The sequence below is a fragment of the Ponticaulis koreensis DSM 19734 genome (assembly GCF_000420665.1).
Taxonomy (GTDB): domain Bacteria; phylum Pseudomonadota; class Alphaproteobacteria; order Caulobacterales; family Hyphomonadaceae; genus Ponticaulis; species Ponticaulis koreensis.
Window position 1 is genome coordinate 337,793 of sequence record NZ_ATVJ01000001.1, and the last position, 56,157, is coordinate 393,949.

Sequence of the window (56,157 nt, forward strand, 5' to 3'; positions counted from 1 at the left end):
TTCCTGCAAACGCTCCAGCACTTCAGGGCTGGTCGGGTCCGTACCACCAAGGCGGGAGGCACCTGCAATCAGCCGCGAAAACCAGAGCGCGCGATCATCCTGCGTGACCAGAATGGTGAAAGGCGGACGGTCCGGACCGAGCGTTTCCATCTGCCGCCAGAACACATCCACATCCAGATCGGGAGACGCCAGGACCACATTTGTGATCTTATCATTCAACCCGCCATTCCGGATGGAATACTGGCGAAGCGCTTCCATAGTGAGCCAACTGCCCATAGAGTGCGCGAATATAGTGATGTCCCGCACTTCTTCGCGGTTGGCGATGCCGGTGATCAGATTTTCCAGATCATCACGCGAGTAATTGGCGCTCTCACGGTCATAGAGATATCCGTTCAACCGCCCGCTGGATGGCCATGCAAACAGGACAGACGCCTGACGCATACCGGAATCGAGCTTCATCTGCGCAAGGCCGAACACAGCCGCATCGAAGGTCACATTATAGCCGTGCACAAAAATCAGCACGCTGCCGTCTTCGACCTGTTGGCCGAACCATGAGCTCACACGCTCGGTCGGATTCTCGCCGATATAATCAATGCTGTTGGTGACGAAATGCTCGTTAGCGTCCAGTCTCGACCCGTCATGCGGCAGTTCGAGACGCCCCGTCTGGTGATCAGGCGGCGCAGCGATGTTGATGATAGAAATCTCGCCTCTTGGAGACCGCTCGCCGGAATAGACAACGCCCGGCTCATCAGAACGGGCCCGCGTTGATACCACCAGCACGCTCGCGGACTCACGCGTTTCCTCATTGGGAACCGGCGTCACCACCAACCTGTTCTTCGGCCCAGAAATGCAGGCCGACAGGCTGAGTGCCGCAAGAACGACAGGAAAGAAACGCGAAAGCGGCGTACGTCTGAACTTCATCCCTGATCTATGCATCACCGGTGAACACTGTTCAATCGAAGAAGTTCCACATCAACCGCACGTGATTTGCTGTAGGGGCTTTGCTGACCAATAGTCAGCCCATGCCTTCAACCCTTCGCATCCTCCTTCTTGGCAGCCTTGCTATGATAGCCTTTGCTGCCAATTCGGTGCTGGCGCGCTTTGCCCTTGTCGATGGCGCGAGCGGCGCGTGGAGCTTCACACTCATCCGCCTTATCTCCGGCGCGCTGGCGCTCGCGCTTCTGGTACGCCTGAAGGTGAAAGGCACCGGCAGCTGGAAAGGTGCAGCGAGCCTGCTCGTCTATGTGGCGGGCTTCAGCTATGCCTATCTGGCGCTTGGCGCAGGCTTTGGCGCGCTGGTCCTGTTCGCCGTTGTTCAGTTCACCATGGTCGGCTGGGCGCTGAAGACAGGTGAGCGACTATCCGCCCTGCAATGGGCAGGCCTGATTGCGGCATTCGGCGCGCTCGTCTGGCTGTTATCGCCAAGCCTCAGCGCGCCATCTTCCGGATTTGCGATACTTGCCATGATGGCCGCCGGCATGGGCTGGGGCGCTTACTCGCTGATCGGCCGGTCCAGCAAAGCGCCAACGCGCGACACAGCCGGAAACTTTCTCCGCGCCAGCCTGATCGCCCTTCTCCTGACGCCTCTTATCTTCCTCGCACACACCGAAGCCATGCCGGGCAATACAGCGATTGCCGCAGCCCTCGCCTCTGGCATCATCACATCAGGTATCGGATATGCGATCTGGTACGGCGTCCTGCCCGCTCTCGGCCGTGCGCAGGCCGGTATCTTACAGCTCACCGTTCCCGCGATCGCAGCCCTTGGCGGAGTGCTTTTCCTGAGCGAGCCGCTGACGCTCCGCCTTGCCCTGTCTGCCACCATCATCCTCACCGGCGTAGGCCTCGCCACGCTCCGCCGACAGCCGCGCTGATGCCCCTTCCCAAATCAGAGCAACTGAACTAGGTTTACCCCAATATCCGAGGGGCGCCGGTGCACCGGCTGAGATCCTGTTTGCCATTCAGAAAAAGTGGAAACCGCTTTTTCGCCCGGAATGACAAACCGCTGAAGAAGAGCACCCTTTGAACCTGATCCGGTTTAGACCGGCGTAGGAACGGAATGAGATGCAACCGAGCTTTAGCGACCCAAAAGTAAGAGAACATTTCGACCGCATTTTAGGGGCGGGCGAAGACGTTATCTGGCTACAGGAAAAGCACCCCATTTCGCCGAAATGGAGGAATTTCGCGGCTGCCAGCCTAATCATCAGCATATTCTGGGCACTGCTGATTGGTGCACTGCTCTTACTCGGAATGAAATTTGGCCGTCCGATCTCATACCCCTGGTGGGTACAGGTCTGGCAGGTATTCATCTACAGCGTCGCAATCTTAGGCCCGCTCCTTTTGTCGATCGAATTCATTCGCACCAGCAATAGCGGCGTGCACGTTCTTACGCCACGACGGCTCATCCTGACGAATTCCAGGTGGCTAAACCGGAGCCTGAAAACTTTTGCAGTGGACACATTGAAAGTGGCCAGACGCAAAAAGTCGGACAAGGCCGATATTCTATCAACGCAAGAAACAACGATTTTTCTCTGGCCGGTAAAGCACAGCCCCAACGAGCCAGTGATCTATGACATTAAAAACCCCGAGCAGTTCGCGAACATTTTGGAAAAATATGGCGCGGGCGCGACCTCAAATTCCGGAGCACAAAAATGAACAAACCTACTGACCAGTCCGAATTCGAGACCCCGAAAGTCACAACCGGCCCGCTGCCTGCCAGCCGTAAGGTCTACACTCACCCGAAGGCGGACCCGAGCATTGCCGTGCCGCGCCGCGAGATCGACCTGCACCCGACAGCGAATGAGCCGCCGGTTCCTGTGTATGACACCTCCGGCCCGTATTCAGACCCGAACGTAGAGATCAACGTCGAAAAAGGCCTGCCCCGCACCCGCACCGCATGGGTGAAAGAGCGTGGCCATGTCGAGGAATATGAAGGCCGCGAAGTCAAACCGGAAGACAATGGCGGCGCGACGGGCAAATACCTCGCCCGCGAATTCCCTATCCGCAACAGACCACTCAAAGCCGTCGATTTCGACCCTACAAGCGACCGCGCAGGCGCAGCTGCGCCAGCTTCAGCTGGCAATAGCAGCGAGCAAACAAGACCACCAATCACCCAGTATGAGTTCGCAAAAGCCGGCATCATTACCAAAGAGATGATCTACGTCGCCGAGCGTGAAAACCTTGGCCGTCAGGAAGCGCTCGCCAATGCCGCCGAAACCGTCGCGCAGGGCGAAAGCTTCGGCGCGGAAATCCCCGAATTCATTACCCCTGAATTCGTCCGCGACGAGATCGCCAAAGGCCGCGCCATAATTCCGGCGAACATCAACCACCCGGAGCTGGAGCCGCAAATCATCGGCCGCAACTTCCTTGTGAAGATCAACGCCAATATCGGTAACTCTGCCGTCACCTCCTCCGTTGAGGAAGAGGTGGAGAAAATGGTCTGGGCGACCCGTTGGGGCGCAGACAATGTGATGGACCTCTCAACAGGCCGTAACATCCACAACACCCGCGAATGGATCATCCGCAACTCGCCGGTCCCGATTGGCACCGTGCCGATCTATCAGGCGCTGGAAAAAGTGGACGGCATTGCTGAAAACCTCACATGGGAAGTCTATCGTGACACGCTGATCGAGCAGTGTGAGCAGGGCGTTGACTATTTCACCATCCACGCCGGTGTGCGCCTCGCCTATATCCACCTCACCGCCAACCGCGTCACGGGCATTGTCTCGCGCGGCGGCTCTATCATGGCGAAATGGATGCTCGCCCACCATAAAGAGAGCTTCCTCTACACCCATTTCGAAGAGATCTGCGAGATCATGCGCGCCTATGACGTCAGCTTCTCGCTGGGTGATGGCCTGCGTCCGGGCTCTATCGCAGACGCGAATGACCGCGCCCAGTTTGCAGAGCTTGAAACGCTTGGCGAGCTGACCAAAATCGCCTGGGCGAAGGGCTGTCAGGTGATGATCGAAGGCCCGGGTCACGTGCCAATGCACAAGATCAAGGTGAATATGGAAAAGCAGCTGCGTGAATGCGGCGAAGCGCCATTCTACACGCTTGGCCCCCTCACGACGGACATCGCGCCGGGCTATGACCACATCACCTCCGGCATCGGCGCGGCCATGATCGGCTGGTATGGCACGGCCATGCTCTGCTATGTCACGCCGAAGGAACACCTAGGCCTGCCAGACCGTGACGATGTGAAAGTCGGCGTCATCACCTATCGCCTCGCCGCCCATGCGGCAGACCTCGCCAAGGGCCATCCGGCGGCGCAGGTGCGCGATGATGCACTCTCACGCGCCCGGTTTGAATTCCGCTGGGAAGACCAGTTCAACCTCGCACTGGACCCCGAAACCGCCCGCGATTTCCACGACCAGACCCTACCAAAAGAGGCGCACAAGGTTGCGCATTTCTGCTCCATGTGTGGCCCGAAATTCTGCTCCATGAAGATCACCGCCGAGGTCCGCGACTACGCCGCAAACATGACGGACAATGAGAAAAAAGCGCTCAATCTCGAGGCTGAGAAGGGGATGGCTGAGATGTCGGAGAAGTATGCTGAGATGGGCTCTGAGCTGTATCTCTTGGAAGACGGTACGAAGCGTGAGGCTATTGATTGACGGACGTTTCCTGTCTCCGAAACTTATCAACGGCGCGAACCACACAGGCTCAGTTGATTTATCGGCGCCTAAAAGAAGAAGCCTAGCAAATTGACGGCGGCCGAGACTAGGCCGTCCCAGTTTGCATACGTCACCGCTGCAACCGCAGCAGGGCCCGCTGTTTTTCCCGCGGATTTCGCGAATTCTTTTGCAAAGGTATCGATCAGTCCGCCAAACCAGCTGAGCACGCGCCCAACCATTCTACCAACCGCCGTCAACGCACGCCAAAGCTTGGTCGTTACGGCTGATTGGGACTGCGCCTGCTCCTCAATTGTTTCCAACTCTCTGGCAATATCTTCCAGCTCCTCCTGATCTAGTGGCAACTCTTCCAGTTCCTCAGGAGGGTTGTTGTGACCCATGCCGACGGATGCACTCTGCAAGCGGTCGATAAAAGACCTCGCGCGAGCAACTTCAGATTTAATGGCGCCCGTTTTTAAATCAGCAAGCTTTTTGCCAACCACGTCCGGGTACGACCATTGGTAATCATCGACCAATCGCCGCTCATTAGGTACCCAAATGTGGCCTATTGCTTCTATCTCTGCGACTGCATTATCGACTTCGTCTTCATCGACGTCATCGAGAAATGTCTGTGGAATAATGTCGCCAGCATAGTAGGGGCCGCCCCAGATATAGAAGTAGTCGCCTTCATCTCTTGGAGTGGAGTTCGCAGGGTCCTCGTAGTTAAACAGAAACCATTGCACCATCTCGGCCACTCGTTGTTCTCTGGTCATAGCTGACAAGTCAGGAACGGCACTTGGATCTCGCAGCTCAAGTCCAGTCGAAATTCGCGTGGCAAAATATTCTGGCGGTCCGTAGAAATCCACGAACCTTCGTTGATCTGTCGGCCAATTATCTTTCAATGCTTGGTAAACACTCGCGACCCATTCAGAATCACTTGCGGCGTCGACCCCCACATACCCCGATGCGGTGAAGCTTTCGAAGTAAACCGCCACACCATCTAAGTTTCTATTCCCAATGTTTGGCTCCGACGACAGGTAAGCCTGTCCGCTCGTGTCTACACGAATTTGGTGCGTGGTTCCGTCGTCCTCAACAGAAGCCAGCAACCTCGCAACATTAAAGAGCGTGAATTCTTGCGGGTCGTTCAGATTTATCATTTAGACAAATTTCCTAAAGACAGCTGTTCAGACATCATTGCGAACTGAGACCCTATTCTAATCTTGTCACGGGCGGAGCAGTGTCGAATCCATCACCACTAGACTGCATAAACTGATGAAAGAAAACGCTTGCTATGACCGACTGTGGACAATTGAAGTCACGTCGGGATTTTCTTAACTCCCAACCTTCTGCTACAAATTTATCAACTTTCCGATCGAATATTCCTCTACAGACCGCGTGTGCTTGGCGATCCGGAATTCCTTTTGTTGCCATGAAGTCAACAGTATCGCGCGCACTTTGCCAGAGAAGATTACAAACTTGAGCAGGACAGAATTTTTTCAATGCGCGTCGAATAATTTGATCCAAACGCTCGTCTGATCGATCTGCTTCCAAATACCTTTGTTTCAGCAAATAGCCGAAATAGTGGAGACATTCTTGCACGCAAATCGCGATCCAAAAATGATCAACATCATCATACCAATGCTCAGGCCAATTTCCTGAGCTCACTATTTCTTCCAGACCGAAAACGAATTGTTTGCGCTCTTCGAGCGAATTCGCTGGCATGAATTCCCAGCTCACAGCTGTTGGGCGATATTGTACGACCTGGGTCAAATCTTCAGAAAATATAAGAGAGCTCTCGTCGCTACTGAGTCCAATTTCCAAAAACCCTCTATGATACAGAAGCTCGACGGATTGTTTCGTGTACGTTTCACTAGGTCCCAGAGGGACCGGCGAAGTTTGAAAAGGTGACACCCCTGCATAATCTGGTCCCACAGAGTGGCGCACGAGACCGAGAATCCCAACTGCAACTTCGAACTGAACATCTGAGGGCGCAATGTCGATTCTCCATGAACGCTGTACCGCTTGCACAGCGGCCTCAATGCGTTCCTTGTGTAATAGAGTCTGTTCCGCTCTCCACGACTTGCAGCCTCCGCACCGGCAAGGTTCTCTCTTACCATGTCCGCAGCTTGGGCAGAACGCGCGAGGCGTTTGCCAACTGTATCCCGTTCGACTCCCACGCGCGACTACCAACTTCTCGTCCAAGCAATATGGGCAGTGTTCTGGCAGTATTTCTGGCGGTAGGATCGATGAAAGCTTAGATGGCGTAACTGCCAATTCATATTTTTCGATCAAGTCTGAAACTGGAACATCAGTTTCGAAATACTCCAAAAGCAGTTGAGAAATTTCTTCCTCTGAAAGGTGGGCCAGTCGTTTGTCCTGCAGTGAATTTCTCATGCAATCATTTAGATTGAAATTAAATACGAAATCAACGAGATGATTTTGATCTCCCCAAAAACTTATCCCCCTTCTCATCCGCGAGCCTAAACTTGGCGGATGATCACCGCGCCTGCCTTTGACATGCTCCACACCCTGCCCGGCCCGAGCCGGGTGGTCGGGCTGTTTCTGGCGCGGCTGCTGAGCTATCTGCTCCGCCTCCATCATGCGGGCCAGACAGTGGTGCCCGCCGAGATCGTCTCTATGGTGCGCTCAGCCGATGCGATGGTGGAGGCTTCCATCCGTTATCTTGCGGCCGGTCAGCTCACCGCGGCCGGATGCCCCGCGGCGGCTGAGGCTCTGCGTTCAACCCTTGAAGCCCTCACCCCTGCCGCCCCTGACACTTTTGCTGAGCCCGCTTCCCCTGCGGAGCTGATCGAGCAGCTTCAAACCACAATCGACACCTTTGAGCGCGCTGAGGCGTTGGCGCGCGAGCTTGCCTGCCTGATGCTCTGCGTGCATTGCCTTATCACCCCGTGGCAGCGCGGCCCGCGACTTCACACCGGCGTCGAACACTCCGCGACGCTCCAGCCCCGTAGACCGGGCGTCACTCCACCAACAACCATCAGGGTTGCCCGTGGCCCGCCCATTCACGCGCCCAACCTCTGGCCATCGCCCGAGCCTCAAATACGGCTCGCCGCGTAGGGTGTCATTAGGCTGAAAGCCGTAATGCACCAGAACGCCTCCCCTTCCATGGTGGATTACGCGTGCGCTAATCCACCCTACAAATCCCCACATCACGCCCCCCGCGCGACAGAGACCGCTCTGTGGCGATAAGTGTGTTGGGGTTTTTGTGAGTTTTGCTCGGGCTTGTCGCTTCGCTCGCCCTGCGCCTGCGCGGTCGCTTGTTTGGTGTGGCCAGAACTTAGTTCTGCGCGGCAGCCCTGAGCGCGTTCTATGTGAGCCGAAGGCTCACGAGAACAAACAATAAAAAGCCCCGAACTCATCAATCCAAACCAGACATTGCACCGGTTCGCTGACAGGCGTATCTCCCTTCCCATGACCGACACCACATCCCGCCTCGACGAGCTTGAAATGCGTGCTGCCCATCAGGAGCAGACGATTGAGGATCTCAACACCGCCATTACCGAGCAGTGGAAGATTATCGAGCGTATGGAGCGCCAGCTGGCGGCGCTGCGTGACCGTGTCGCTGATGCCGAGCTTTCGGCGGGTGAGGCCGCGCCTGTCGACCGGCCTCCGCCGCATTGGTAGAGTTTCTTATCTCACGCCAGTTCGCTTTGCTCACGGTTTCCCTTCTTCGTTCTCGCGAGGCAAGTCTCGCATAGAACAGGCTCAAGGCTGATGGCGGATATTCGCCCGTTGCCTGGTCGGGCTCTGGCGAGCCCAACCCAGACATTCGTTCGAGACCTCACAAGCAACCGCTTAAGCGTAGCAGGGCCGAGCCTGTGCGAAACAATGTAGGCAGGCCAAATAAACCAATCACCTGAATTCAGAAAAACGAAAAATAAAACCAAATAAAATAATGTATCTCACAGGTCGGAAATTATTTTTATTTCGACCGGTGCAAAATATTAATCAGCGCCTATATATATTAAACACTGATGAGTATTTCAGCTCATCTGAAAGACCGGAACATTTTCGGCATTTACGGAAACGACCCCAGAAAGACCCGCTGACCGTACCTGGACTGGCCGCTTTACCGCGCCGTCAACTGTCGCGCCCGTCTTCTGGACATTTTCGCAGCCCGCTTCAGCCATTCTAAGGCAGAGGCCGCTGCACCTCTCCGGACCCGTGCCGTCTCATGACATGCGCGCCAGGCCCGGAAGAGCATATCGGAGCCAAGGCTTCGATCACGAAAGACAAAGACATGACGATTATCACTTACAAAAATCCGCGCAGCCCGAACGCTGTAAAAGGCAGCCTCGCCGAGCAGGCGTTCGCGCCGCGTGCTGTAAAGTTGGCCTCAACCCCTTCAAAGCCTAAACGGCAACAGGCGGAAAAACGCCTTTGCGGAACGCTCACCCTGTTTCACCCGGCCACGGCCAGTTGAACCGTTCAGCCCGCGCAGACATCCGGTTTGCGCAGGCTGACGCTCCACCGAACGCGCCGCCCAATAGCCGCTCAGTCTCATACCCGGCTCAAGGCGCAGACTTTTCTATCAGAGTGCACTGGACCCTTCTCATGAGTATCGACAAAGTTATTGAAAGCCTTCCAGGCATGTCCGCGAAAAATCGCGAGAAACTTAAATTCAACGCTGAAGCCATGCGCGATAATGGCAAGGAAGATCAGTCAGAAAATGCGGAACGCGTTCTGCAGGCGCTCATTGACGTTGCCGCCGAAGAAAAGCAGGCACGCTATGACGACCTGACAGCTATGAGTATGGCCGAGCGCGTGCATGACGTGTTCATCACCTCTCCGGCGACCAATACCGAAGCCAAGGCCATCACCGCACTGATCGACAATCCGGGCAAGACACCCAGCGAACTCACCGCGATCTGCGGCTGGAAAACCCAGTCCTGGCAGACCTATTTCGGCAATATGTGCAAGAAGCGCGAAGCCGTACTCTGGCCGGATAACGAGACGGACAGCATGACCGCCAGCAAGATGATCGGGCTTCTCGTGGACGAAAATGAAGAGGCAGGCGGCCTCACCATGAAACCCGATGTGGAAGAAATCTTCCGTAAGATGGGGCATGGCACGAAACGTCGCCGTTCTAAAACGGCCCGCGCTGCGGCTTAAGTCCGGAACGCCGACTATATTCAAATTAAACCCCGGAAAGCGCCAGGCTCTCCGGGTTTTTTTCTGTTGCTATGGCTAAAACACATACTCCAGAGAGGCCCCGAAGGTCCGCGGCTCGGACCGGAACGTGTTATAGCCGATAAAGCCATAGCCGGAGACGGCATAGTCTTCATCGGTGAGGTTCCGTCCCCAGAGGCTGAGCGTGACGCCCGAGTCTTCAAAGCCGAGATCGAGCGCGGCCTGCAGCGTGGCAAACCCGTCCTGACTACGCGCGGCGAGGCCTTCGGCATCAAGGAAATACTCGCTTCGATATTTGCCATGCACAGATGCAAGCGCAGAGATGGTGTCCGTCACGTCAAACGCGTAAGAGCCGCCCAGCGTGAGCGATGTATCCGGCGCGAATGGCAACGGATTACCATCAAACAGAGCCGCATTGCCGCCAATGTTAGACGTCTGCTGGATCTCTGTCTCATTCAGAGTGAGCGAGCCGTTCAAAGTCAGCGCGTCTGTCGGGCGAAGGCTGAACTCGGCTTCCACGCCATATGACTCCGCTTCGTCCAGATTGGAGAGCGAGTTTGACGTGATCGTGCCACCACCTGGCAGATCAAAGGAGACGAAGATACGGGCCTGCGGATTATTATAATCAAGATAGAAGGCCGCGAGGCTATAACTATAGCGCGGGTTCGGCGCGGATTTGAAACCCACCTCGTAAGCAGTCACAGTCTCGGCTGCGAACAGACCTTCATCCGCATAATGGGCAGCATTGTTCGCGACTTCGCCGTTAAAACCGCCGGACTTGAAGCCATTGGAAATGCTGGCATAGGCCATGCCGGCGGCAAAGTCGTAAGACAACGCGGCATTACCTGAGAGGCGCGTCTCGCTAATCTCATTGCCTCCAATCGCAGCGCCGAGGCCGTCGCGATTATTGAAGCCGACCACCCCATCATCGAAGATGTGAACGCCCTGCCCATTGCCTTCAATCGTTTCGTCAGTGAGGCGCGCACCAATGGTGAACTGAAGCGCCTCGGACAGATCAATCTGATGGCTGGTGAACAGCGCGAAGGTTTCGCGTGTCTGCTCAATATCAGTGACGAGCGTCGTCGCTGTGCCATTGCTTGCCGGTGTCGGGCCTACACGTCCCGGCGCGCCGACATAGCTGCACGTGCCGAGCTGTGTGGCAGGGTCGAGCTGGCCGCACCAGATGGTGTAGCGCTGCTGGAATTCATCAGCTGAAAGCGCCGCGCCATAAAGCGCCGTGCCATAGCTCGTCTCCCCTGTCAGGCGGAGCTCCTGAGACAGCTGCACATAGTCACGATTATATGAGAGGTTCGCATTGAGGTTCTGATTGCCGAACGGCGCTGGCGTGCCGTCAAAGTCGAAACCGTAATTCTGCTCATAGCCTTCAATGGCCGTGAGGGAGAAAAGCTCCCACGTCCCCAGAGTGCGGGTATATTCAGCAGACACTCCATAGAATGCGTTGTCTGTGCCCTGAATACCTTCGCCCTCGCTGGAGATTTCATGATCGCCAAGCGTCAGGCTGTCATTGCGCGGCGTCGTGTTCACGCCATTGTCTTCTTCATAATGCGCGCTGAGGAGAAGCTCACTGGCATCAAGATCGAAGAGCAGCCCCGCCCGCAAGCCGAACTGGTCGGTTTCACCGCCCGCAGCAGACGGGCCGGACACATTGTCCAGAACCGGGCCGCGCGAGGTATAATTACCGGCGATGCGATAGCTGACCATATCTGTCAGCGCGTCACCTAAGGCAGCCGCCGCGTCATACCGGTCGTAATTGCCGACGCCAACGCGGACATAACGTGTCTGATCATCAGACGGACGCGCCGAGATGAGGTTCACCGCACCGCTGGAGGCGTTGCGTCCATAAAGCGTGCCTTGCGGCCCTTTCAGGATTTCAACGCGTTCAAGATCATAGAGCATCAGCCCTGTCTGAACATTGGTCGCGAGGAAAGCACCATCGGAGTACACAGCAGCCGCTGAAGGCGTTAGCGCCTGATGGTCTACAGCGCCAATACCGCGGATCTGGAACGCGACCTGAGTGCCGTTTGCGACAGCCGCCTCAACACCAGTGGCAAGGTCCGTCAGATCGGCCGCGCCAAGATAGCTCGACGCCAGATCGAGGCGTTCACCATCCAGCACGGAAACAGAGGCAGGCAGATCGGAGACAGGCTGCTCGATACGGGTGACCGAAACGGTCACAGGGTCCAGACGACGATCCGCGCTGACATCATCCTGCGCGGCGGCATTTCCGGCTCCAGCGAGGAGCGCGGCACTCAAAAAAACGTTCAGATTTTTCATCATGGGGGGCGTGTAATGACATTATCCCTGCGGGGCAATTGTAAATTTCTGATCACATGGATGAGCAAATTTGAACGACGAACACGCAGGAACTATAAGAAAAATGTTCCAGCTCCATTTCATCACACGTTAAGAGCTAGCTGGTGTCATATCACGCTTTAAAGGGGACTTTCACATGACTTTTCCACGGGGAGCCTGACATGTTCAAACGCCTTACGCGCACCCTCTTTGCTGCACTCACGCTCGGCTCACTTCCGCTCACCGCAATGGCTCAAACCGTGACCGTACATAAAACGCCATGGTGTGGATGCTGCGCGCATTGGGTGGACCATTTACGTGAGAACGGCTTCGAGGTTGAGGTCCATGAAACGGAGAACATGACGCCGATCCGTGAACAACTTGGCGTGCCGCAGGAACTCACCAGCTGTCATACCGGTGTTGTTGAGGGGTATGTTCTGGAAGGCCATGTACCGGCGCATGAAGTGCACCGTCTTTTGGCTGAACGACCGGACGCGACGGGCCTCTCAGTTCCGGGCATGCCTATGGGCTCACCGGGTATGGAAACACCGGGCATGCCGGACACCTATAATGTCGTCCTGTTCTCCGAAACCAGCGCGGAGACCTACGCGACCTATACTGGCGCCACAGCCATTCATCAGCATGATTGACCGCGCAGCGCCCGCGTCGATCAGCAACTGACTACACATTTTTGCAACGGGACGCAGATTATTGCGCCCCGCTGTGTGATGTCCTTGCTAAAATGGTGTAAAACGCGTACAGAGCGGTTATCGACATTCAGCTGATGACTTTAGCGCGACGCTCTTTCCAACTTTGCGGACCGGCTGAACCCTCTTCTCAATTTCGGTAAACTTAAAGACCGCAGTCGAGGCACGCCTCACTGCAAACTCCCAAGGAATATTACTATATGGCAACCGGCACTGTGAAGTGGTTCAACACCACCAAAGGCTACGGGTTCATCGAACCTACTGATGGTTCAAACGACGTTTTCGTACACATCTCCCGCGTTGAGGCATCTCCGCTTGGCACGCTGAACGAAGGCGACCGCATCTCTTACGATATGGAACAAGACAAACGCTCCGGCAAAATGTCTGCAGGCAATCTGCGTCCAGCTGAAGACTAATCAGCACTTTCAGACGGGAAAGAGCCGGATTCCGGCTCTTCTCCTGCGTCTTTAGACGCGAACCCTGCCTGACATTTAAGGTTACAGCGCACCCACACCGCCCTAAGCTGGTTTTCAGACGTGTTGGCGAAAAAAGCGTGAAACCAAATGGCTTTGAAACCTCTCCTTTCGACATTGACAATGTGCCTCGCTCTCGCGCTGCCATCTGGCGCCCAAAGCGATCGGCGCATTGCCCTCACTTATGATGATGCACCTCGCGGCGACAGCGCTTTACAGGGTGATGAACGGGTCGAGATGCTGATTAACGGGCTAGACGCTGCTGGCGTGGAACAGGCCGCGATCTTTGTGGTCACCGAACGTATCAACTCGCCCGAACGCCTCGCGCGCATTCAAAGCTTTGCGGACGCAGGCCATGTGATCGCCAATCACAGCCACACCCATCCATGGCTCAGAAACGTCACCGCCGAAGAGTACCTCGCCGAAATCGACACAGCAGAGATGATCCTGCAAGTCTTCGAAAACCGCCGCCCCTGGTTCCGCTTCCCTTATCTCAATGAAGCGCCCGACATTGAACGCCGCGACGCGGTACGTGCAGGCCTTGCCGAACGCGACCTCTTCAGCGGCTATGTCACTGTCGATACCTATGACTGGCACTTAGACAGTCTCTATCAGAGCGCTATATCACGTGGTCAGAATGTCTGCATGTCCAGCCTTCGTGACCTTTACACTGGCATGCTGGTTGAAGCAGCAAACTTCTATGATCAGGCCGCGCGGGAGTATCTGGACGAGGTGCCGGCACAAGTCATGCTACTTCACGAGAATGATGTGGCCGCGCTGTTCGTGACGGATCTCGTCGCCGCGCTTGAAGCCGACGGATGGGAAATCATCTCCGCTGATGAAGCCTATGAAGATCCGATTGCGAGCGTTCTCCCTGACACCCGTTTTCTGGGTATGGGCCGCGTCGCCGCGCTCACCAGCCTGGCCGGAAAGCCCGGCCCTGAGTTTACCTATCTCGCGGTAGAGGAAGACCAGATTAACGCGGTATTTGAAGACCGCGCTCTTGGCGCGTGTGACTAAATCTATCGGGGTACCGGAAAGAGTTCGAGAGAGCTTAATTCCACCGTATAGGCCGCATTGCCGAGATCATTCTCATTGCGCTCAACACTGATCACACCTTCCAGATAATAGGGCGCCCAGATATCCTCCACACGCGCGGCCTTTTCGGCCTGCACATAAATTACCTGATTGGGCGGAGGCGGGGGCGTGTGAATGCAAGCCCCCTGAGACGGGACGAACAGAAACTCGGTATAGCGGTCGTCCGTTTCAAAGGTGAACGGCACGACATAGCCCGGAATGCGGATCAGCGTGCCGTCAATATCGTCAACAGTATCAAACGTCCCGAATTGTGGCATATAATCGAGGTCTGAGCCTTCCTCGATTTCAGCGCCTGCCGTCACATCAGATAGGCGCGTCGCCTCGGCCTGAAGACGCATTTCAAGCCGCTCGTAGAACTCTTCCTGCTGACGGAAATATTCATCCAGCGCGCCCTCTGGCAGAAGGTCGCTCCACACGATCGGCAGAGGCTGGCCCGCTTCGACACCCCAATATGGAGAACTCTCTTCTTGCAAAGTTTCAGCAGACACCACGGATGAAGCCGGGTCATTCACCTCCGGTGACGCGTTTTGAGACGCGTCACTGCAAGCTGAGAGGATAAGAAGCGCCAAAACGGGGAAGATGAGTTTCATCATCCCCATGGGCCTTTGCGACGTGCTTCACGCGCCTTAGCCCAGGGTGAGGTGACCGTCTCAGGTTCAGCGACATCAGCTGGCTGGTAGGCGCCGCTCACCTGTCCTTTAAGGCCCATCAACGCTTCAATCCGGTTTTGTGTGGCCGGGTGCGTAGAGAAAAGATTATCGCCCTTCTGGCCCGCCAGCGGGTTTACAATGAAGAGGTGTGCCATGGACTGGTTAGCCTCGGTATTACGATCCGGCATCAGCTCTGCCTGCCCCGAGATTTTGGCGAGCGCGCGCGCGAGCGGCTCAGGATCACCAAGAATTTTAGCGCCCTCACGGTCAGCTTCGTACTCTCGCGCACGGCTGATCGCCATTTGAACGATGGAGGCTGCAATCGGTGCCAGAATGGCGATAGCGATACCGGCAATCAGACCGCCGCGATCACGTCCCCCACCGAAGAACATGGCAAAGTTCGCAAGCAGACCAATCGCACCTGCAATTGTCGCTGTGACGGTCATAGTCAGCGTGTCACGGTTCTTCACGTGGGCAAGTTCGTGCGCCATAACGCCCGCGATCTCGTCACGGTTCAGCATGTTGAGAAGACCCGTTGTTGCGACGACTGCGGCATTTTCAGGGTTCCGGCCGGTTGCGAATGCGTTCGGCTGGTCCATCTCGATGACACAGATTTTCGGCTCAGGTAGGCCTGCGCGTTCGGCAAGACGGCGCACATCTTCAAGATAGGCCGCGACCTTGGCGTTGTTGCGGTAATCCTCAGCGGGCTTCGCGTGATAGCTCCGCAGAACGATCTGATCGGAGTTCCAATAGCTGAAGACGTTCAGGCCAATCGCCACAACGAAGGCGATCATCATACCGCCTACGCCGCCAACCAGATAACCGACTGCGCCGAACAGCGCTGTCATCGCCGCAAGCAGCATAAAGGTCTTTGTATGGTTCAGCATGGTCATGCTGCGAGGTCTCCGATTGAACAGGCAAAAAATATGCTCAATCGAAAATGTAGGAAGGGCGCGGCAGGCTGAAAAGAGCCTGCCGCAATAGGACCTTAATTACGTTCGGATGGCGGGCGCACCTGAACCGGCGTCAGATTGCCGGGCACGCCATTTGGCCGCGCAGTTGCCACCATGCGCTGATAGGCAGGACGCGCCTCTACGCGCTCTTTCCAGGCAGCGACTTGCGGGAACTGGTTCACATCCACCAGATTAAGCTGTGTCGCGACATTAAGCGGGAACCACATGATGATATCGGCAGCGGAGAATTCCGGTCCGCCGAAATAGTCATAATCTTCCAGCCAGTTTTCGGCATATTGGACAACCGCTTCACTATCCACCAGGGGTGAGCGGCTGGTCGGCGGGTTTGTCCGCCATGCGCGATAATCGCTGAACAGGCGCGCGGCGAGCGAGCCTTCAGCATAATGCAGCCACATCAGATAAGTCGGGTAAAACTCGCTATCGATTGGCGGGGCCAGTTCGCCCGGTGCATAGCGCGTGAGGATCGTTTCCATAATCGCGCCGGACTCAACGAGGATCTGATCACCAATCACAACCGTCGGCACTTGCGGCATTTCGTGGCCAAGCGCGCGCACAAGGTTCATGGATGCCTGAAGATCGCCGGGCACATATTCCAGCTCGTACGGATAACCCAGCTCTTCCATGAGCCAGACAATACGTTCCGACCGCCGCCCTTCGAGGTGATAAATAGTGACAGGCGGCAAAGGCATGGCCTCGGCTTCCTGAACCCGCGTCTGCGTTGTGGTGTTCACCGAAACGCAGGCTGCAAGCAAGGGCAATGACGCCAGAGCGCCAATGAGTTTTTTCATGATTTCCTCCCAGTTTATGTAAGGAGGCTATCGCTGTTTTACGGTGTTAGATAGATGCCATCCGGTGCAGAGAGGCACCGGATGGTTCACATTTTTTTGAACTAAAACCTGAGAGTACAGATTAGCTCACCATACGGAACGTTTTGCGCAGATATTCAACGAATCCCGGGCTGATACCTTCTGCAAGATAATGGTCTGCTGGCAGCGGCCATTTCGGTGAGGTATAATCTGTATCGGCGCGAACCTTCTCAGGGAAGTCGTGCGCGAGAATGGCTGCGCGCCCGATCATCGCAAAGTCACAGCCAGCTTCCAGAACTTTGCGAACATGCTCTGCATCGACGATTTTACCGGCTGCACCGACTTTCACATTGCCTCGTGGCAAATCCATGAAGTGCTGAAGCAGAGGCTTGTCTTTGAACTCTTCTTCCTCCGGTATTTTGAAGGAATCCCAGAGCGAGAGGTCGATATAATCCACCTCGTCGCGGGTCACGAGTTCAGAGAAGAACTGCTTCATCTCGCCGAGACGCTGACCGAAACGTTCAGGTGAGAAGCGCACGCCAATCTGGAAGTCAGGACGGCAGGCCTCACGAATGCCGGTAATCACCTCAAGGATCAGGCGGCAACGGTTTTCAAAGCTTCCGCCATACTGGTCGTCACGCTGGTTGATTTCCGGCGACAGGAATTGCGCCAGAATATAGCCGTGCGCACCGTGCACTTCGACGCCGTCAAACCCGGCTTTTTCAGCGCGTTTAGCAGCCGTGATGAAGTCGTCGCGCAGCTGTTCGACTTCTTCGGTTGTGAGTGCGCGCGATCCGGTGTCTGCATCGTCAGATGCACCCACCGGCTGGCCGACAATCTCTGTCGGGGAGCGAATGCCTGCATGGTGCAGCTGAAGCGACGAGACAGCACCGCCAGCGCGCAGACCGTCTGCCAGACGCGTCAGGCCTTCAAGGTGATCATCGCTCCACACGCCAAGCTGGCCGGGAAAGCCCTGACCATTGGCCTGTACGTGCGCGGCGCAGGTCATCACCATGCCAAACCCGCCGGTGGCGCGCATGGTCAGCCATTTATACTCATCCTCGGAGAGTACACCTGTATCATGGCTTTGCTGGTTGGTGAGCGGCGCAAGCGCCAGACGATTTTTCCAGTCCGGTCCGCGTGTGAATGAAATTGGCGAGAAGATATCTGCAGCTGTCATTGTTTCCTGTCCCTTATTTTGCCCTGATCTAAGAGCAGTCTGTCACGCGAAGAGCAAGCCGAAACCGCCCTGACTGGACTTCCCACCACGCGTCTCTCATGATCCGGGTGTAAAGCATCAGGCCGCAAGAGCTGGGAGGGAAACATGAGAAAGCTGATCATCACCTTGTTTGCGCTGGCACTGAATTTCAGCGTCAACACGGCACCGGTTCACGCCCAGGGATCGAGCTCTATCAACATTGCGGGGCTGAACTTTTACTGCAACGCCAATAATGGCGCGCGGGTGCCAATCTACTTCACCGAAAACGCCTGGCGGGGCGGCGGCGCAATGGCGGGGATTGATCCCTATCGCGGCTTCTACATCGATGTGAGTCCGAACTATCTCTACTCACTGAACCAGTATGCGGCAGCTTACGTTTTCCTGCATGAATGCGCGCATGTCGCCCTGCCATTCGGTGTGGGCCTTGCCTCCCCGTCGCAGGAAATGAACGCAGATTGCTATGCCATCCGACAGATGCGCAATCTGCGCCTGATCAACAATCCGTATGAGTTCAATGCCGCGGTATCAGCCGTCGCGAACATGCCGGGCTCGCCTGCAGGCCATCTTCCAGGCCCTGCCCGCATTCGGCATCTGGCGCAGTGTATCAGCTTCTGATCAGGCTTTCTCGGCCTGACGGAAGAAGAAGGCGCCCAGAAGCCAGATAAGCGCGAAAGCGATGGTCGCAGCGATTACATCCCAAGGCCATTTAGCCGCCTCAGAGCCCCAACCGAGCGCCAGCGCACTACTGCCTATGGCGACCTGCATAATCGCCATAATCAGGAGCGTTTTCTTCATCGCCTCCGGGCTAAACCGGCCATAGACGCCGCCGACGACGCCCACGAGCAGCACGACCAGATAATAAAGGTTCGCTGGATTATCGGCGTCGCCGATCAGTCCGACTGCTCCGCCAGCCCAGAACAGAAGGACCGAACCAATAATATGGGCAACAAAGCCCAGTCGATAAGAGATCGGACGCTTCAGGCGTACAAAGATCAGGCCCGCAACGCCCAACATGGCGAGCAAAACGCCCGCCACGATAAAATCACCAATCGACCAGTTCATTTGAGATTGCCCTGCAAGCCTATTCCGGAACAGGCGGCCAGACGGTTGCGTCGACGAAATCGCAGTCTGCCGCTTCCATGACCGCGTCATCCCAGTGAGCGCTGTGTGCGCTTTCCGCCGAGATCACCCAAGGCTCTTCACCATATTGGGTATCGCCGTCGACCTCAGTGACCGCGGTGAAATTGACCACGCCGTCATCATTCAGCTGGCCATCGCTTAGAATGGTTTCAAACGCCGCGAAATAAGCGTTTTCCGCATCATGGATCGTGCCGTAATGACGGCCGGAAAATACACCTGCGATATCCAGCGTAATCTCCAGACCTTCCGTCGAGCTATCTTCCTGCAGGAAGTAGCAATACTCGCCCTCTGTGAGCGCCGAAATCGCGGTCGTTGCCGCGTCGGACACTGCCTCGGTAACTTCGCCCGCAGCTTCAGCCACGGGAACAGCTGCTTCAACTGGCGCAGGCGCAGCTTCCACGGGCTCTACCGTTTCAGACTGCCCACATGCCGCGAGCACGAGCGCGAAAAGCGCTGGTGAGATAAGATGTTTCATAATTTCCCCTCGTATTCCCATGTCACACTCGCACCAGAGTCTTGTATTTACAAGGCAGCTTTAAGGCAGGCGCTGCAATCACTAAGAGGCTGCACGATCCACAGAAGCCATGCTAACAGGGCTCATGAAGATTTATATCGATGCAGATGCCTGTCCGGTGAAGGACGAGGTCTACAAAGTTGCAGAACGCCACGGCGGACATGTGTTCGTCGTCTCGAACAGCTTTCTGCGCGTTCCCTCCCTGCCTTATATCACGCAACAAGTTGTTGATGCAGGGCCTGACGAAGCAGACAACTGGATTGCCGAGCGCGCGACGCGGGCTGACATTGTCATCACAAATGACATTCCGCTCGCCGAACGCTGCCTGATGAACGATGCCCGCGTCCTGCAGCCCACCGGCAAAGCTTACACCAAATCCAACATTGCATCGGCTATCGCGACCCGAGCATTGATGGAACAGCTGCGCTCTACCGGCGAGCAGTTTGGCGGTGCGCCGCCTTTCAGCCAGCGCGACCGCTCGCAATTTCTACAGGCCCTTCACGAGGTGTGCGTAAAACTGAAACGCGGCGCTTAAGCGGACTTTTTAAGCCCGGTGAGTTGCTTATAGCGATCAGCAATGTCCTGAAGTTCGCCTTCAGCGAATATGTCCTCAAGCCTGTCAAAGCCTTCCGGTGCGCGTTCATGCGCCAGCTGCATGCACTGTTCAGGACCGTTCTGACGGTTCGCGCGAACAATGGCTGCCGTCGCGGGCAGACGCTCGCCCTCATAGCGGGCGAGGATATCGGCAACACTGCCACCCGCTTCAATATTTCGCGTCAGGCAAAGCGCATCAATAATGGCCTGCGTCGCGCCGTTGGAGCCGATCGGGTACATCGGGTGCGCTGCATCACCGAGCAGCGTCACATGCCCATCTGTCCAGGTATCGACAGGATCACGGTCGACAAGCGGGAATTCGTATATTCCTTCAGCCTGCTCGATCAGACCTGGCACATCGAGCCATCCAAACGCCCAGTCTTTGAATTCGGGATAAAAGTCGTCGCGATTGCCCACACGGTTCCAGTCCTCACGGTCCAGAAGTTCGGAAACTTCAAGCTCGGCAATCCAGTTGATCAGCTGTTTGCCATCGCTGCGGACAGGCGAGATCGGATAGCAGACAAACTTCTGGGACTGATGTCCCGCCATAATCATACTGGCGCCCGTGAGGTAAGGCTCGGCCCATGTCACACCACGCCAGAGGACACGCCCTGAATATCGCGGCAGTCCCTGATCCGGATACATTTGCTGACGCGCAGCAGAATGAATGCCATCAGCGCAAACAAGAATATCGGAGCTAACCTCAACAATCTCTCCATCGGTGCGTTTCAGAGTCGCGATCGCCTGCCCGTGCTCAGTTCTGAAGGCATCCAGCCGATAGCCGGACTTGATATTTTCTTCTCCCAGCCGCGATTGTGCATGACGGAGCAGCGTCATCTGCAAATCTCCGCGACCGAGCGAGATTTGCGGCGCTTCGAAACCGGCAAAACGACCACGCGGCTCGGACCAGATATGCTGACCATGCATGTTGTAATACGAGAGCTCACGCGTCGTGACGCCGTGCGCCAGCAGATCGTCCACAACGCCAAAAGGTTCTAACAACACCGCGGCATGCGGCAGAAGGTTTATACCCACGCCAAGCGGGCGGATCGTCTCAACCGCTTCAAAGACCGTAACCTGATGCCCCGCATCATGAAGCGCCAGCGCAGCCGAAAGCCCGCCCATGCCTGCGCCGATAATATTGATCTTCATAAGTCCTCCCGCCGTGGATCAGTCGCCGTCTTTGTCGTCATACTCGCCGCGACACACTGGCAGGACAAGCATAACTTCATTCAGCCCTCAAAACTGAACGCGTTAAATTTGAGGTTGATTTATCCTCCGCGCGACTGCCATTCTGGTGAAAAGATAAAGCCTGCGTTTCGTGGGCGGGGAGGTTACGATGACAGATTACACATTCTGGAAACCTGCATTTGTTGTCAGTCTGGCACTTGGTCTCACAGCCTGCGGGCAAAATTCTCCAACGCCGGAGGCCCCCATCCAATCAGGTGCGATTTTCTTTCCGTTCGATAATGACACCGGTATCAGCCCGGATACGCCGCTTCGCATCACATTTCCCGATCCACTCACCATCCACTCTGAAGGCGTAATAGAAATCACCGATGCAGAAACCGGCGACGTCGTGGATCGTATCGATGTCTTTATACCTTTCGGCCCCTTCCCGGACGGGCGTATGTCAGGCGCAACTCAGGAGGACAGAGTCCGCCTTGGCAGAGAGTCGGTCATGTCGGACTACCAGGTGAACACGCTTCAGGGCGTCGACTTCCATTACCACCCTGTGCTTGCACGCGACATGACCGCCATCATCACGCCCCACAACGGCGCGCTGGACTATGGCGAGACCTATAACGTGCATGTGGATGGAGACGTTTTCGGCCTCAGTTACACAGACTTTGAATGGAGCTTCACGACACGCGATGCCCCGCCTGATGCCGATACCGGCCTGGTGACCGTTGCAAGTGACGGGTCTGGTGACTTTGTGACGGTTCAGGGGGCACTCGACTTCGCCCCTTCAGAAAGCGCTGAGCCTTTCGAGATATTCATCCGCAACGGGCGCTATGACGAGCTGGTTTTCCTGAACGGTAAATCGGACATCATTCTGCGCGGCGAGAGCCGTGACGGCGTTGTCGTGCGCTATCCGAACAATTCGGCCTTTAACCCGCCGCGAGAAAACCCGTCCCGCCGTCCTGCCTTTCAACTCCATGAAGTCAGCGACATCCAGCTTTCAGATTTCACCATACAGAATGATTTCATCGGACAGGCAGAGGCGTTGCTGGTGCGCGGTGACCGCGTCATCATCGACAACATGCAACTCAACGGCTCTGGCGATGCGCTCACCACCTATGGCTCCATCTATATGCAGGATTCAGAGCTGGTCGGGGACGGCGACACCATTCTTGGTTACGCGACACTGTTTTGCCTGCGCTGTACGATCAAATCGGTCGGCCCTTTCACATGGACGCGTACGCCTGAAGGCCAGCATGGCAACATCTTTGTGGATTCAGAGCTGATCTATCAGGATCAGCCCCTGCCCTGGTCTGTGACCGAGGACAATCCGGAAGGCCAGAAGACGCGCGGTGTATTGGCCCGCCTGCCGTTTAATGGTCCACGCGAAGGCCCGCGTCACGAACGGTCTAACTTTCCGTTTGCCGAAATGGTTCTGATCAATACGCGCACAGACGGGATACCACCGGAAGGCTGGGGGCCGGTTGAGGAAGAGCATGCTGAATTCAGCTGGGAGAATATCCATCTCTGGGAGTTCAACACCATGGATATGGAGAGCAATCCGGTCGACATGTCAGAGCGCCATCCTCTTGTTCGGGTGCTTGATGCAGAAACGGATGCTGAGCTCATCGCTAACTATTCAGACCCGACCTTCATTCTCAATGGCTGGACACCCGAAGTGAAATAGACAGCGCATTTTAACCTGAAGGGCTTGCGCGCAAGACGGTTGGCGTGGAACGCTCCTTCAATGCTGGAGGCAACTGCCTGCGGCCAACAGACAATCGGGAAGGAAAGTTGACATGAAGGCTATCAAAACTGCGCTAATCGCAGCATCGGTGCTTGGCCTTACAGGCGCAGCGCACGCAGATGAAGTCTGGTCATCTGATGAAGGCAATATCGTCTTTCTGTCCGAGCTGGAAACGGGTGAAGCCATTATCGGCGCGCCTGTTGGCGACACGATGATTCGAATGATCTTCCCGGGCCTTGCCGGAAATTATGACAACCGGAGCATGCATGATGGCGTCTGGATCAGCTCCTCATCATTCGGCACCGAACCGTGCGGCATCTCCGTTCAGGACCCTGAAACAGGTGAAACCTCTGCCTATTGGGGCCGCGCGCAAATGATCTTCACCTCTACCGGCTATCCGTCGGATATCGTACTCACAGCCGGTGTCTGTTTTGGTGATCCTGAAGAGATGCTGTTTGGCGAAGCGCTGAACCAGTAAACGCCGTCAAACTGCGTAGCGTGGCCAATGCTCCATATCGGATGGACGTACACCGCGTGCCCATGCGGCTCGGCCAACAATAAACTGCTCTTCAGGCGCGTCTGTCATCGTCAAACCGGCAGCCGCGAAAGTGGTCCGGATTTTCTGTCGTGCCGCCGCATCAAGAACAGGCACATGGTCGGCTTCGCTGGCCGAGACCGGTAGCAAGCCGCCATTGCCGCCGCCGAGCCATGAGTAGTATTTATTATGCTGCCATGGGTGCGCACCAGCACGAATGACTTCGGACTGCAGCTGGAAAAAAGCATCGTGCACGGGCTGAATACGCTCAGCCGCCGCGTTGATCCGCGCCATATCCCTGCTCGCGCAGGCATTCAGCAAATCGTTTCCAAGCTGTTCAGTCGGCGTCTGAACTGCCTCGCCATTCCATTGGCCACTCCACTGAATGCGGTAGTGTTGCGAAAGCAGAGGAACGAAGTCGAGGTTCACAGGCGCCATGAGAAGACGGTCTGCCAGACGGTCACACATTTGCAGAGTTGATGTCAGTGTCACCGGCTGTGAAATCTTTACAGATGTAACGTTCCCAAAGTCCGCGACACGGTCAAACACATCCAGAGGCTGACCTGCTGGCCCGAGATGCGGAAAGTTGCGCCCGCGGTTGAGCGCTGCATAAAGCATGATCGGAAGATCAGTCGACTGAATACGCTGCGCCATAGATGCGTAGAGATCTTCTGCTGAAATATCAGTCGCATACCGGGACGCCAGCAGAACCATATCCACCCCCAGCGCTTCGAGCCGGTTCAGCAACGCGATGTCCGCTTCGGGCGTCGTGTTGTAGACAATCCCATGCACAGGGATGCGTCCGCGTGCCTCATCGAGGATAATTCGGTGATATTGCTCCCAACGCGGATCTTCCTGCAGCGTCCAGTTGACCAGAGGCAGCGTGCCGGAAAACCCCATCGCGATAGCATGATTGACGTCATGCCGGATGCCTTCTTCGTCAAGCGTATGCCCATCGGCCTGAAACGTCGGAAGAAAGAGGTTCAGCAGACCTTTCAGATTGTCGTGAGCCCATCGGCGCTGCGGCGTTGACGCATCTGTTTCGGTGAAACCATAGGATTCATCTGACGAAGGCGTTGCAGATGCTGCGCCTGCAACGAAGAGCGGCGCGGTCGCAGAAAGGCCTGCCACCTGCATCAAACGTCGACGATTTACGAGATTTTGGCCACCTGTTTCAGACTGTGATTGCATGAATGAAGCGCTCCCTGATATTTTGGGAGAGCCTGCTACACCAAACTCGCAATAGCAAGAGGCGTGAAACACTGTTTTAGAATACAGAAACCTCGGGCGTCGTCGTCTGAACCGTCTGTAGACTTGGCGCGATACCGCGGTCATTCACGCGGAACCAACCTGCAATGGAGTAACGGTCACGCATTGCGGGCAGAACCTCATGAGGGATGTCCTCGCTGAGAAAAATAACCAGCATGCCGAGCTCTGGCAGAACCAGCTCCACAGCATCCTCAGAATCCTCGCGATCAAAGATTGCAAGCGCGCCGCCATCACTCTCGTCCCAGTCCTCATTCAGATAGAAGACGGTCGAGAGCACACGGTTACGCGCACCTTTGAACGAATCCATATGGCGTTTGTAGAACGCGCCCGGCTCATACACCGCAAAATGGGCTTCGTATGAAAACAGGCCGAGATATAGCGCCTCGTTCACCGCCAGACGGACCGTTTCCATGACGTCCAGATAACGTGCCTGAATCTCTTCGTCTCGACTTAGCCAACGGGTTTTATCGCGGCGGATATCAGATTTGATGGCGTGATCGCCCGCACGCCCGATGCCGGCCCGCTCAAGCATGGCTTCGCTATGGAGCGTTTCAGCTTCAACGCGCAAAGCACGTGATAACTCAGGCGGCACGACGGTACGGGTTACAACCCATCCAGTGTCCGTCAGCTGGTTGATCCAGTTCCACCCCTGAGGCGGGACCGGCAATTCGGCTGTGTTCAAACGCATAAGGCCCAAACAAACAAAAGGTCCGCGCCGATACACCCACTCCGTGCACCTCGCAAGAAAAAATCCCCATGGTTACCCAAAAGTGCGGACTTATAGCCCGCAATAACCGCTCTATCTCATAACACGCGTCTATAGACGGAAAGGACAGATCATGACTAAATTTACGCGTACACTTCTCGCGTCTGCAGTTGCAGGTGCAGCATTCCTTCTTCCAGCTCAGGCTGAGGTCGTTTCATATCAGGCAGAGCCTACACACTCATATGTCCGCGCGACATATACGCACCTTGGCCTCTCCCATCAGGGCCTCGAATTCCCTGCGATCAGCGGCACATTCGACATTGATCTGGAAGATCCGGAAGCGTCCGTGATCGACGTCACGATCGATATGCTTTCGCTCGACACAAATACGGGTGGTGAAGAGTTCTACACCGAACTGTCCAGCAGCGACTTCTTCAATTTTGAAGAATTTTCGATTGCGCACTTCGTTGCGACCGAACTGAGCGTCAGCGAAGAAGACGACACTAAAGGCACAATGACTGGTGACCTGACCATTCACGGCGTCACACAGCCGGTTACGTTTGATGTCACCCTGAACTTCCAGGGCGACCACCCGATGATGGGCGTGCCTGCACTTGGCGTATCTGCTAGCGGTGAAATCCTTCGCTCAGATTTTGGCGTCGGCGCGTTTGTTCCATACGTATCTGATGAAGTTGAACTGAACATCCAGCTCGAACTCATCGTTCCCGCGGAATAAGATATCAGTCCGGGCGGGGACCAGTCCCGCCCGGACTGCTCTCCTCTACCCGTCAGCCATTCGACTATTCATCGAAAAGCTGAGTCGCGTAGGTAGGAAGCTGGTTGGCAATATTGAGGGACTGAACACGCAAATCGCGTTTGGTCTGCTCGGCCTGAAGTTTTGCAGCCTCTCTGCCGAGGTCGGCATCGACCAGTGTTCCAAGATTATTGCTCAGGACATCCGCCGTCTTCATGACGAGCGTGCGCATCGTATCAATCGTACGGATGCGACCTCCCAGAATATTCATGACTTCATGGTGCTTTTCGAGCGTCGACTCGATGCGCGACAGGGAATCCTTTGCGTCCTGTAGCGGATCAATCACCATGCTTGGGATCATATCCGTATCAGCGCCGCCGGGCTTCAGATCGTATCCGGGAACAGAGATTTCCTTGCCACCCTTCACATCCGTGATCGGACGCATGTTCGACGTGCTTCCGTCGATCAGATTGAAGTCATTAAAGCCGGCATTGTTGATTATGGTATCGATCTGGTCTCGGAGCTTTATGAAATCCTCGTTGAGGATACCGCGGCTTCGATCATCCAGCCCCGGATCAGCCGCTGCCAGCGCCTTTTCCTTCATTTCCATGATGAGGTCGGTCAGCGCCTCCGTCGCCGTCAGCGCAACATCGCCAACCGCGACCGAAAGATCGAGAGAATCCCGCACGACGCCGAGGCCGGAGATATCAGCCCGTAGCGTCTGTGCCATGGCGTAAATGGCACCATTGTCCTTGGCGCCATTCACCTTGCGCCCGGTATTCATCCGGCTTTCAACAGTCTGCAAATCCCTGTCGGATTTGTTCAGGCTGCGAACCGTCGTCATGGAGCTCGAATTGGTATTCACGCTGATCGGCATATCGGCACGTTACCTTCCTGGTCTTTTTTCGCGCCGGCCGGTTTTTTATGTGGCTCATGTGACGCTTTTACAGCGTACACTACCTTTCATTATTGAATGTCCGTTTGAATCCTTCTGCCAAAATCAGCACAGTTCAAAAGGTAAATGTTAGGGTTAATCAAACCCGACAAACACCGCAGCATCATCAACAGATTTCCGGCGCGAAACGACCGCATTTGCAGGGAAGGTTTCATCCGGCCAGCCCATAGCAATGGCCATCATGATGACCTGATCATCCGGAATGCCTGCTTCTTCGCGCACGACAGGGCTTTGCATAATGCCCTGCGAATTGATCACGCAGCCAAGCCCACGCGACCATGCCGCATTCACAATGCCATTACAGACTGCGCCGCAGTCAAACGTGGTGATGTCATTTCCCTCAACCTCTTTGTCAAAGGTGATGATGACGGAGACCGGCGCATCAAACTGGCGGAAGCCGCGCAGCACCCAATCCATCCGTTTTTCCTTGTCATGGCGCTCAATGCCCATGGCTTCGAACAACTGGACAGCAATCTCGACCTGACGGTCACGGTGCACGCCCTGATATTTGTCGCCACCACGGAATTCACGGCTGTCAGGCACACCCGCCATATTGCGCTCGACATTGCCTTTACGAATGCGGTTCAGAACGTCGCCGCCAATCACATAGAAATGCCATGGCTGGGTATTCATTGAGGATGGCGCGCGAATAGCGAGCTCCAGAACCTCTTTAATCACCTCTTTCGGAACGGGCTTATCAAGATATCCGCGAATGCTGCGGCGACCGTTGATGACCTCATCATATTCCATGTTTCTTCCCCGTGGCTTTGTTTGAGCGAAGTCTGAGCACGGGTGACACAAATTTCCAATCCTTCCCCTAACGTCAGGTCGCAATTGATTTTAGATCGTGTCAAAACGCTCCTAAGTTTCGAACTGATCTTTTCAAGTAAAGTGTAGTCAGATACACCAAAGCCAAATGGACGCCGGAACAACCGGCACACAACTCAGCTCACGCCTGTGAGTAAGGACCTGGAAACGCCCAAATGACGTCTTTTGAATTCAACACCACCCGTTCCATCATCAATGAGCCGGGCTCGATCAAACGCCTTGGCGAGATTTGCACACGCCTCGGCTTTGAACGCCCGCTGGTGGTGACAGATCCGGGTATTGTGAAGGCAGGCCTTCTTGAGAAGCTGACTGCGTCTCTTGACGCCTCCGGCACGTCATACGCTCTCTATACCGACATCGTAGCGGACCCGCCGGTCGAGACAATCATGGCAACGCTGGAAGCTGCCAAAGCGCATAATGCGGACGGCATTATCGGCTTTGGTGGTGGCTCATCCATGGATGCCGCAAAGATTGCTGCCCTTCTTCTTCGTTCAGATGAAAAGCTCGAAGACATTTACGGCGTCGGCATGGCGAAGGGCGAGCGCGCGCCGCTTATCCTGATCCCGACGACTGCAGGCACAGGCTCTGAAGTGACAGCTGTTGCCATCGTAACCACCGGCCCGAACACAAAAGCAGGTGTAGTTGCGAACCAGCTCTATCCGGATGTGGCCCTTCTCGATGCGGAACTCACGCTCGGCCTGCCGCCAATCGTGACCGCGGCCACCGGCGTTGATGCGATGGTCCACGCGATTGAAGCTTACACATCAATTCACCTCAAAAACCCGTATTCAGACATGCTCGCCCAGAAGGCGCTCGAGCTTCTGTCCAAGAATCTGAAGCCGGTCATCGCAGACGGTTCAAACCTCGCCGCACGCCAGAACATGCTGTTCGGCGCGTGCCTCGCAGGACAGGCTTTTGCTAATGCGCCCGTGGCTGCCGTACACGCCCTCGCCTATCCGCTGGGCGCGCGCTACCACATTGCGCATGGCACATCGAACGCGCTGCTTCTACCGCACGTTCTGCGCTTCAATGCACCAAATGCCGCAAGCCTCTATGCTGAACTCGCGCCGATCTGTTTTGACAATGTCCCGACAGGCTCTGACGAAAAGACTGCGCTCTGGTTCGCTGACCAGCTTGAACAGCTGAGCCTTGATGTCGGCCTGCCGCCTCGCATGCGAGATGCTGGTGTTCTGGCAAATGACCTCGATCTGCTCGCAGAAGAAGCCATGGGCCAGACACGACTTCTGAAGAACAATCCGCGCGAAGTGACACAAAGTGATGCACGCGATATCTACGAAGCGGCTTACTAAAAAACGCAGGAACAATGGGCGCTGCACAGCGTCCATTGAAAACCTCACACTATTCCGAATACGGGACTCAGGGAGAATTTCAGGGATGACGGACCACAAGCTTTCCGATCCGGCACTTCTGTGCACGAAAGCCTATATCAACGGCAAATGGACTGACGCGGCAGACGGCTCGACTTTCAATGTCGACAACCCTGCAAACGGCGAACTGATTGCCGAAGTCGCCTATTGCGGCGAAGCGGAAACCAAAGCTGCTATTGAAGCTGCTGAAGCTGCGCGACCTGCATGGGCTGCCAAGACACCTAAAGAGCGCGCAAAACATCTGCGCGACCTCTTCAATCTGATGATGGCCAATCAGGATGATCTCGGCCGTATCCTCACGCTTGAACAAGGCAAGCCGCTTGTCGAAGCAAAGGGCGAGATTGCTTACGGCGCGAACTATGTTGAATGGTTCGCTGAGGAAGCAAAACGCGTCTATGGCGAGGTGATGACGCAGCCGTCTCCGGACAAGCGCGTTGTTGTGATCCGTCAGCCGGTCGGCGTTGCCGCGCTTATCACGCCGTGGAACTTCCCGAACGCAATGCTGACACGCAAGATCGCGCCAGCGCTTGCTGCAGGCTGCACAGTCGTTTGCAAACCAGCATCGGAAACGCCACTGTCCGCGCTGGCAATTGCCGAGCTGTGTGATCGCGCAGGTATCCCGCCCGGTGTTGTGAACATTGTTTGCGGCAATACACGCGCAATCGGCGGCGAACTGACCTCTAACCCGAGCGTCAAAAAGCTTTCCTTCACCGGCTCCACCGAAGTCGGCAAAATGCTGACCGAGCAGTGCTCCGGCACGCTGAAGCGTCTCTCCATGGAGCTTGGTGGCAACGCGCCTTTCATCATCTTTGACGACGCAGACCTCGACCTGGCGATCAAAGGCGTCATGGCGTCCAAATTCCGTAACGCTGGCCAGACCTGCGTCTGCACGAACCGTATTCTCGTCCATGAGGACGTGAAGGATGCCTTCGTTGAGAAGCTCCTTGCAGCCACCAACGCGCTCAAAGTCGGCAATGGCCTGGATGATGGTGTCGACCTTGGCCCGCTCGTCTCAGTCAAAGCCCGCAAGACGGTTGAAGAGTTTGTAGCTGATGCTGTCGAGAAAGGCGCAAAAGTTCATGAAGGCCCGTCTACGCCAAACGGCGAATGCTATTCGCGTCCGCTGGTTCTGACAGAAGCGACCCGCGAGATGCGCGTCTTCTCTGAAGAGATTTTCGGGCCTGTTGCGCCGGTCTTCACCTTCAAGACGGATGAAGAAGCCATTGCTATGGCGAATGACACAGAGTTTGGCCTCGCATCCTACTTCTACTCCAAAGATGTTGCGCGCTGCTGGCGTGTAGCCGAGGCGCTGGAATACGGCATGGTCGGTATCAATGAGGGCATCATCTCAAACGAGATGGCTCCGTTCGGCGGCGTGAAGGAATCCGGTCAGGGCCGTGAAGGCTCACACCATGGTCTCGACGATTATCTGGAAATCAAATCGCTCACATTTGGCGGCATCTGATCCCGCATCGACACGCATAGAAACGCCCGTCAGGAAACTGGCGGGCGTTTCTTATCCAAGCGCACCTGTCTCCGAGATCATCGCCGTCACCGACATGAGCGCTTCGATGATCTGACGGCGTTTTTCAGGGGAGTATCGCTCGACAGGGCCGGAAATGCCGATCGCACCAAGCACACGCCGATCTTCATCGAGGATCGGTACGGCAATCGAGAATATCCCCTGCTTCCAGTCAGGATCGGCCTCGAAATAGCCTGCAAGGCGGACCGATGGCAGGCCGGACAGCACATCATCACGTACGATTTTTGTATCGGAGCGCAGCGGCACCACTGCTAGAGACCGGTCGTACAGACCTTCAGGGTCCTCATGAAAGGCAAGCATGACCCGTCCGGCGGCAGAGGCAGGAACGGGCAAGCGCGAACCGGGGCGGCTGGAAAAGCGGATCGGGCGCGGCGAGATGAGCTTCTCCACCACCAGCACGCTATCACCATCCAGAACGTAAAGGTTCACCGTCTCGCCCAGCTCGCTTTGAAGCTTATGGAAGTATGGCGCAGCCGCTTTGCGCACGGGATGGCCAGCCAGCACTTTGGAGCCCAGTTCGAACAGTTTCAGGCTCGGCTGATACATGCCTGTTTCGGCGTCCTGCACCGCATAATTGGACGCAACGAGGGTCGCCAGTGTGCGATGGGCATTGCTCTTCTGCAGCCCCAGATCCTGCGCCAGCGTCGACAGCCTGACCGGCCCCGATGCCTGCACCAGATACTCCAACACCCGCAAACCCTTTTCCAGAGTTGAGTCCATTCCCCGAAATACCTCATTCAATTGACAGGACCGCTTGCCGCGACCATCAAGTCGGCTTGTTATCTGGTCAAAGTGTCGGGGGAGTTTGCGTGAGCGTCAATTGGGAAATGCCGAAGGGCGAAGAGGTCGAAGGCTCAACTGAAAAAGTCATCGGCATATCCGCAGGCCCGATTGGCTGGATCGTGATCAACAATCCTGCCCGCCGCAACGCTATGTCCCGCGCCATGTGGGAAACAGTGCCCATGCTTCTGGATACGCTCTGCGCTCTCCCAGATACGCGCCTGATTGTTGTAACCGGCGCCGGAAGCAAAGCCTTCATTTCCGGCGCGGACATTTCCGAGTTTGAAAAGCAGCGCGCCTCACTTGAGGCCAACAAGGCCTATGACGAAGCCGCGGGTGCGGCCTTTGGCGCGTTCGCGGACTGCATTCTGCCGACCATCGCCATGGTTCGCGGCGCGTGTATTGGCGGCGGGCTGGCAACCGCAATCAGCTGCGACATCCGCATCGCCACCGACACGTCCATTTTCGGCATCCCCGCAGCCAAGCTAGGTGTTGGTTATCAGTTTGATGGCATTCAGCGCCTCATGTCGATCATCGGACCAGCACGGACCAAACAGCTCATGTACACAGCTGAATTCTACAAAGCCGAGCGCGCCGTTGCTATGGGTCTCATCGACGAAGCCATGGAGGCTGAAGCACTTGAGCCGCGCCTTTACGAGCTTGCAGGCATGATCGCCGCCAATGCGCCGCTCAGTATTCGGGCCGCAAAACTCGCCGTCGATGAAGCCGTCAAAGACCCTGACCTTCGAAACACGGCGAAAGTTCAGGCCGCGATTGATGCGGCGTGGAGCAGTGGTGACGTCAAAGAAGGTCACCGCGCTTTCCTCGAGAAAAGAAAAGCGAATTTCACCGGCAAATAGAGGGCGCTCACTCGGCAGTCAGACTGGTCAGAACCGATGCAATCTCTTGCCCCGATTTATCGAGAATCGGGAAAGACTTGCTACGCAGAGACGGTGAGATAAGGTTAACCCCCCCACTCACAAGTTTCTGGTGACTGTTTTATGGCCCTCTTCAAACAACTGATTTTATCCGGCGTCATGGCGAGCGCATTTGCGCTGCCATCCATGGCACAGACTTCGTCCGCCGCGGGCGGCCAGTCCGGCTATGACGAAACGCTCGAAGCGATCTCCCCGACTGACGAGCCTGTGCGCGTTGGCCTTGCAGGCGAAGATCCGGCTGATATCGGCCGCTACATTCTGGCAGCCAATGGCGGCGTTGGCGGCGGCTCGCTGTCTCCGGATGGCGAAACGATCGCCTTCTCATGGTCCATCACAGGCGAGCGCCAGCTCTGGACGATACCTGCAACAGGCGGCCAGCCTACACGCCTGACATACGGCAATGGCATTTCCTTCTATCGCTGGGCACCGGATGGCGAACACCTGATCTATGGCGCAGACAATGACGGTGACGAGCAGGAAGCCTACTTTCTGATCTCTGCAGACGGCACGAGCGAGGAAATTATCTTCCCTGCACAGCCGGGCGCCTTCCGCACATTTGGTGACTTCCTGCCGGAAGGTGATGGCATCATCTACACCTCTACGGCGCGCACCAACCTTCACTTCGATATTTACAAGGCAGCTATCCCGAATGGCGAGCCTGAAATTATCTATGAAGGCGAGTTCGGCGTTTATGTCGGCGCTGTGTCTCCGGACGGCAAATATGTGAACTTCTCGACCACTGTCGGCGAGGATTCTAACAACCTCTATATGCTCGACATCGAATCCGGCGACGTCACGACAATTTCGGAGCCAGAACGCCGTGCGTCTCAGGGCGGCATCACCTGGAAGGACGATTCTTCAGGCTTCTACTTCGTCAGCAACATGGAACGCGAATATCAGGCGATCCAGTATTATGACGTCGAGTCCGGCTTCACCTCCATGATCGCATCTGACGATCAGGCGGATATGGGCAGCCTGCGCCTTTGCGGTGCGGACGACCGTTACCTCGCATGGACCCGCAATGTTGGCGGCTACTCCGTCATCCACGTGGAAGACCGCGTCGAAGACACAATGCTGGACGTGCCGGAACTTCCCGATGGCGCTTACGGCCTCTCCTGTAACGAAGAAGATCCGCGTATTGTGATCGGCGTAAATGGCTGGCGCACACCGGGCAGCTTTGTGACTTGGGACCTCGATACAGGTGAAGTGCATGACACATTCATCGCGCCTATGGCTGGTCTCGACCCGGAACGCCTCGTTCGCCCTGAAGATGTACGCATCACAGCGCGCGACGGTGTTGAGCTTCAAGGTCTGCTCTATTTGCCAGACGATGCCTCTTACACAGGCGAAGGCCTTCCACCGGTCGTCTTCTTTGTACATGGCGGCCCGACAAGCCAGTCCCGCCCGACCTTTGATGCCAACACGCAATATCTGGTCGATCAGGGCTTTGCTGTCTTTGAACCGAATGTGCGCGGTTCTACCGGTTTCGGCCACACCTACGTAACGCTGGATGACCGTGAGAACCGTCTTGAGTCCATCGCCGACCTTGTCGATATGCTGGACTGGCTTCGTGAAGATGGCCGCGTTGATGCAGACCGCGCCGCGGTTGTTGGTGGCTCTTATGGTGGCTATGCGGTGAACGCCGCGGTTGCCAACTTCCCGGGCAATTTCGCAGCAGGTGTTTCCCTCTTCGGCGTTGCAGACTGGGTCACAGCGCTTGAAGTTGCGTCGCCGGGCCTCAAAGCATCTGACCGTATCGAGTATGGTGACATCACTGAGGATTACTGGCGCGAGTACTACACAGAGAACTCTCCGATCCGTCAGGCAGACCAGATCGACGTGCCAATGCTCTACTCACACGGCGCACGTGACCCGCGGATCGACATCTATGAGACTGAGGTGATGGTCCGCACTATCCGCGAAAACGGCGTGCGCGCTGACTATATCCGCTTCCTCGATGAGGGACATGGCTGGCGGAAGCTGTCCAACCAGCTCTTCTATGCCCGCGCGCAGGCAGAGTTCCTTGCCGACGTTCTGGACATGGATATTGGCGAGTAATCGCCAGCCTGAAATCTGAAAATAGCGAAACGCCGGGAGCCTAGCTCTCGGCGTTTTCTTCTTCTACCGGCATCTCACCGACAGGCCACACGACGGCGCGCGCATAGAGCGTGGAGTCAGGGCCGTTAAAGGCATCGGTGACAACGTGGATGCGGATATACTGCTCGCCTTCCATGCCATCGGTATTGATCGAGATTTTGATCTCGCCCAGCTCGTTACCCGGCACGGGTTCTGGAGAAATGCGTACGGAGACACCTGAAGTCTGCGAATAACCGCGCTGTACACTGAGCGGTCCAAAGCCGTTATTGAGGAAGAGGTAGGTGTGTTCCAGAATGCTACCGTGCTCGACATCCCCGAAATTGACGCTCGCCGCATCAAAGCCGATCACGCCTTTATCGTCCGGTGCGCGGATTGCGTAGGCTTCAACCATTTCCCCGGTTTCAACCATAGCTTCTGCAGGGTCCACCGTTTCGATCTGCTCCTCAGGCGCAGCATCCTCATCGCTTGCAACTGACACAGGGGCAATGGCCAGAGTTGCAAACGCAAGGCAGGACAGGCGTAAGGTCGCAAAACTCATCTAAATTCTCCGCTTTTCGCTTCAGGCTGAAACACTTTCCGCAGAGAGTGCAATTCCGTTACCAGTTTGGAAAGTGATGATTGCAGTTACAGAATCGGCTAGCAAAGGCTCATGTCCAAGCTCTATTTCACCTACTCGGCGATGAATGCCGGCAAGTCGGCAATCCTGCTTCAGGCAGCCTATAACTACGGCGAACGCGGCATGTCGGTCATGCTCTGGACATCCGGGCATCACGGTTCTGAAAATGCTGAGACTGGCAAGATCGAATCCCGTATCGGACTGGAGGCTGAGGCCCACCTGTTCCGAAGCGAGACAGACCTTTACAGCGCCATCTCCAAACGGGCCGAGAACGCCCCGCTGCATGCCATCTTTGTGGATGAAGCGCAGTTCCTGAACGAGGATCAGGTCTGGCAGCTGGCGCGTGTAGGCGACGAGATGCGCCTGCCAGTGCTTTGCTATGGCCTGCGCACAGATTTTCAGGGCGAGTTGTTCGAAGGCGCAGCCGCTCTGCTCGCGATTGCGGACGATCTGCGCGAGGCGCGCACGATCTGTCATTGCGGACGCAAAGCCACGATGACGGCGCGTCTGGACGAGAACGGCAATGCTATTCGTGAAGGCGATCAGGTGAGCGTGGCTAAAGGCATTTATGTCTCGCTCTGCCGTCAGCACTGGAATGAAAAAGTGCGGGGCGTAACCGGATAAAAAACTCACCGGTTCGGGGGATAGGTCAAATCCGGCATTCATGTGTATTCTAACCGCAGAGGAATACTGCGGGAGAACACCAGATGGGAATGAAGCTTTCACGCATCGCTTTGCTGGCTGCGACACTGGCCATGGGATTTTCCACTCCAGCAAATGCTGATGACGACTATAATGTCTGGGACCATTTCGCGCCCGGCTATTACGTAGAGGCAGATGATGCGGGCGAAGCGCTCTGTGAGCGCCCCGAAGGTACAAACTGGATATATCTGCATCCTGAGCGCCGCGAAGACGCAACCATTCCAGGCGTATTTTCAACCTTTGAAGGCTGGATGGCATTTAACTTCAATGGGCGTGAGGAAGACTATTTCCTCGAGAGCTTTGGTGGCTATGGCTTCGATCTGGATGAAGCACAGATTGATATGATCCATAACTTCTTTGACAGCCTGAGCCATGCGTCAGCACGGGGCGTTGGGCTCTCTGGCGGCGGCCTCGGCTATACGACAGGCGGCGTCGCCAGCCTTCAATTTGGCTGGCATATCGAAACGGGCGACGTCCATGTCTTGTCGCTCGACTTTGAAGATTATGGCCGTACGCGCGATATTGTTCTGCGGGGCGAGGACGATATGAAAACAGGCATAGACCTGGAAGGCCGCCCATTGCGACCATTCATCCATTGTGGGGCTGAGTAATCAGTCGATCTCTTCGCGGATGAGGCGTGTTGAAAGCGGACGGTCGGCCTCACCGCTGACCGCAAACACAGCCTCATATCCGGCGCTGCGAATGCTCTGATCGAGCGCAGAGCTCACACGCGCTTCATCGCTCAGAAAGTCTGTCAGCCCGATCAGCCCTGCATCACGGGTTCCTGCCATAATCCAGATCAGGTTACCGCCCTCTCCCGCCTGAACGGAAAAGAGCGCAAAGTCACGATAGGCAAGGTCTTCAGCGGCGTTCCGGAAGGCGTCACTGATAAAGTCAGTCTCGTCTTCTGTGTCGAGGATTTCGTCGAATGTCCGGCCCAGCTGAAAGCGCGAAGACTGCATGGTAGCCGCCTGCAACGGGCCGAGGCCGCTGGTAAGACCTATATAAACAATGTCTGCCTCGGCGATTTGCTCTTCCGTCAACTCCGACGCCATGACGATTTGCGGCGACCGACTGGCAAAGAGCGGAGACAACGCGTTCAGCGCCTGCGCCGTAGACGTAGGCAGATAACCGAGCGAGACATCCACATACGTCCCCATCAGCTCGGGCTCACTCAATAGAAGGTCTGTCAGGTCACGCGAGGAATTGATCTCGAAATCCCGAATTAAGCGGTCGAGGAACAGACCATCCTGATACTCGCCGAAAATATAATAATCGCCGAGCGCAATCAGCAGAGGCCTCGAACGATCAGCAAGCGGCGAGAAGACCGGAGAGGCTTCCAGCCGTGTCTCACCTCGGTCGCCTCGCAGCAGGAACATGCCCTGAACCAGAATCACGACAAGGCACGCAGCCAACACGCCCCATATCCAGCGTGGCGGATCAGCTTGCGCGGGCATCGTGTCTGCCTCAGCAACCGGCACCACCCGCTCTAATACAAAGGCATAATCGCCGCGCGGCAGAATCAACTGGCCGTGGCCGACATCGCCGTCACGCAGATAAAATTCTTCCAGCTTTTTGCGCAGGCGGTGAATGTAGACCCGAATACTGGCATCTTCAGCATCGAGCTGAACGCTACGCCTGAATACGTCGGCGGCAATTTCAGCTTCCTTGGGTGGCCTCTCCTCAAGTGTACGCGTTGCCAGATACTCGAACAGATCGACGAGACGGCCGCGACGTCCGATGACGCCGGACGCACGCACGCGATCAATTTCGGCTTTCAGCTCCGCAGACACTTCCACATCCTCCCGACGCGCTTCCCTCAAAGGCTTCTTTGTATAGCGCACTATCCTAAATCGAAGGATATGCGCGCTATGTCCAGCCTGTTTCTCGTCACTGGCGTATTCGGCTCTGTTCGGAACGCAGATTGCACGTGTCAGGGGAAAGAAGGACTTTTTCCGATGAATGCACGTCTCTCAGAGCTATTTGCGACCCGAATTGATACAGTTTCCGATCTGGAACAGCTGGAATTCCAGTCTGGACAAGTCTGGACGGTACAGGGTGGCCGGTATGATGGCCTCCAGATTCTCGTTGTTAAGACAGAACGCCATCCGACCATGGGCGTCGCCGTTCACGTCTCCGTGCGCGGACCGCTGACGACAGAAGGCGGCTCCGAGCTTGAAGGGATTCCCCACCTGCCATTCACGCCGGAAGCCATGCGCCATTCCGGCCTTCAGCTTACCGGCTTCATCTCCGAGCTGCCCGATGACTGGGAAGATATGTATGAAGACTGGCTGAGCGACGCAGAAATGGAAGAAGCCGGCCTGTTCAGCCTGCCTCTGCGGGAAATTCTGGACACGATCATGGCCAAGCTTTCCTGGATATAATCGGCTAGCCTTCTGTTTTATTTCATATATTCATCGCCAAAAGATCAGGCTAGGTATTGATTGCCTGCCAGCCCCAATGTGCTAAAATAAGGTGTGTGGCAAAAACACTCCGGACGCGCCGGGATTGACTTCCGGTCAACCCCTCCGTACACGGACGTAAAAATACTGCGCTAGCGTCAATACGTAATTGACTCTTATGCCAGCATATGTCATCTGCCGCGCTTTCCGGCTGGCTAATTACCAGTGAAACCCAGTTTTTTGAGAGGATCTGCGCGATGTACGCAGTCATCAAGACTGGCGGCAAACAATACAAAGTGGCCGCCAATGACGAAATCACCGTCGAGAAAATCGACGCTAACGAAGGTGATGAGCACGCATTCAACGAAGTGCTGATGCTCGGCGAAGGCGACGACGTCACAGTTGGCGCGCCGGTTGTTGAAGGCGCTGCTGTTGTTGGTGAAGTCGTTTCTCAAGGTAAAGGTGACAAGGTCATCATCTTCAAGAAGCGTCAGCGCTCTACTTACAAACGTAAGAAGGGTCACCGCCAGAACCTGACAACGATCAAAATCAAAGAGATCGTTGCTGAAGGTTTCGACGGCAAAGTGAAGAAAGCCGCTGCTAAGCCAGCGAAAAAAGCTGCGCCTAAAGCTGAAGAAGCTCCTAAGGCTGAAGCAAAAGCAGAAGCACCGAAAAAAGCTGCGCCTGCTAAAGCTGCTGCAGCTGGTAGCGATGACCTGACACAGCTCAAAGGTGTTGGCCCGGCATACGCGAAGAAACTGAACGAAGCAGGTATCACCTCTTTCGCGCAGATCGCTGCCCTGACACCAGAAGGCATCACTGAACTTGAAGAAAAACTGAACGCTTCAGGCCGCGTCGAGCGCGACGGCTGGATCGAACAGGCAAAAGAACTTGCGAAATAAGCCTTAAACCGGCATTTATCTCGCAGAATTGAAGGAGTGGCCTAATGGCTCACAAAAAATCAGGTGGTTCGTCCCGTAACGGTCGCGATTCAGAGTCCAAACGCCTTGGCGTGAAGAAATATGGCGGCGAGCACGTCATTCCTGGTAACATCCTCATCCGTCAGCGCGGTACTAAGTGGTATCCGGGCGACAACGTTGGCATGGGCAAAGACCACACGCTCTTCGCTAAAGTTGAAGGTCAGGTTCAGTTCCGCAAAAAGCGTGACAACCGTCAGTACGTCTCTGTGCTTCCAGTCGCGGACGCAGCCGAGTAACGGCAGCCGCGCAGGGCTGCCAGAGTGGTGGCCCCTTAGCTCAGACAGAGCATGGTGATAAAGACCAGGGAGGCCGCCGGCCTCCCTTGTTTCGTTTCTGGACCTCAGAAACGCTTCGACAGGTGAAACCACCATGCAGAAAATACTGAAGACCAAACGCCTCACTCTCCGCCCGCTTGCCGCTGTCGATACAGCCTGGCTTCTGGGATTCTGGAATATCTCCGACGTCAACCGTATGACGGGCAGCATTCCAGCCAAGGTGGACGAAGACTTTGTGCGCGGCCGAATTCAGGCTGCTGCCGAAGGCGATGAGGCGCAGACCAGTATTGTTCGCATGATCGAGCTTGAAGACGGCACACGCACGGGCGTGGTCAGCCTCGACCGGACCACAACGCAGGAACCGTTCAACCTCGGCTATGCCATCCACCCGGATTTCTGGGGGCAAGGCATTGCAACGGAAGCTGGTCAGGCGATTCTTGATTGGGCAGACGGGTTCGTCACGCCAAAATATTATGTGTCGGGGCATTTCACCGACAACCCAGCCTCAGGCAACGTCTTAAAAAAGCTCGGCTTCATGCCGTGCTGGCGCGCGCCGGTGTATTCTACGGCACGTGACGAGAAGGCCGATCACCTGTATATGTCGCGTCTTATCTAGCAAGTCAGTCTCATGAAATTTCTCGATCAGTGTAAAATCTATATCCGCTCAGGCCATGGCGGCGACGGCTGCGTCTCTTTCAGACGCGAAGCCTATGTCGAATATGGCGGCCCTGATGGCGGCGATGGTGGTGATGGCGGCGACGTCTGGATTGAAGCTGTAGAAGGCCTCAATACGCTGATCGACTACCGTTACAAACAGCACTTCCGGGCAGATCGCGGCGGCCACGGCATGGGTAAAAACCGTACAGGCGCACGCGCAGAAGACGCCGTGCTGAAAGTGCCGGTTGGTACTGAAATTCTCGAGGACGACAAAGAAACGGTGATCGCCGACCTTGATGAGGTTGGTAAGCGCGTTCTTCTCGCTGCCGGCGGTTCCGGTGGCTGGGGTAACGCACGCTTCAAAACGGCAACCAACCAGGCACCGCGCCGGTATAACCCTGGCCTTCCGGGCGAAGAGCGCTGGATCTGGCTACGCCTGAAACTGATCGCTGATGTCGGCCTGCTTGGCCTGCCGAACGCTGGTAAATCTACATTCCTCAGTGTTGTCTCCGCAGCCAAACCGAAAATCGCTGACTATCCGTTCACGACGCTGGTGCCAAACCTCGGCGTAGTTGATCTTGGCCCGTCTACACGTTTCGTAATCGCCGACATTCCGGGACTGATTGAAGGCGCTTCTGAAGGCGCAGGGCTCGGCCACCGCTTCCTTGCCCATGTGGAGCGATGCAAAGTCCTTCTGCATCTCATCGATGCAACGCAGGACAATCCGGACGAAGCCTATCTGAAAATTCGTGGCGAGCTGGAGGCTTATGCCGACCATCTGGCCGACAAGCCGGAGATTATCGCGCTTACGAAGGCCGATTCGCTCCTGCCGGAGCAGCTTGAAGAAGCGCGCCAGCAGCTTGCCCGCGTGACGGATAAGAAGGTTGAGATCATTTCCTCTGTTGCCAAACAGAACATCACACCGGTGCTGCGCCAGCTTGCCGCCTATGTGTATGAGGAAGACCTTTCCATGCTCGATGATGATATCAGCGAGGAAGGCTGGACGCCTTAAAAGATGAACACGTCGATCGACACGGCAGAACGTATTGTCATCAAGGTCGGCTCGGCGCTGATCGTTGATGCAAAAACTCGTAAGCCAAATCAGTACTGGCTTGCGACGCTGGCAGCAGACATTTCTGAACTACGTGCCGCGGGCAAACAGGTCGTTCTCGTCTCTTCGGGTGCAGCCGCACTAGGTCGCCCATTTCTGACCGATGCCGAAAAATCAGGAAAGCAGGGCCAGCTTGAATTAAAGCAGGCCGCTGCCGCGATTGGACAGCCCCGTCTCATGGCATCGCTTCAGGCTGCTTTCGATCTTCAGAACATTCCGCTTGCGCAAGCACTTCTCACGCTGGACGACACTGAAATCCGTCGTCGCTGGCTGAACGCACGCGCGACGCTCTTCACGCTTCTGGATAATGGCGCTGTTCCCGTCATCAACGAGAACGACACCGTCGCAACGTCTGAAATCCGGTATGGCGACAATGACCGCCTTGCCGCACGGGTCGCGCAGATGGTAGGCGCAGACGTGCTGGTTCTCCTGTCAGACATTGATGGTCTCTACACGGACGATCCGCGAAAAAAACCGGACTCGAAGCACATCCCGACAGCTAAGGGCGTAACGCCAGAGCTACGCTCTTATGCCGGTGACGCCAATGCGAGCGCTGGCGTTGGCACGGGCGGCATGGCGACAAAGCTGGACGCTGCAGAGATCGCATGGTCTGCGGGCTGCTCTACCGTCATCACCATTGGCAAGCCGGAACATCCACTCCGCCGCCTGCGTGATGGCGGGCGTTCAACATGGATTGTATCAGACCTGACACCACAGGCCGCTCGCATGAGCTGGCTTGCTGGTCACTTAACGCCTGAAGGCGCGGTCACCGTCGACGCAGGCGCTGAAAAAGCTCTGACAAGTGGCGCAAGCCTGCTCGCGGTGGGCATTAAATCCGTGAACGGACAATTCCCGCGCGGCGCGGCGATTGCGATCAATAACGCCAAAGGCAAAACCATCGCCAAGGGCATCGTCTCCTATCAGGCCGCAGAGATAGAACAGATCAAAGGCTTACAGACATCTGATGTCACAGCCCGCCTTGGCTACCCTGCCCGCTCTGCCGTCATTCACAGGGACAATATGATCCTTGTCGAAGGGGAAGACTGACCTGTCATGACCCTTCGCCTGCCCGGACCCTATAAAGGCCTTCGCATTGGCCTATTCGGCGGAACCTTTAATCCGGCGCATTCAGGCCACCAGCATGTTGCCATGCAGGCGCTTAAAGCTCTCAAGCTCGACTATGTCTGGTGGATGCCGGCCGCAGGAAATCCTCTGAAACATGAAGGCAGCTCGTTCAGTGCGCGCTTTGCCAGCGCGAAACGTGTCGCCTCACATCCGCGCATGAAGGTCTCCGACCTCGAAGTCCAGCTGGGTACGCGCTATAGCTATGACACGATCAAAGCACTTATGCCTCGGGTAAAAGGCGGCGAATTTGTCTGGCTGATGGGCGCGGATAATCTGCGCTATTTTCACAAATGGGGGCATTGGGACGAGATCGCCTCGCTCCTGCCAATTGCCGTGATTGCGCGCCCTGGTGATGCGCGTCTGGCACGTCTGTCCAAGTTTGCACGCCGCTTTGCTGAGTGGCGGCTTCCGGCTGAACAGGCAGGCAGCTTTGACAAATATCACCCGCCGATCTGGTCCTATCTGCCAACGCCCCTACATACAGCGTCATCGACAAATATCCGGCGCGCAGCTCTTGCACGTAACCCGTTTGCAGCGCGCGCCTCTTCCTCAAATTCAGGCGAATAAGGGCCGGACACCTTATTTCACCTCAAGCTTTGTTCGGATGGACAAGTTGTGTTATTAAACAGCTTGTCTGAAACAGTTTTGAAAGGTCAGTTTTTTGGACGTGAGTACACAGCCCGCAGCCTCAGAGTCAGGCGCAGGGTCGCATGATGAATATCCGCCGCTAGAAACCCTCATCATTGAGGCGCTCGAAGACGATAAGGCAGAAGACATCACAGTGATTGATCTCGGTGGCAAATCTTCCATCGCAGACACAATGATCATCGCCTCCGGTCGTTCCGCACGGCATGTCAGCTCACTGGCTGACCACCTCATTCGAAAGCTCAAAGCAGGCGGTTTTGGCCGCGCGCAGGTCGAAGGTCTCGCCAGCGCCGACTGGGTATTGATTGATGCCGGTGATGCGGTGGTACATCTCTTCCGTCCGGAAGTCCGCGACTTCTATCAGCTCGAGCGTATCTGGGCTGGGGACAGCCGTCATACCGCCGAACAGCACTGATCTCTGATCCCGAATGAAAATCAGCCTCATCACGGTGGGCCGCATGAAACGCGGCCCCGAGCGCGAGCTTGTGGACGACTATATCGTCCGCGCGAAAAAGCTCGGTACATCGCTCGGCGTTCGTGACGTCTCCGAGATTGAGGTTGAAGCCAGCCATACGCAGGAACAAGAATGCGAGAGACTCCTCGCCAAAATCCCTGCAGGCGCGGAAGTCTTCCTCTTTGACGAACGAGGCAAAGACTGGAGCTCCACCGAGTTCTCCGCACATCTGGAAAAGCTGAAAGACAATGGCTGTCCGGACCTCTGCTTTCTGATTGGCGGCGCTGACGGCTTTACCAAAGACGTGAAGCGCCAGTATCAGAACAAAATCCGCCTCGGCTCTCTCACATGGCCGCATAAGCTGGTTCGTGTGCTGGCGGCAGAGCAGATCTACCGCGCACTCAGCCTTATGGCTGGAACGCCTTACCACCGCGAATAATGCGCACGCATAAACGCCATCCTTGCCCGTGTTGCGGCTTTGATACGCTGAACGCGTCCGGCGCTTATGAATTATGCCCGATCTGTCTCTGGGAAGACGGAGAAGATGAAGGCGAGACGCTGGAACTGCGTCAGGCCCGCATCAATTTTCGTGATCATGGAAACATCTATCCGGCCGGTGCAGTGCCTGTAGACGCCCTCCATCCCTCACCCGAACGCGCCCAACTCATCACCTATGCGCTCAGCGTTCTGAACGGTGTTGAGACGCGCGATGCGCTACTGCTCGACGGGCTGCTTCTCGCCCATGAAGTTGCCAGTGAGTTTGATTGACCTCGATTCATGACTCATTTGCGAAGCATGGTTAAACTGGGCCGATGATTCTGCGCCGCGTTTCTCCTTTACTTCTGGCCTGCCTGATTGCCGCTCCTTTACCGGTTGCAACAGGGCAGGAAGACATGACGCAGGAAGAGCTTCAGGCTTATGAAGAGCGCCTTGAGGCCGACCGTATCGCGCTGGAAGCTATAGAGGCTGCACAGGAAGCCGCACGAGCCGATCTTGCTGTTGTGAACCGCCAGCTGCTGGCCGCGGCTCAGGAAGGTGCGCGCCGCGAAGAACAGGCTAGTCGCATCGAGCAGCGCCTGATAAGCCTCGAAATCGAGGAAAGACAGGCGCGTGACGCCCTGATGGCAGACCGTGAAGGCCTGCGCGATCTTATCGCCGCACTGATTGCAGCCTCTCGTCGCCAGCCGCCTGCGCTTGCAACCCATCCCGATAGCGCAACAGATGCCATCCGTTCGGCCATCATCATGCGTGACCTCGCCGATGATCTTGAAGATCGCTCGGCGACGCTGGCTGCCTCTATTCGTGAATACGCCGATCTTCTGGATGCTGTGCGCCGTCAACAGGAACGCCTCGATGTTGAAGAAGAGGTACTTGCAGAAAACCAGCGCGAGATTGAACAGCTCGTCGCGCTTAAGCGCGCTGCCTTCGAAGACCTGACAGGTGAAGCGGATGCGCTTCGCGAGCGGGTCGCCGCACTCGCCACACGCGCCGAGAATATTCGTAGCTTCCTTGATGATCTCGCCGCGAACGCGCCGCCAACGCCGGGGCGAAAACCACCGGAGCCAACACCAAGCCGTCCAACGGCGCCAGCTCCATCCACTGCCCCGCCTGCAAACGTCGCCGTGCTTGACGGGCTTGGGCTTCCTGCAACCGGCCAGCTCGTTCAGGCTTTTGGTGATTTATTGCCGACGGGACGCCGCGCCGAAGGTATCACACTGCGCACAAGATCAGCAGCACAGGTCGTCGCGCCATCAGATGCCACGATAGAATATGCTGGTCCTTTTCGCAGTTATGGACAAATGTTGATTTTACGAACGGGTGATGGCTACCATATAGTATTATACGGTCTGTCAGATGTTTATCCGACGCTAGGCCAGTCGGTTCTCGCCGGAGAGCCAATTGGCAGGATGACAAACCGTTCCGATGTCGAGCCTGACCTGCATATGGAATTGCGACGCAACGGAACGCCTGAAGATCCGCAGAGATGGATGTCCCGCCGGTCCGGTTGATCTGGCGGGCAATTGAGGAGAGAGCCTATGCGCTCATGGTTGATGGGAACAGCTGTCGGTTTGACAGCCCTTGGTTTCACCACAGTTGGCGTTTCATCGCTGGCTTGGTCTGCCGGCAGTAACACTGGAAACCAGGAAGAAATCTATCAACAACTCGATCTGTTCGCGGAAATTCTCGCACGTGTAGACAGCGAATATGTTGTGGATGTCGATGACTCCGAAGCGATGAAGTCTGCCATTAACGGCATGCTTGCGTCGCTCGACCCGCATTCCAGCTATCTCGCGGCTGACGATTATGAAGACATGCAGGTCCAGACAAGCGGCGAATATGGCGGCCTCGGCATTGAGGTTCAGGCCAAAGACGGCTATGTCGAAATCGTAGCACCTATCGATGACACACCGGCCAGCCGCGCAGACCTGCGCTCTGGTGATCTAGTCTCCGCGATTGATGGCGTATCAATCGTTGGTCAGTCACCAAATGACGCGATCACAAGCATGCGCGGCGAAGTGGGCACGGACATCACGCTCACAATTATTCGCGCTGGTGAGGACGACACATTCGACGTCACGCTAACGCGTGAAATCATCCGTCCGAAATCTGTAATTCACCGCATTGAAGATGAAGATATCGGCTATGTCCGAATTTCGGCATTCAATGAGCGCACGACCGAGCTTCTGGATGAATCCCTTACAGCCATTCGTGAAGAGCTGGGTCCAAATCCGGCCGGTCTGATCATCGATCTACGGAACAATCCGGGCGGTCTGCTGGATCAGGCGATCTCCGTTTCCAGCATGTTCATGAGCTCTGGTGAAGTCGTCTCTACACGCGGCCGCGACCCGCGTGACATTCAGCGTTATAACGCTGCGCCGGGCGAACGCTTCCCGGATACGCCGATCATGGTGCTGATCAATGGCGGTTCTGCTTCGGCTGCTGAAATCGTTGCCGGTGCACTTCAGGACATGGAACGCGCACAGGTTCTGGGCATGACATCCTTTGGCAAGGGGTCTGTACAGACAGTTATTCCGCTCAGCGCACAACGCGGCGCTCTGCGTCTGACGACAGCGCGTTATTACACGCCGTCTGGCCGCTCTATTCAGGGCACAGGCATCGAGCCGGACTTTGAAGTTGCGAGCCGCTTCATCACCGAAGACGAGCTTGAAGCTATGCGTCGCTTCTCCGAGGCTGATCTGCCAAACGCGCTCGATAATGACTCAGGCGCTGAACGCCGCGAAATCCACCTGCCGGAAGACATGCCGTCAGAAGATTATGAAGGCGATGACTATCAGCTCGAGCGCGCGATTGAGCAACTTCGCACGATCACGCTGTCCAGCCTTGATGCTGCGCGCGCAGGCTAGGCCTCAAACAGCGTAAACCACTGAATTCGCCGGGCTGTGAAAGCACCCGGCAGATTCTGCCCCCTTTGCGAAGCATTAACGGTTTTGCCCCAGAACTCTTAGAGATTCGAATTTCTCTTTAAGAGTTAACCATGGCGTCCACCCGCAAGCCTCCTCCCTCCCCGGTCAAAACGGGGATCATGCATACTGCCATGGCAGTCATGACGTTCGCGGCCATTTCCGCGGCAGGGATTCTGGCTATTCGCTTTACGGGTGATCCGAATACGGGCGCGCCGCGTCAGGTGGTTGGCCTGTTTGACGCCCAGCCTACTCAACCGGTTGGTCTCAATCACCGCTTGCCTGATGACGAAGCCGGTATTCACCACGCCAGCGCTGAAACCAGCCATGACACACCCGCGCCGAATCTTGGTGTAGCGGACCCGTCCGACCATAACGGACAGGGCGAAGTACAGACCGCCAGCCTTGAGACTCAGGCACCAGCCGAAACGCCAACGCCAGCGCCCAGCACAGCGCAATCTCAAACATCTCTGCCAGTAGCACCTCTGCCTGGCATGTCCCAGTGGAGCGAGCATGGCGGGCGCCTGCCGGTGATCGCCGATGACGGCCGCCGCAGCTTTGATGTTTACCGCCGTCCATTTTCCAACCCTGCGGGCCGCCCGACGATTTCCATCATTATTGGCGGTCTCGGCCTGAACTCACGCGTTACGCAGGCGGCGATTGATGAGCTTCCGCCAGAAGTCACTCTGTCCTTTGTGCCTTACTCTCGCGGGCTGCAAACATGGGTCGACCGTGCGCGCGCTGCCGGCCATGAAGTCATGATCGAGCTTCCAATGGAGCCGTATGACTATCCGAACAACGACACAGGACCTTACACGCTACTGACCACAGCGAACGCGACCGAGAACCGTCGTCGCACAGAATGGCTCCTCAGCCGTGCGACTGGCTATTTCGGCGTGACCAACTATCAGGGCGCAAAATTTGCGACCGATAACCGCTCCATCTCGCCTGTTTTCCAGATGCTGTCTGAACGCGGCCTTGCCTTCATTCACGATGGCGCCGCGCCTCGATCTGTCTTCCAGACGGTAGCAGACGCGAACCATCTGCCATTCACAGAAGCTGCGCGTGTTGTCGATGCGGACCCGACCGGCTCTGCGATTGACGAGCAACTTCTACACCTTGAAGCCATCTCGCTTCAGCGCGGGTCGGCGCTGGGCACCGGCTTTGCCTTCCCGATCACGATCGACCAGATCCGTGACTGGGCGGAAACCCTGCCTAGCAAGGGTTATCTTCTCGCTCCTGCCTCTTCCCTTCCACGGTCTGCGCCTGCTTATATAGCCGAAACAGAAACCGGGGCGGAAGCTAACCATGACGATACGCAGGCACACCACTAATGCATGAAGGCCCGTTGCAGGGACGCCGCGACCCGTCCCTTTACCGACCAAATGTCGGCATTGCGTTATTCTCCAAGCGTGGGCACGTCTTTCTTGGCCGCCGCATCAACGCACACGGCCCGTTTCAGTGGCAGATGCCCCAAGGGGGCATGGATAAGGGCGAAACGCCTGAGCTCGCCGCTATGCGCGAAATGGAAGAGGAGATTGGGGTCTCTCCGAAGCTCGTCGAGGTTCTCGAAGAGTCAGACGACTGGCTTTATTACGACTTTCCGTCTGATCTGAAGTCTCGCCTGCCAGGCCCGTATATCGGCCAGCGCCAGAAATGGTTTGCTCTGCGCTTTACCGGCTCTGATTCTGACGTGCGCCTCGATCTACACACGCCCGAGTTCGACGCGTGGCGCTGGGCGGAACTCTCCGAAGTGCCAGAACTCATCATTCACTTCAAACGCCCTGTGTATGAGGCTGTGGTGAAGGCCTTCGATAAATGGACTGATCCGGTCTGATCTCCGTTTAAAGCGAACAACAAAAAACCGCGCCCTGATGCAGAGCGCGGTCTTTTTAAATCTGATACAGATCAGCGCTTAATGGTGCGCGTCTTCCAGAGCATCAAGCTGGGCTTTCAGGCGCTGAACGTCGCCTTCCGCTTTGAAGCGGATCGCCTGATCGCTAGCGCCGTCACGGACACGCTCGGCTTCAGCAATCGCGTCCAGAATGCCATCATGGTCGAGGTCTTCCAGACGGATAGCTTCTTCAGCGAGAATTGTGAGGCCTTCCGGCGTTACGTCAGCGAAGCCACCATGCACGAAGTAACGGTGAACTTCGTCGCCGTCGATAATACGAACCCGGCCAGAGCGCAGCGTAGACATGAATGGTGCGTGGTTCGGCAGAACACCGAATTCACCCTCAGAGCCCGGCGCGATGACGTGATCGACTTCTCCGGAGAAAAGTTCACGTGCAGGGGATACCAGGGAAAAGTTCAGCTTTTCAGACATTTTTTCTCTCACGAAATTTCAGTGTGGGTTTAACAAGGATTTTCGCGAAGTCCAGTGCTGTGACGCCGCACTTACTGAATAAACGCCCGATCGACAGTTACAAACCAATCCAACGCTCGTCATACGACAACAATGATCGGAGCATCATTCCTCCCGACAGAGATATGCGCTTGCACACACCCCATAACCACGCCTCTTCAGTTTCCAAACTGTCGCCCGACTTACTAGCCTCACTTCTTCCAAATGAGCCAGATTGGCCTGATATCTGTCACTCGGTCCAAGGCGAACACATTACGACACTACTCAATGCCGACGACATCTTGAAGGCTGAAGGCATAACGACTGAAGTGAGGCTCGCCCACTTTCTGGGCCAATGCCTTATTGAGTCTAATTTCTTTCGCGCGACCGAAGAGAACCTCAATTATTCTCCCCGCGGACTACGTACAACCTGGCCCGCCAGATTTCCATCCGATTCCATCGCCCGAAACTATGCCCGCCAACCGGAAAGAATTGCTAACTACGTCTACGCAGATCGAATGGAGAACGGCGATGAGGCGTCAGGCGATGGCTGGCGGTTTCGAGGTCGGGGCATTATACAGCTGACGGGCCGGCGCAATTATCGGCGTTATGCAGACCTCACGGGCCTGCCGCTTGAAAAACATCCGGATAGCCTGGCTAACGATATGAACATTTCTGTCCTGGTGGCCGCAAAATTCTTTACGCAGAACAACCTGATACCACTCGCCGATGCCAATGATGCGAAACGACTTTCTCGCGCGATCAATCGCGGTAATCCGAATTCGGTATATCCTGCCCACCGCGAGGCTGATCGTATCCAGTTAAGTAAAAGAGCACTCAGCCTTCTGAGTGCCCCAATATTTGATCAGCGGTCGGGATAGAAAGACAGGATAGCGACGAGATCGCCCTCTTCGTCGCTCGTCTCAGTGCCTGCGAGCGCGATAAAGAAGACGATATTATTTACGACACGCTCGAACCGGCGGAAAGTCACCCCGTCCACGGCCTGAGCGCGCGCGGGCACTTCCTCAAAGTCTTTCTCGCTGGTGACATAGTCTGCGATTGCGTCGAATACCGGCACGATCGTCATGCCATCGGCGAACACCTCACAGCGGCCTACCGCGATGTTCTCATGCACATAAACTTCACCATCCTGCGTAGTAAAAACAGGCATGGATGTTACTGCGCCGCCCGGCCCAGGAAAGGCTGCGCCAACCGGCAAACGGGTAAACTCCAGCTCCGTGCCCTCAGCCGCCGCCTCAAGGCTCCAGCTTTCGAAGAAGTAATCCGTACAGGCTTCGCTCGTTGCAAATACGAAGTTGGATTCCGCGTCACTCAAATCCTGCGCGCTCGCTGGGCCGCACATAGCTGCTGCCAGAACGCCGCTCGCAATGGCAGCGTTAAGTGAAAAAGTCATGAAACGGCCTCCCTACCGCGTATTTGCTGTTAGCCAGCTATCATTTCCTTATGCATTCCAGCCTGCAGGGAGAAAGGCAAGAGCTTTAGAGAAATCGACAAAGAAAAAAGGCCGCTCCCATTGGGAACGGCCTCTTCTTAAAACTGAATTGACAACTCGGCTTATGCAGCCTCAGCGGCCATTTTCTGAGCCTTAGCCATAACTTCGTCCATGTTGCCGCACATGTAGAAAGCTTGCTCAGGAATGTGGTCATACTCGCCAGCGATGAGGCCTTTGAAGCCTTTGACGGTGTCTTCGAGTTTAACCTGAACACCTGGGGAACCGGTGAAGACTTCAGCAACGTCGAACGGTTGAGACAGGAAGCGCTCAACTTTACGAGCACGTGCAACAACCAGTTTGTCTTCTTCAGAGAGCTCGTCCATGCCGAGGATGGCGATAATGTCCTGAAGCTCTTTGTACTTCTGAAGGATAGACTGAACGCCACGCGCCACTTCGTAGTGCTCCTGACCAACAACCAGCGGGTCAAGAATACGAGAGGAAGAGTCGAGCGGGTCAACAGCCGGGTAGATACCTTTTTCAGCAATAGAGCGGTTAAGAACCGTTGTCGCATCGAGGTGGGCAAACGATGTCGCAGGCGCAGGGTCTGTCAGGTCGTCCGCTGGAACGTATACGGCCTGAATAGACGTAATAGAACCTTTAGTCGTCGACGTAATACGCTCCTGCAGGCCACCCATGTCGGTTGCCAGTGTCGGCTGGTAGCCCACAGCAGAAGGAATACGACCGAGAAGCGCTGACACTTCAGCACCGGCCTGTGTGAAGCGGAAGATGTTGTCGACGAAGAACAGAACGTCTTTGCCTTCTTCATCACGGAAGTACTCAGCCTGAGACAGACCTGTCAGAGCAACACGAGCACGCGCGCCTGGAGGCTCGTTCATCTGACCGTATACGAGCGCAACGCGGCTCTCGCCTTCAAGGTTGATAACGCCAGCTTCCTGCATCTCGTGGTAAAGGTCGTTACCTTCACGGGTACGCTCGCCAACCCCAGCGAATACAGAATAACCGCCGAAAAGCTTCGCGATGTTGTTGATCAGCTCCTGAATGAGAACTGTTTTACCAACGCCCGCACCGCCGAACAGACCAACTTTACCACCACGTGCGTACGGGCAGAGAAGGTCGATAACTTTAATACCCGTTACGAGAACTTCTGCAGATGTTGACTGGTCAACAAACTCAGGTGCTGGCTGGTGGATCGCACGACGCATGTCAGTTGCAATGTCACCGCGCTCGTCGATTGGCTCGCCAACAACGTTCATGATGCGGCCGAGTGTTGCCGGGCCGACCGGTACAGAGATCGGTGTACCTGTGTCAGAGACTGGCTGGCCGCGAACGAGACCCTCTGTAGAGTCCATAGCGATTGTGCGAACTGTGCTCTCACCGAGGTGTTGAGCAACTTCGAGAACCAGACGGTTGCCGTTATTATCAGTTTCGAGAGCGTTCAGAATATCAGGCAGCTTGCCTTCGAATTCCACGTCGACAACAGCGCCGATAACCTGGCTGACGCGACCGGTTGCGGAGGTGCTCATGGATGACCCCTTTTTATTGGACGGTTTAGTATCTTTAGTTGTTTTTGGAGCCGCTGCTGTAGCGGCTGTTTGAGCGGGTGCAGCTGAGGCTGCGGCAGTTTTTTTCGGTGCGGCTTTTTTTGCAGCAGGCTTGGCAGCCGCTTTTTTCGCTTCAGGCTTACAGGCACCACATGGCGCTGTATCCTTTTGCTTCAGCGCTTTCGCCGCTTTATCTGCTTCCGCAAATGCTTCAAACGGACCGTGCCATTTGTCATCATCGTTAGTCTGGTCGCCACCGACGCCCTGACCATTATTACAATAACGGCAGTCCGCGCTGTGAATACGAGCGCGTTTATTGCCGAAATTTTCGTAAATCCAGAAGCTCATAACCTGTGTCCTGTCCTCTCTCTAGAGCGCTTCAGCGCCAGAGATGATTTCGATCAGTTCTTTCGTGATCTGCGCCTGACGTGCACGGTTGTACTGGAGCGACAGTTTGTCGATCAGTTCGCCGGCATTGTTCGTCGCGTTATCCATCGCAGTCATAGACGCAGCCTGCTCGCCTGCTGCGCTTTCGAGAAGTGCAGAGAGTATCAGCGTGTTCAGGTAACGCGGAAGTAGCGTTTCCAGAATGTCGTCTTCAGACGGTTCATAGATGTATGTCGCACCTTTGAGGTCGACAGTCGGCACATCTTCAGGTGGTTCAGCCGGCACAAGTTGCTTGGCTGTCGGAACCTGAGAGATCACGTTTTTGAACTGCGCATAGATCAGCGAAGCCACATCGAACTCGCCAGCTTCAAAGCCAGCATTCAGATCTTTACCGAGCTGCAGCGCGATTTCAGCGAGATCGTCTGAGTTACGGGCAGATGACGTATCGATGTGAGAGACCATGAGGTCGCCATGCGTACGCATGAGTTGCTCGCGGCCTTTCTTACCGACAGTGATGATTTTCACTGTCTTGCCTTCGCCTTTCAGGCGCATGATTTCTTCGCGCGCTTTCTTCACAGTGTTGGCGTTGAAGCCACCGCAAAGACCGCGTTCAGCTGTCATGATGATAAGAAGGTGTGTGTCTGACTTACCTGTACCGGTAAGCAGTTTCGGACCCTGACCACCAGTTGAGGCAGCTGTCAGGTTTGCGATCACACCTGCAAGGCGCATTGAGTATGGTTTCGCAGCTTCAGCAGCTTCCTGCGCACGGCGGAGCTTGGCTGCAGCAACCATCTGCTTGGCCTTAGTGATCTTCTGTGTGGATTTCACAGAGGCGATCCGGCCTTTGAGATCTTTCAAACTTGGCATTTGAACTCGCCTGTAAGTCTGCAAGCGATGCGGCGGAGATTACCCTGCCGCAATCGCTCTTCCTAAGTCTGCTTAGCCGAAGTTCTTCGTGAACTCGGTCAGCGCTTCGTCCATGCCAGACTGGATTTCGTCCGTCAGTTTCTTCTCTGAGCGGATTTTTGCCAGCAGGTCAGACTTGTTCGCGTGCAGCCATGCGAGAAGCTCTTTCTCGTAACGTGTAACCGCTTCGACAGGAACTGTGTCGAGGTAGCCACGTGTACCTGCGTAGATCACAAGCGCTTGCTCTTCCATCTGAAGCGGAGAGAACTGAGGCTGTTTCAGAAGCTCTGTGAGGCGGGCGCCACGGTCGAGCGTTTTCTGAGTCGCAGGGTCGAGGTCAGAACCGAATTTCGCGAAGGCCGCGAGCTCGCGATACTGAGCCAGCTCACCCTTCATGGAACCAGCAACTTTCTTCATGATGCCAGTCTGAGCCGCAGAACCAACGCGGGAAACCGAGAGACCAACGTTCACAGCCGGGCGGATACCCTGGTAGAACAGGTCGGTTTCGAGGAAGATCTGACCGTCAGTGATCGAAATCACGTTTGTCGGAATGTACGCAGATACGTCGTTCGCCTGAGTTTCGATGATCGGCAGAGCGGTCATAGACCCTTTGCCGTGATCGTCGTTCAGTTTCGCCGCACGCTCGAGAAGACGGGAGTGCAGGTAGAATACGTCACCTGGGTAAGCTTCACGACCTGGTGGACGACGAAGCAGCAGAGACATCTGACGGTAAGCAACGGCCTGTTTTGTCAGGTCGTCGAAGATGATCAGAGCGTGCATGCCATTGTCGCGGAAATATTCACCGATTGTAGAAGCGGTGTATGGCGCGAGGTACTGCAGAGGCGCTGGTTCAGAAGCCGTAGCAGATACGACAACTGTGTAGTCCATAGCGCCGCGCTCTTCGAGGGTTTTAACAACCTGAGCAACAGTTGAACGCTTCTGGCCGACAGCAACGTAGATACAGAAGAGTTTCTCTGAATCGTCTTTTGCAGCATCGTTAGTCGGCTTCTGGTTCAGGATCGCGTCGATACAGATAGCTGTTTTACCAGTCTGACGGTCACCAATAACAAGCTCACGCTGGCCACGGCCGACAGGGATCATGCCGTCGATCGCTTTAATACCAGTCATCATTGGCTCGTGTACGGATTTACGCGGGATGATGCCCGGCGCTTTAACGTCTACACGGTTACGGGAAGCAACGTCAGCCAGTTCGCCTTTGCCGTCGATCGGCTCGCCGAGCGCGTCAACAACGCGGCCGAGAAGACCTTTACCGACAGGCGCAGCAACGATCTCGCCGAGACGCTTAACTGTAGAGCCTTCAGAGATGCCACGGTCATCACCGAAGATAACCACACCAACGTTGTCGCTCTCGAGGTTGAGGGCCATGCCCTTAACGCCGCCAGCGAATTCAACCATCTCACCAGCCTGAACAGAGTCGAGGCCGTGAACACGTGCAATACCGTCACCTACGGACAGTACAGTACCGACGTCGGAAACTTCCGCTTCCACGCCGTAATTTTTGATTTGATTTTTGAGGATCTCAGAGATCTCAGCCGCGCGGATGTCCATTGGGCTCATGCTCCCTTCATGGCAAGGTTCATACGATCAAGTTTGGATTTGGTGCTCGCATCAATGAGGCGAGAGCCAATTTTCAGCTGGAAGCCCGCGATCAGCTCAGGATCAACTCGGACATCCATGGAAACTTCGCCGCCGGATACGGAGGCAACCAGGTCTTCCAGTTCTTTCACCTGCGCAGCGGTCAGCTCGTGAGCAGACACAACGCTTGCGCGGGTCACGCCGCGTCTGGCAGCGGAAAGGTCACGGAAAGCGCGAACCATGCCCGCGATCTCTCCGGCGCGGCGGTTATCCGCAACAACACCAAGGAAATTCGCAACAAGCTGCGACAGACCCATTTTTGCAGTGATCGCCTTAATAACGGCGACCTTGTTTTCAGCGCTGACCGTAGGCGCAGCAAGCGCGCCATTAAGATCTGCAGATGCTTCCAGTGCAGCGCCAAAAGCGTTCAGTTCAGCCTCGACCTGCGGAATGACATTCTCTTCAGAAGCCAGGTCCAGCAGTGCGGAGGCGTAGCGAGTGGCGGCTTCGCTGACTTGTAACACGCTCAAATGCTCACCCATTCGGATTGGA

Annotated in this window: 60 protein-coding genes and 1 riboswitch (1 of these 61 running past the window's edge); of the genes, 36 read left to right on the forward strand and 24 right to left on the reverse strand. The window is 55.9% G+C overall.

From position 1 onward, the window contains the following. A protein-coding gene (locus G523_RS17500; RefSeq protein ID WP_022693306.1) for an alpha/beta hydrolase crosses the window boundary here: on the reverse strand, positions 1–921 show its 5' portion. It extends 432 nt beyond the left edge of the window; only the first 921 of its 1,353 coding nucleotides appear in the window; it begins with the start codon at positions 919–921; the stop codon falls past the left edge of the window. Positions 922–1,022: 101 nt separating this feature from the next. Between G523_RS17500 and G523_RS0101815 the strand changes: the two genes are divergently transcribed. From G523_RS0101815 to thiC, 3 genes are all read left to right on the forward strand, one after another. Continuing rightward, positions 1,023–1,871 (forward strand): DMT family transporter, encoded by an 849-nt coding sequence (locus tag G523_RS0101815; RefSeq protein WP_022693307.1) that lies wholly within the window; start codon positions 1,023–1,025, stop codon positions 1,869–1,871. A 39-nt stretch (positions 1,872–1,910) separates the two neighbouring features. Then, positions 1,911–2,069: riboswitch (TPP riboswitch) on the forward strand. Continuing rightward, a complete protein-coding gene (locus G523_RS0101820) occupies positions 2,062–2,652 on the forward strand; it encodes a hypothetical protein (RefSeq protein ID WP_022693308.1) in 591 nt (196 codons plus the stop codon). (Overlaps the previous riboswitch by 8 nt.) Further along, on the forward strand, positions 2,649–4,610 hold the full coding sequence (gene thiC / locus G523_RS0101825; protein ID WP_022693309.1) for a phosphomethylpyrimidine synthase ThiC: 1,962 nt from the start codon (positions 2,649–2,651) through the stop codon (positions 4,608–4,610). Before G523_RS0101820 ends, thiC begins: the two co-directional genes overlap by 4 nt. A gap of 68 nt (positions 4,611–4,678) precedes the next feature. Here the strand turns inward: thiC and G523_RS21180 are convergent, their stop codons facing one another. Both G523_RS21180 and G523_RS0101835 read right to left on the reverse strand, forming a co-directional pair. Then, positions 4,679–5,764, reverse strand: a complete 1,086-nt coding sequence (locus tag G523_RS21180; protein ID WP_022693310.1) for a hypothetical protein — start codon at positions 5,762–5,764, stop codon at positions 4,679–4,681. Between the two features lie 52 nt (positions 5,765–5,816). Next, on the reverse strand, positions 5,817–7,133 hold the full coding sequence (locus G523_RS0101835; protein ID WP_155802560.1) for a hypothetical protein: 1,317 nt from the start codon (positions 7,131–7,133) through the stop codon (positions 5,817–5,819). On the opposite strand from G523_RS0101835, the gene G523_RS0101840 reads away from it, so the two are divergent. The 4 genes from G523_RS0101840 to G523_RS0101860 all read left to right on the forward strand — a co-directional run bounded on the left by G523_RS0101840 (position 7,101) and on the right by G523_RS0101860 (position 9,740). Then, positions 7,101–7,685, forward strand: a complete 585-nt coding sequence (locus G523_RS0101840; RefSeq protein ID WP_022693312.1) for a hypothetical protein — start codon at positions 7,101–7,103, stop codon at positions 7,683–7,685. The two genes, G523_RS0101835 and G523_RS0101840, sit on opposite strands and share 33 nt — an antisense overlap. A 354-nt stretch (positions 7,686–8,039) precedes the next feature. After that, positions 8,040–8,252, forward strand: a complete 213-nt coding sequence (locus tag G523_RS0101845) for a SlyX family protein (protein ID WP_022693313.1) — start codon at positions 8,040–8,042, stop codon at positions 8,250–8,252. A 550-nt stretch (positions 8,253–8,802) separates the two neighbouring features. Then, positions 8,803–9,051: a hypothetical protein gene (locus G523_RS0101855; protein ID WP_022693315.1), complete on the forward strand. Its 249-nt coding sequence runs from the start codon at positions 8,803–8,805 to the stop codon at positions 9,049–9,051. Positions 9,052–9,182: 131 nt separating this feature from the next. Next, a complete protein-coding gene (locus G523_RS0101860; protein ID WP_155802561.1) occupies positions 9,183–9,740 on the forward strand; it encodes a hypothetical protein in 558 nt (185 codons plus the stop codon). A gap of 75 nt (positions 9,741–9,815) precedes the next feature. Here the strand turns inward: G523_RS0101860 and G523_RS0101865 are convergent, their stop codons facing one another. Then, the gene (locus G523_RS0101865; protein WP_233347249.1) at positions 9,816–12,032 is read right to left on the reverse strand and encodes a TonB-dependent receptor; all 2,217 of its coding nucleotides are present in this window, start codon (positions 12,030–12,032) and stop codon (positions 9,816–9,818) included. Between the two features lie 221 nt (positions 12,033–12,253). Between G523_RS0101865 and G523_RS0101870 the strand changes: the two genes are divergently transcribed. The 3 genes from G523_RS0101870 to G523_RS17510 all read left to right on the forward strand — a co-directional run bounded on the left by G523_RS0101870 (position 12,254) and on the right by G523_RS17510 (position 14,271). Continuing rightward, entirely contained in the window at positions 12,254–12,721 is a 468-nt protein-coding gene (locus tag G523_RS0101870; RefSeq protein WP_022693318.1) for a DUF411 domain-containing protein, read from the forward strand. A 257-nt stretch (positions 12,722–12,978) separates the two neighbouring features. After that, complete coding sequence (locus G523_RS0101875; RefSeq protein ID WP_022693319.1) at positions 12,979–13,194, forward strand: cold-shock protein; 216 nt, start codon at positions 12,979–12,981, stop codon at positions 13,192–13,194. Between the two features lie 147 nt (positions 13,195–13,341). After that, complete coding sequence (locus G523_RS17510) at positions 13,342–14,271, forward strand: polysaccharide deacetylase family protein (RefSeq protein WP_022693320.1); 930 nt, start codon at positions 13,342–13,344, stop codon at positions 14,269–14,271. Positions 14,272–14,273: 2 nt separating this feature from the next. Here the strand turns inward: G523_RS17510 and G523_RS17515 are convergent, their stop codons facing one another. The 4 genes from G523_RS17515 to G523_RS0101900 form a co-directional block, all read right to left on the reverse strand. Then, the gene (locus G523_RS17515) at positions 14,274–14,942 is read right to left on the reverse strand and encodes a DUF3299 domain-containing protein (RefSeq protein WP_022693321.1); all 669 of its coding nucleotides are present in this window, start codon (positions 14,940–14,942) and stop codon (positions 14,274–14,276) included. Further along, the gene (gene htpX, locus G523_RS0101890) at positions 14,939–15,883 is read right to left on the reverse strand and encodes a zinc metalloprotease HtpX (protein WP_027441369.1); all 945 of its coding nucleotides are present in this window, start codon (positions 15,881–15,883) and stop codon (positions 14,939–14,941) included. Before htpX ends, G523_RS17515 begins: the two co-directional genes overlap by 4 nt. Positions 15,884–15,987: 104 nt before the next feature. After that, on the reverse strand, positions 15,988–16,761 hold the full coding sequence (locus G523_RS0101895) for a glutathione S-transferase family protein (RefSeq protein ID WP_022693323.1): 774 nt from the start codon (positions 16,759–16,761) through the stop codon (positions 15,988–15,990). A gap of 121 nt (positions 16,762–16,882) precedes the next feature. Further along, complete coding sequence (locus G523_RS0101900) at positions 16,883–17,959, reverse strand: NADH:flavin oxidoreductase (protein ID WP_022693324.1); 1,077 nt, start codon at positions 17,957–17,959, stop codon at positions 16,883–16,885. 144 nt (positions 17,960–18,103) lie between these two features. On the opposite strand from G523_RS0101900, the gene G523_RS0101905 reads away from it, so the two are divergent. Beyond that, a complete protein-coding gene (locus G523_RS0101905) occupies positions 18,104–18,613 on the forward strand; it encodes a hypothetical protein (RefSeq protein WP_022693325.1) in 510 nt (169 codons plus the stop codon). Here G523_RS0101905 and G523_RS17520 read toward each other — a convergent pair whose 3' ends face one another. Further along, on the reverse strand, positions 18,614–19,060 hold the full coding sequence (locus G523_RS17520) for a hypothetical protein (RefSeq protein ID WP_051134731.1): 447 nt from the start codon (positions 19,058–19,060) through the stop codon (positions 18,614–18,616). Positions 19,061–19,079: 19 nt separating this feature from the next. Beyond that, on the reverse strand, positions 19,080–19,613 hold the full coding sequence (locus G523_RS17525; protein ID WP_033232259.1) for a hypothetical protein: 534 nt from the start codon (positions 19,611–19,613) through the stop codon (positions 19,080–19,082). Positions 19,614–19,737: 124 nt separating this feature from the next. On the opposite strand from G523_RS17525, the gene G523_RS0101920 reads away from it, so the two are divergent. Continuing rightward, complete coding sequence (locus tag G523_RS0101920; RefSeq protein ID WP_022693328.1) at positions 19,738–20,187, forward strand: YaiI/YqxD family protein; 450 nt, start codon at positions 19,738–19,740, stop codon at positions 20,185–20,187. Here G523_RS0101920 and G523_RS0101925 read toward each other — a convergent pair. Beyond that, on the reverse strand, positions 20,184–21,398 hold the full coding sequence (locus G523_RS0101925) for a flavin-dependent oxidoreductase (RefSeq protein ID WP_022693329.1): 1,215 nt from the start codon (positions 21,396–21,398) through the stop codon (positions 20,184–20,186). The genes G523_RS0101920 and G523_RS0101925 overlap by 4 nt on opposite strands. Before the next feature lie 187 nt (positions 21,399–21,585). Here G523_RS0101925 and G523_RS0101930 point away from each other — a divergent pair, with 187 nt between their 5' ends. Continuing rightward, a complete protein-coding gene (locus tag G523_RS0101930) occupies positions 21,586–23,115 on the forward strand; it encodes a pectinesterase family protein (RefSeq protein WP_022693330.1) in 1,530 nt (509 codons plus the stop codon). A gap of 112 nt (positions 23,116–23,227) precedes the next feature. Then, positions 23,228–23,653, forward strand: coding sequence for a hypothetical protein (locus G523_RS19995; RefSeq protein ID WP_022693331.1), 426 nt, complete (start codon positions 23,228–23,230; stop codon positions 23,651–23,653). Positions 23,654–23,659: 6 nt separating this feature from the next. Here the strand turns inward: G523_RS19995 and G523_RS0101940 are convergent, their stop codons facing one another. Together G523_RS0101940 and G523_RS17535 are read right to left on the reverse strand one after the other, a co-directional pair. Next, positions 23,660–24,901: a dihydrodipicolinate synthase family protein gene (locus tag G523_RS0101940; RefSeq protein WP_022693332.1), complete on the reverse strand. Its 1,242-nt coding sequence runs from the start codon at positions 24,899–24,901 to the stop codon at positions 23,660–23,662. A 76-nt stretch (positions 24,902–24,977) separates the two neighbouring features. Next, on the reverse strand, positions 24,978–25,667 hold the full coding sequence (locus G523_RS17535) for a 2OG-Fe(II) oxygenase (RefSeq protein WP_022693333.1): 690 nt from the start codon (positions 25,665–25,667) through the stop codon (positions 24,978–24,980). A gap of 151 nt (positions 25,668–25,818) precedes the next feature. Here G523_RS17535 and G523_RS0101950 point away from each other — a divergent pair, with 151 nt between their 5' ends. Further along, complete coding sequence (locus G523_RS0101950; protein WP_022693334.1) at positions 25,819–26,421, forward strand: YceI family protein; 603 nt, start codon at positions 25,819–25,821, stop codon at positions 26,419–26,421. A 64-nt stretch (positions 26,422–26,485) separates the two neighbouring features. Here the strand turns inward: G523_RS0101950 and G523_RS0101955 are convergent, their stop codons facing one another. Both G523_RS0101955 and G523_RS0101960 read right to left on the reverse strand, forming a co-directional pair. Next, on the reverse strand, positions 26,486–27,316 hold the full coding sequence (locus G523_RS0101955) for a flagellin (protein WP_022693335.1): 831 nt from the start codon (positions 27,314–27,316) through the stop codon (positions 26,486–26,488). 153 nt (positions 27,317–27,469) lie between these two features. Next, on the reverse strand, positions 27,470–28,144 hold the full coding sequence (locus G523_RS0101960; RefSeq protein WP_022693336.1) for a nitroreductase: 675 nt from the start codon (positions 28,142–28,144) through the stop codon (positions 27,470–27,472). A gap of 233 nt (positions 28,145–28,377) precedes the next feature. Between G523_RS0101960 and G523_RS0101965 the strand changes: the two genes are divergently transcribed. After that, a complete protein-coding gene (locus tag G523_RS0101965; RefSeq protein WP_022693337.1) occupies positions 28,378–29,532 on the forward strand; it encodes an iron-containing alcohol dehydrogenase in 1,155 nt (384 codons plus the stop codon). A gap of 85 nt (positions 29,533–29,617) precedes the next feature. Then, entirely contained in the window at positions 29,618–31,075 is a 1,458-nt protein-coding gene (locus G523_RS0101970) for an NAD-dependent succinate-semialdehyde dehydrogenase (RefSeq protein WP_022693338.1), read from the forward strand. 51 nt (positions 31,076–31,126) lie between these two features. On the opposite strand, the gene G523_RS17540 is transcribed toward G523_RS0101970, so the two are convergent. Beyond that, the gene (locus G523_RS17540) at positions 31,127–31,873 is read right to left on the reverse strand and encodes an IclR family transcriptional regulator (protein ID WP_051134734.1); all 747 of its coding nucleotides are present in this window, start codon (positions 31,871–31,873) and stop codon (positions 31,127–31,129) included. Between the two features lie 89 nt (positions 31,874–31,962). Between G523_RS17540 and G523_RS0101980 the strand changes: the two genes are divergently transcribed. Further along, entirely contained in the window at positions 31,963–32,793 is an 831-nt protein-coding gene (locus G523_RS0101980; RefSeq protein ID WP_162141012.1) for an enoyl-CoA hydratase, read from the forward strand. 141 nt (positions 32,794–32,934) lie between these two features. Beyond that, complete coding sequence (locus G523_RS0101985) at positions 32,935–34,929, forward strand: S9 family peptidase (RefSeq protein ID WP_022693341.1); 1,995 nt, start codon at positions 32,935–32,937, stop codon at positions 34,927–34,929. Positions 34,930–34,969: 40 nt separating this feature from the next. Here G523_RS0101985 and G523_RS0101990 read toward each other — a convergent pair whose 3' ends face one another. Beyond that, the gene (locus G523_RS0101990; RefSeq protein WP_022693342.1) at positions 34,970–35,506 is read right to left on the reverse strand and encodes a DUF1573 domain-containing protein; all 537 of its coding nucleotides are present in this window, start codon (positions 35,504–35,506) and stop codon (positions 34,970–34,972) included. A 111-nt stretch (positions 35,507–35,617) separates the two neighbouring features. On the opposite strand from G523_RS0101990, the gene G523_RS0101995 reads away from it, so the two are divergent. Together G523_RS0101995 and G523_RS0102000 are read left to right on the forward strand one after the other, a co-directional pair. Continuing rightward, a complete protein-coding gene (locus tag G523_RS0101995; protein ID WP_022693343.1) occupies positions 35,618–36,208 on the forward strand; it encodes a thymidine kinase in 591 nt (196 codons plus the stop codon). 83 nt (positions 36,209–36,291) lie between these two features. After that, positions 36,292–36,897 carry a hypothetical protein gene (locus tag G523_RS0102000; protein ID WP_022693344.1) on the forward strand — a complete coding sequence of 202 codons (606 nt, stop codon included), beginning with the start codon at positions 36,292–36,294 and terminating at the stop codon, positions 36,895–36,897. On the opposite strand, the gene G523_RS0102005 is transcribed toward G523_RS0102000, so the two are convergent. Then, positions 36,898–38,079 (reverse strand): helix-turn-helix domain-containing protein, encoded by a 1,182-nt coding sequence (locus G523_RS0102005; protein ID WP_155802562.1) that lies wholly within the window; start codon positions 38,077–38,079, stop codon positions 36,898–36,900. A 78-nt stretch (positions 38,080–38,157) separates the two neighbouring features. Here G523_RS0102005 and G523_RS0102010 point away from each other — a divergent pair, with 78 nt between their 5' ends. The 14 genes from G523_RS0102010 (at position 38,158) to G523_RS0102075 (ending at position 49,194) form a co-directional block, all read left to right on the forward strand. Beyond that, positions 38,158–38,670, forward strand: a complete 513-nt coding sequence (locus G523_RS0102010; protein WP_155802563.1) for a hypothetical protein — start codon at positions 38,158–38,160, stop codon at positions 38,668–38,670. A 275-nt stretch (positions 38,671–38,945) separates the two neighbouring features. Next, positions 38,946–39,590, forward strand: coding sequence for a 50S ribosomal protein L21 (locus tag G523_RS0102015; protein WP_022693347.1), 645 nt, complete (start codon positions 38,946–38,948; stop codon positions 39,588–39,590). A 44-nt stretch (positions 39,591–39,634) separates the two neighbouring features. Continuing rightward, the gene (gene rpmA, locus G523_RS0102020) at positions 39,635–39,904 is read left to right on the forward strand and encodes a 50S ribosomal protein L27 (protein WP_022693348.1); all 270 of its coding nucleotides are present in this window, start codon (positions 39,635–39,637) and stop codon (positions 39,902–39,904) included. 133 nt (positions 39,905–40,037) lie between these two features. After that, on the forward strand, positions 40,038–40,559 hold the full coding sequence (locus G523_RS17545) for a GNAT family N-acetyltransferase (RefSeq protein ID WP_022693349.1): 522 nt from the start codon (positions 40,038–40,040) through the stop codon (positions 40,557–40,559). Positions 40,560–40,571: 12 nt separating this feature from the next. Then, a complete protein-coding gene (gene obgE / locus G523_RS0102030) occupies positions 40,572–41,612 on the forward strand; it encodes a GTPase ObgE (protein WP_022693350.1) in 1,041 nt (346 codons plus the stop codon). Positions 41,613–41,615: 3 nt separating this feature from the next. Next, a complete protein-coding gene (gene proB / locus G523_RS0102035; RefSeq protein WP_022693351.1) occupies positions 41,616–42,758 on the forward strand; it encodes a glutamate 5-kinase in 1,143 nt (380 codons plus the stop codon). A gap of 6 nt (positions 42,759–42,764) precedes the next feature. Next, positions 42,765–43,403, forward strand: a complete 639-nt coding sequence (nadD, locus tag G523_RS17550) for a nicotinate (nicotinamide) nucleotide adenylyltransferase (RefSeq protein ID WP_022693352.1) — start codon at positions 42,765–42,767, stop codon at positions 43,401–43,403. Positions 43,404–43,503: 100 nt separating this feature from the next. Further along, positions 43,504–43,896: a ribosome silencing factor gene (gene rsfS / locus G523_RS0102045; protein ID WP_027441371.1), complete on the forward strand. Its 393-nt coding sequence runs from the start codon at positions 43,504–43,506 to the stop codon at positions 43,894–43,896. Positions 43,897–43,909: 13 nt separating this feature from the next. Further along, entirely contained in the window at positions 43,910–44,374 is a 465-nt protein-coding gene (locus tag G523_RS0102050) for a 23S rRNA (pseudouridine(1915)-N(3))-methyltransferase RlmH (RefSeq protein ID WP_022693354.1), read from the forward strand. After that, the gene (locus tag G523_RS17555) at positions 44,374–44,703 is read left to right on the forward strand and encodes a CPCC family cysteine-rich protein (RefSeq protein WP_022693355.1); all 330 of its coding nucleotides are present in this window, start codon (positions 44,374–44,376) and stop codon (positions 44,701–44,703) included. Before G523_RS0102050 ends, G523_RS17555 begins: the two co-directional genes overlap by 1 nt. A 125-nt stretch (positions 44,704–44,828) precedes the next feature. Then, on the forward strand, positions 44,829–45,944 hold the full coding sequence (locus G523_RS20005; RefSeq protein ID WP_162141013.1) for a murein hydrolase activator EnvC family protein: 1,116 nt from the start codon (positions 44,829–44,831) through the stop codon (positions 45,942–45,944). Positions 45,945–45,971: 27 nt separating this feature from the next. Continuing rightward, positions 45,972–47,300, forward strand: a complete 1,329-nt coding sequence (locus tag G523_RS0102065) for a S41 family peptidase (protein ID WP_022693357.1) — start codon at positions 45,972–45,974, stop codon at positions 47,298–47,300. A gap of 191 nt (positions 47,301–47,491) precedes the next feature. Next, complete coding sequence (locus tag G523_RS17565) at positions 47,492–48,691, forward strand: divergent polysaccharide deacetylase family protein (protein ID WP_051134735.1); 1,200 nt, start codon at positions 47,492–47,494, stop codon at positions 48,689–48,691. Then, positions 48,691–49,194, forward strand: coding sequence for an RNA pyrophosphohydrolase (locus tag G523_RS0102075; RefSeq protein WP_022693359.1), 504 nt, complete (start codon positions 48,691–48,693; stop codon positions 49,192–49,194). Before G523_RS17565 ends, G523_RS0102075 begins: the two co-directional genes overlap by 1 nt. 78 nt (positions 49,195–49,272) lie before the next feature. On the opposite strand, the gene G523_RS0102080 is transcribed toward G523_RS0102075, so the two are convergent. Further along, positions 49,273–49,683, reverse strand: a complete 411-nt coding sequence (locus G523_RS0102080) for a F0F1 ATP synthase subunit epsilon (protein WP_022693360.1) — start codon at positions 49,681–49,683, stop codon at positions 49,273–49,275. A 59-nt stretch (positions 49,684–49,742) separates the two neighbouring features. On the opposite strand from G523_RS0102080, the gene G523_RS20795 reads away from it, so the two are divergent. Continuing rightward, a complete protein-coding gene (locus tag G523_RS20795; RefSeq protein ID WP_162141014.1) occupies positions 49,743–50,582 on the forward strand; it encodes a glycoside hydrolase family 19 protein in 840 nt (279 codons plus the stop codon). Here G523_RS20795 and G523_RS0102090 read toward each other — a convergent pair. From G523_RS0102090 to G523_RS0102110, 5 genes are all read right to left on the reverse strand, one after another. Further along, positions 50,567–51,115, reverse strand: coding sequence for a hypothetical protein (locus G523_RS0102090; RefSeq protein WP_022693362.1), 549 nt, complete (start codon positions 51,113–51,115; stop codon positions 50,567–50,569). The two genes, G523_RS20795 and G523_RS0102090, sit on opposite strands and share 16 nt — an antisense overlap. Positions 51,116–51,276: 161 nt before the next feature. Beyond that, positions 51,277–52,698 (reverse strand): F0F1 ATP synthase subunit beta, encoded by a 1,422-nt coding sequence (atpD, locus tag G523_RS0102095; RefSeq protein ID WP_027441373.1) that lies wholly within the window; start codon positions 52,696–52,698, stop codon positions 51,277–51,279. A 387-nt stretch (positions 52,699–53,085) separates the two neighbouring features. Beyond that, positions 53,086–53,970, reverse strand: a complete 885-nt coding sequence (locus G523_RS0102100; protein WP_022693364.1) for a F0F1 ATP synthase subunit gamma — start codon at positions 53,968–53,970, stop codon at positions 53,086–53,088. A gap of 72 nt (positions 53,971–54,042) precedes the next feature. Next, the gene (atpA, locus tag G523_RS0102105) at positions 54,043–55,578 is read right to left on the reverse strand and encodes a F0F1 ATP synthase subunit alpha (RefSeq protein ID WP_022693365.1); all 1,536 of its coding nucleotides are present in this window, start codon (positions 55,576–55,578) and stop codon (positions 54,043–54,045) included. A gap of 5 nt (positions 55,579–55,583) precedes the next feature. Then, positions 55,584–56,129 (reverse strand): F0F1 ATP synthase subunit delta, encoded by a 546-nt coding sequence (locus G523_RS0102110; RefSeq protein WP_233347292.1) that lies wholly within the window; start codon positions 56,127–56,129, stop codon positions 55,584–55,586. Positions 56,130–56,157: the final 28 nt, after the last annotated feature.

Coding starts and splice junctions, on each gene's coding strand:
- G523_RS0101855 (WP_022693315.1), top strand. CDS start 8,803: ATGACATGCGCGCCAGGCCCGGAAGAGCATATCGGAGCCAAGGCTTCG.
- G523_RS0101905 (WP_022693325.1), top strand. CDS start 18,104: ATGAGAAAGCTGATCATCACCTTGTTTGCGCTGGCACTGAATTTCAGC.
- G523_RS17520 (WP_051134731.1), bottom strand. CDS start 19,060: ATGAACTGGTCGATTGGTGATTTTATCGTGGCGGGCGTTTTGCTCGCC.
- G523_RS0102065 (WP_022693357.1), top strand. CDS start 45,972: ATGCGCTCATGGTTGATGGGAACAGCTGTCGGTTTGACAGCCCTTGGT.
- G523_RS0101960 (WP_022693336.1), bottom strand. CDS start 28,144: ATGGAATATGATGAGGTCATCAACGGTCGCCGCAGCATTCGCGGATAT.
- G523_RS0101995 (WP_022693343.1), top strand. CDS start 35,618: ATGTCCAAGCTCTATTTCACCTACTCGGCGATGAATGCCGGCAAGTCG.
- G523_RS17525 (WP_033232259.1), bottom strand. CDS start 19,613: ATGAAACATCTTATCTCACCAGCGCTTTTCGCGCTCGTGCTCGCGGCA.
- G523_RS17555 (WP_022693355.1), top strand. CDS start 44,374: ATGCGCACGCATAAACGCCATCCTTGCCCGTGTTGCGGCTTTGATACG.
- G523_RS0101940 (WP_022693332.1), bottom strand. CDS start 24,901: ATGCAATCACAGTCTGAAACAGGTGGCCAAAATCTCGTAAATCGTCGA.
- G523_RS17565 (WP_051134735.1), top strand. CDS start 47,492: ATGGCAGTCATGACGTTCGCGGCCATTTCCGCGGCAGGGATTCTGGCT.
- obgE (WP_022693350.1), top strand. CDS start 40,572: ATGAAATTTCTCGATCAGTGTAAAATCTATATCCGCTCAGGCCATGGC.
- G523_RS0101820 (WP_022693308.1), top strand. CDS start 2,062: ATGCAACCGAGCTTTAGCGACCCAAAAGTAAGAGAACATTTCGACCGC.
- proB (WP_022693351.1), top strand. CDS start 41,616: ATGAACACGTCGATCGACACGGCAGAACGTATTGTCATCAAGGTCGGC.
- G523_RS0102100 (WP_022693364.1), bottom strand. CDS start 53,970: ATGCCAAGTTTGAAAGATCTCAAAGGCCGGATCGCCTCTGTGAAATCC.
- G523_RS0101860 (WP_155802561.1), top strand. CDS start 9,183: ATGAGTATCGACAAAGTTATTGAAAGCCTTCCAGGCATGTCCGCGAAA.
- G523_RS0101895 (WP_022693323.1), bottom strand. CDS start 16,761: ATGAAAAAACTCATTGGCGCTCTGGCGTCATTGCCCTTGCTTGCAGCC.
- G523_RS0101955 (WP_022693335.1), bottom strand. CDS start 27,316: ATGCCGATCAGCGTGAATACCAATTCGAGCTCCATGACGACGGTTCGC.
- G523_RS0101970 (WP_022693338.1), top strand. CDS start 29,618: ATGACGGACCACAAGCTTTCCGATCCGGCACTTCTGTGCACGAAAGCC.
- G523_RS0101990 (WP_022693342.1), bottom strand. CDS start 35,506: ATGAGTTTTGCGACCTTACGCCTGTCCTGCCTTGCGTTTGCAACTCTG.
- thiC (WP_022693309.1), top strand. CDS start 2,649: ATGAACAAACCTACTGACCAGTCCGAATTCGAGACCCCGAAAGTCACA.
- G523_RS17535 (WP_022693333.1), bottom strand. CDS start 25,667: ATGCGTTTGAACACAGCCGAATTGCCGGTCCCGCCTCAGGGGTGGAAC.
- G523_RS0101985 (WP_022693341.1), top strand. CDS start 32,935: ATGGCCCTCTTCAAACAACTGATTTTATCCGGCGTCATGGCGAGCGCA.
- G523_RS0101870 (WP_022693318.1), top strand. CDS start 12,254: ATGTTCAAACGCCTTACGCGCACCCTCTTTGCTGCACTCACGCTCGGC.
- nadD (WP_022693352.1), top strand. CDS start 42,765: ATGACCCTTCGCCTGCCCGGACCCTATAAAGGCCTTCGCATTGGCCTA.
- G523_RS17545 (WP_022693349.1), top strand. CDS start 40,038: ATGCAGAAAATACTGAAGACCAAACGCCTCACTCTCCGCCCGCTTGCC.
- G523_RS0101875 (WP_022693319.1), top strand. CDS start 12,979: ATGGCAACCGGCACTGTGAAGTGGTTCAACACCACCAAAGGCTACGGG.
- G523_RS19995 (WP_022693331.1), top strand. CDS start 23,228: ATGAAGGCTATCAAAACTGCGCTAATCGCAGCATCGGTGCTTGGCCTT.
- G523_RS0102050 (WP_022693354.1), top strand. CDS start 43,910: ATGAAAATCAGCCTCATCACGGTGGGCCGCATGAAACGCGGCCCCGAG.
- G523_RS0101950 (WP_022693334.1), top strand. CDS start 25,819: ATGACTAAATTTACGCGTACACTTCTCGCGTCTGCAGTTGCAGGTGCA.
- G523_RS0101840 (WP_022693312.1), top strand. CDS start 7,101: ATGATCACCGCGCCTGCCTTTGACATGCTCCACACCCTGCCCGGCCCG.
- G523_RS17515 (WP_022693321.1), bottom strand. CDS start 14,942: ATGATGAAACTCATCTTCCCCGTTTTGGCGCTTCTTATCCTCTCAGCT.
- G523_RS21180 (WP_022693310.1), bottom strand. CDS start 5,764: ATGATAAATCTGAACGACCCGCAAGAATTCACGCTCTTTAATGTTGCG.
- atpA (WP_022693365.1), bottom strand. CDS start 55,578: ATGGACATCCGCGCGGCTGAGATCTCTGAGATCCTCAAAAATCAAATC.
- G523_RS0102000 (WP_022693344.1), top strand. CDS start 36,292: ATGGGAATGAAGCTTTCACGCATCGCTTTGCTGGCTGCGACACTGGCC.
- G523_RS20005 (WP_162141013.1), top strand. CDS start 44,829: ATGACGCAGGAAGAGCTTCAGGCTTATGAAGAGCGCCTTGAGGCCGAC.
- G523_RS0101965 (WP_022693337.1), top strand. CDS start 28,378: ATGACGTCTTTTGAATTCAACACCACCCGTTCCATCATCAATGAGCCG.
- G523_RS17540 (WP_051134734.1), bottom strand. CDS start 31,873: ATGGACTCAACTCTGGAAAAGGGTTTGCGGGTGTTGGAGTATCTGGTG.
- G523_RS0102010 (WP_155802563.1), top strand. CDS start 38,158: ATGTCCAGCCTGTTTCTCGTCACTGGCGTATTCGGCTCTGTTCGGAAC.
- rpmA (WP_022693348.1), top strand. CDS start 39,635: ATGGCTCACAAAAAATCAGGTGGTTCGTCCCGTAACGGTCGCGATTCA.
- G523_RS17510 (WP_022693320.1), top strand. CDS start 13,342: ATGGCTTTGAAACCTCTCCTTTCGACATTGACAATGTGCCTCGCTCTC.
- G523_RS0101930 (WP_022693330.1), top strand. CDS start 21,586: ATGACAGATTACACATTCTGGAAACCTGCATTTGTTGTCAGTCTGGCA.
- G523_RS0101920 (WP_022693328.1), top strand. CDS start 19,738: ATGAAGATTTATATCGATGCAGATGCCTGTCCGGTGAAGGACGAGGTC.
- G523_RS0101815 (WP_022693307.1), top strand. CDS start 1,023: ATGCCTTCAACCCTTCGCATCCTCCTTCTTGGCAGCCTTGCTATGATA.
- G523_RS0102075 (WP_022693359.1), top strand. CDS start 48,691: ATGCATGAAGGCCCGTTGCAGGGACGCCGCGACCCGTCCCTTTACCGA.
- G523_RS0101845 (WP_022693313.1), top strand. CDS start 8,040: ATGACCGACACCACATCCCGCCTCGACGAGCTTGAAATGCGTGCTGCC.
- G523_RS0101900 (WP_022693324.1), bottom strand. CDS start 17,959: ATGACAGCTGCAGATATCTTCTCGCCAATTTCATTCACACGCGGACCG.
- G523_RS0102015 (WP_022693347.1), top strand. CDS start 38,946: ATGTACGCAGTCATCAAGACTGGCGGCAAACAATACAAAGTGGCCGCC.
- atpD (WP_027441373.1), bottom strand. CDS start 52,698: ATGAGCACCTCCGCAACCGGTCGCGTCAGCCAGGTTATCGGCGCTGTT.
- G523_RS0102090 (WP_022693362.1), bottom strand. CDS start 51,115: ATGACTTTTTCACTTAACGCTGCCATTGCGAGCGGCGTTCTGGCAGCA.
- G523_RS0101925 (WP_022693329.1), bottom strand. CDS start 21,398: ATGAAGATCAATATTATCGGCGCAGGCATGGGCGGGCTTTCGGCTGCG.
- G523_RS0102080 (WP_022693360.1), bottom strand. CDS start 49,683: ATGTCTGAAAAGCTGAACTTTTCCCTGGTATCCCCTGCACGTGAACTT.